At 52.8% G+C, this 40,717-nt stretch carries 33 protein-coding genes and 3 pseudogenes; 8 read left to right on the top strand and 28 right to left on the bottom strand.

What is annotated here, in order from left to right:
- A partial coding sequence (locus B5F25_RS14370) for a transposase (RefSeq protein WP_087250320.1) occupies positions 1-866 on the bottom strand: 866 nt, incomplete at its 3' end.
- Positions 867-1,132: 266 nt separating this feature from the next.
- Here B5F25_RS14370 and B5F25_RS14375 point away from each other — a divergent pair.
- Both B5F25_RS14375 and B5F25_RS14380 read left to right on the top strand, forming a co-directional pair.
- Entirely contained in the window at positions 1,133-1,891 is a 759-nt protein-coding gene (locus tag B5F25_RS14375) for a ParA family protein (RefSeq protein ID WP_087250322.1), read from the top strand.
- A gap of 6 nt (positions 1,892-1,897) precedes the next feature.
- Positions 1,898-2,152, top strand: coding sequence for a hypothetical protein (locus B5F25_RS14380; RefSeq protein WP_087250324.1), 255 nt, complete (start codon positions 1,898-1,900; stop codon positions 2,150-2,152).
- 173 nt (positions 2,153-2,325) lie between these two features.
- Here the strand turns inward: B5F25_RS14380 and B5F25_RS14385 are convergent.
- The 15 genes and pseudogenes from B5F25_RS14385 to B5F25_RS14455 form a co-directional block, all read right to left on the bottom strand.
- Positions 2,326-3,390, bottom strand: a pseudogene (locus B5F25_RS14385) (zincin-like metallopeptidase domain-containing protein); the annotation flags it as partial.
- Between the two features lie 2 nt (positions 3,391-3,392).
- Positions 3,393-4,004, bottom strand: a complete 612-nt coding sequence (locus tag B5F25_RS14390; RefSeq protein ID WP_087250328.1) for a hypothetical protein — start codon at positions 4,002-4,004, stop codon at positions 3,393-3,395.
- 36 nt (positions 4,005-4,040) lie between these two features.
- Complete coding sequence (locus tag B5F25_RS14395) at positions 4,041-5,513, bottom strand: glucosaminidase domain-containing protein (protein ID WP_087250330.1); 1,473 nt, start codon at positions 5,511-5,513, stop codon at positions 4,041-4,043.
- 52 nt (positions 5,514-5,565) lie between these two features.
- A complete protein-coding gene (locus tag B5F25_RS14400) occupies positions 5,566-8,232 on the bottom strand; it encodes an ArdC-like ssDNA-binding domain-containing protein (protein ID WP_087250332.1) in 2,667 nt (888 codons plus the stop codon).
- A 40-nt stretch (positions 8,233-8,272) separates the two neighbouring features.
- Complete coding sequence (locus B5F25_RS14405) at positions 8,273-10,078, bottom strand: hypothetical protein (protein WP_087250333.1); 1,806 nt, start codon at positions 10,076-10,078, stop codon at positions 8,273-8,275.
- A gap of 68 nt (positions 10,079-10,146) precedes the next feature.
- Positions 10,147-10,434: a hypothetical protein gene (locus tag B5F25_RS14410; protein ID WP_087250335.1), complete on the bottom strand. Its 288-nt coding sequence runs from the start codon at positions 10,432-10,434 to the stop codon at positions 10,147-10,149.
- 23 nt (positions 10,435-10,457) lie between these two features.
- Positions 10,458-11,285 carry a M23 family metallopeptidase gene (locus B5F25_RS14415; protein ID WP_087250337.1) on the bottom strand — a complete coding sequence of 276 codons (828 nt, stop codon included), beginning with the start codon at positions 11,283-11,285 and terminating at the stop codon, positions 10,458-10,460.
- Positions 11,286-11,325: 40 nt separating this feature from the next.
- On the bottom strand, positions 11,326-11,961 hold the full coding sequence (locus B5F25_RS14420) for a hypothetical protein (RefSeq protein WP_087250339.1): 636 nt from the start codon (positions 11,959-11,961) through the stop codon (positions 11,326-11,328).
- Positions 11,962-11,997: 36 nt separating this feature from the next.
- A complete protein-coding gene (locus tag B5F25_RS14425) occupies positions 11,998-12,681 on the bottom strand; it encodes a hypothetical protein (RefSeq protein WP_087250341.1) in 684 nt (227 codons plus the stop codon).
- Positions 12,682-12,728: 47 nt separating this feature from the next.
- On the bottom strand, positions 12,729-13,421 hold the full coding sequence (locus B5F25_RS14430) for a hypothetical protein (protein WP_087250343.1): 693 nt from the start codon (positions 13,419-13,421) through the stop codon (positions 12,729-12,731).
- A complete protein-coding gene (locus tag B5F25_RS14435) occupies positions 13,402-13,908 on the bottom strand; it encodes a PH domain-containing protein (protein ID WP_087250345.1) in 507 nt (168 codons plus the stop codon). Before B5F25_RS14435 ends, B5F25_RS14430 begins: the two co-directional genes overlap by 20 nt.
- Positions 13,905-15,155, bottom strand: coding sequence for a toprim domain-containing protein (locus tag B5F25_RS14440; RefSeq protein ID WP_087250347.1), 1,251 nt, complete (start codon positions 15,153-15,155; stop codon positions 13,905-13,907). Before B5F25_RS14440 ends, B5F25_RS14435 begins: the two co-directional genes overlap by 4 nt.
- 46 nt (positions 15,156-15,201) lie before the next feature.
- A complete protein-coding gene (locus B5F25_RS14445; RefSeq protein ID WP_087250379.1) occupies positions 15,202-16,818 on the bottom strand; it encodes a hypothetical protein in 1,617 nt (538 codons plus the stop codon).
- A gap of 31 nt (positions 16,819-16,849) precedes the next feature.
- Positions 16,850-17,074, bottom strand: a complete 225-nt coding sequence (locus B5F25_RS14450) for a hypothetical protein (protein WP_087250349.1) — start codon at positions 17,072-17,074, stop codon at positions 16,850-16,852.
- Between the two features lie 6 nt (positions 17,075-17,080).
- The gene (locus B5F25_RS14455) at positions 17,081-17,845 is read right to left on the bottom strand and encodes a DUF4099 domain-containing protein (protein ID WP_087250351.1); all 765 of its coding nucleotides are present in this window, start codon (positions 17,843-17,845) and stop codon (positions 17,081-17,083) included.
- A gap of 304 nt (positions 17,846-18,149) precedes the next feature.
- Here B5F25_RS14455 and B5F25_RS14460 point away from each other — a divergent pair, with 304 nt between their 5' ends.
- The 6 genes and pseudogenes from B5F25_RS14460 (at position 18,150) to B5F25_RS14485 (ending at position 22,368) form a co-directional block, all read left to right on the top strand.
- Positions 18,150-19,268, top strand: coding sequence for an ImmA/IrrE family metallo-endopeptidase (locus tag B5F25_RS14460; RefSeq protein ID WP_087250353.1), 1,119 nt, complete (start codon positions 18,150-18,152; stop codon positions 19,266-19,268).
- 59 nt (positions 19,269-19,327) lie between these two features.
- Positions 19,328-19,751: pseudogene (locus B5F25_RS14465) on the top strand (DUF4411 family protein).
- 245 nt (positions 19,752-19,996) lie between these two features.
- Positions 19,997-20,659 carry a M23 family metallopeptidase gene (locus B5F25_RS14470; protein WP_087250355.1) on the top strand — a complete coding sequence of 221 codons (663 nt, stop codon included), beginning with the start codon at positions 19,997-19,999 and terminating at the stop codon, positions 20,657-20,659.
- 179 nt (positions 20,660-20,838) lie between these two features.
- Positions 20,839-21,042, top strand: coding sequence for a helix-turn-helix domain-containing protein (locus B5F25_RS14475; RefSeq protein WP_241148419.1), 204 nt, complete (start codon positions 20,839-20,841; stop codon positions 21,040-21,042).
- A gap of 4 nt (positions 21,043-21,046) precedes the next feature.
- Positions 21,047-21,373 (top strand): HipA N-terminal domain-containing protein, encoded by a 327-nt coding sequence (locus B5F25_RS14480; RefSeq protein ID WP_087250359.1) that lies wholly within the window; start codon positions 21,047-21,049, stop codon positions 21,371-21,373.
- Entirely contained in the window at positions 21,370-22,368 is a 999-nt protein-coding gene (locus B5F25_RS14485; protein WP_087250361.1) for a HipA domain-containing protein, read from the top strand. Before B5F25_RS14480 ends, B5F25_RS14485 begins: the two co-directional genes overlap by 4 nt.
- 385 nt (positions 22,369-22,753) lie before the next feature.
- Here the strand turns inward: B5F25_RS14485 and B5F25_RS14490 are convergent, their stop codons facing one another.
- From B5F25_RS14490 to B5F25_RS21865, 12 genes and pseudogenes are all read right to left on the bottom strand, one after another.
- The gene (locus B5F25_RS14490; RefSeq protein WP_087250363.1) at positions 22,754-24,046 is read right to left on the bottom strand and encodes an ATP-binding protein; all 1,293 of its coding nucleotides are present in this window, start codon (positions 24,044-24,046) and stop codon (positions 22,754-22,756) included.
- A gap of 58 nt (positions 24,047-24,104) precedes the next feature.
- Positions 24,105-24,656, bottom strand: a complete 552-nt coding sequence (locus tag B5F25_RS14495; RefSeq protein ID WP_087250365.1) for a DUF4157 domain-containing protein — start codon at positions 24,654-24,656, stop codon at positions 24,105-24,107.
- Positions 24,657-24,691: 35 nt separating this feature from the next.
- Positions 24,692-29,401, bottom strand: a complete 4,710-nt coding sequence (locus B5F25_RS14500; protein WP_087250367.1) for a contractile injection system tape measure protein — start codon at positions 29,399-29,401, stop codon at positions 24,692-24,694.
- Positions 29,388-31,397 carry a hypothetical protein gene (locus tag B5F25_RS14505; protein ID WP_241148420.1) on the bottom strand — a complete coding sequence of 670 codons (2,010 nt, stop codon included), beginning with the start codon at positions 31,395-31,397 and terminating at the stop codon, positions 29,388-29,390. The genes B5F25_RS14500 and B5F25_RS14505 overlap by 14 nt, the downstream gene beginning before the upstream one ends.
- A 452-nt stretch (positions 31,398-31,849) precedes the next feature.
- A complete protein-coding gene (locus B5F25_RS14510; RefSeq protein ID WP_087250371.1) occupies positions 31,850-32,542 on the bottom strand; it encodes a hypothetical protein in 693 nt (230 codons plus the stop codon).
- A gap of 6 nt (positions 32,543-32,548) precedes the next feature.
- Positions 32,549-35,749 carry a baseplate J/gp47 family protein gene (locus B5F25_RS14515; RefSeq protein ID WP_087250372.1) on the bottom strand — a complete coding sequence of 1,067 codons (3,201 nt, stop codon included), beginning with the start codon at positions 35,747-35,749 and terminating at the stop codon, positions 32,549-32,551.
- A gap of 159 nt (positions 35,750-35,908) precedes the next feature.
- Positions 35,909-36,271, bottom strand: a complete 363-nt coding sequence (locus tag B5F25_RS14520; protein ID WP_206423553.1) for a helix-turn-helix transcriptional regulator — start codon at positions 36,269-36,271, stop codon at positions 35,909-35,911.
- Between the two features lie 334 nt (positions 36,272-36,605).
- Positions 36,606-37,724, bottom strand: coding sequence for a PDDEXK nuclease domain-containing protein (locus tag B5F25_RS14525; RefSeq protein ID WP_087250374.1), 1,119 nt, complete (start codon positions 37,722-37,724; stop codon positions 36,606-36,608).
- A gap of 954 nt (positions 37,725-38,678) precedes the next feature.
- The gene (locus B5F25_RS21860; protein ID WP_206423554.1) at positions 38,679-38,834 is read right to left on the bottom strand and encodes a hypothetical protein; all 156 of its coding nucleotides are present in this window, start codon (positions 38,832-38,834) and stop codon (positions 38,679-38,681) included.
- Between the two features lie 167 nt (positions 38,835-39,001).
- Positions 39,002-39,799, bottom strand: coding sequence for a hypothetical protein (locus B5F25_RS14535; protein WP_087250376.1), 798 nt, complete (start codon positions 39,797-39,799; stop codon positions 39,002-39,004).
- Positions 39,800-39,968: 169 nt separating this feature from the next.
- A pseudogene (locus B5F25_RS14540) lies at positions 39,969-40,346 on the bottom strand (HU family DNA-binding protein); the annotation flags it as partial.
- Positions 40,347-40,464: 118 nt separating this feature from the next.
- Positions 40,465-40,614, bottom strand: coding sequence for a hypothetical protein (locus tag B5F25_RS21865; RefSeq protein WP_162614424.1), 150 nt, complete (start codon positions 40,612-40,614; stop codon positions 40,465-40,467).
- Positions 40,615-40,717: the final 103 nt, after the last annotated feature.

Genomic DNA, 40,717 nt, shown 5'->3' on the forward strand with positions numbered 1-40,717 from the left:
GAGAAATAAATTTTATGTCCTCCTGATCCCGGATAATGAACCACGACTTTGATGTTGCGTTTCATTGCCTTTGAATAGGCTTTGACTGAGTAAGCCTTTCCTCCTTCAATGTCGAGAATTTCGCAACGCTGAAGGTCGAGTTTCTCAAAAACAATCTTCTCGCCTTTGATGCGCGGCCGTCCCCGTTTGCCAGTGCGGACACCGTCATGTGCATACCACAAGGCGGCATCGTCACGCAGGCGGCTGATGACATGGAATCCCAGCAGGCAGGCTTCACCCACGAACTTCGCCTTTGAGAACCATGCGTCTGCAACGACATAACGTGTTATGCGAAGCAGCTTGTCCTTGTGTTTGCGGAGCACGTCAAGATACCAGTCCACAAGGTTGTAATCTTCGCCCTGCTTTTCCAGATACGTCTTGTCCGGTGTCTGCTCCGCACGTAGCATCATACAGTCCCGGCAGTCAATGTCAATAATGCCGATACCGAGAATTTCCAATCCCCGTTTCATCGCAGAAGCACATCCCGACCAGAACTTGCCGATATAAGGAGTCTTCTTTCCCGACTTTGAAATATAGCTTGCGTCTATGGCAATGGCTTTCCTGGAACTTTCTCCAAACCGCTGCCGCATAAGGAAGAGATTGAACTGCATCCAGTCAAACTGACGTTCGAACAACTGCCGGAAGCGTTGTTCCGAGCTGTCCGAGTAACGGCCCATTTGGGTGAAATTTATCTTTCTTGGCAGTACCATATACAAAATCATGAGTTGGATGAATGCTGTTTTAAAACTTTTGCGTAACTTTACCGAGCAATTTTTCAAAGCATCGGTTACGATTTCCTCATATTGGTCAAGTGCTGTTTTGTTCATTGCTTTAATGTGTGGTAGGATACCATTAAAGGTAATGAAAATCAGCCACTTGACCTATTTTATTCTGCTAAACTTTATTAATTAACTTGTTTGTTGTCAACGGATTAGATGTTAATTTAACGAAGTATTATTATTAGTGAAGGAGCGATTACTAAAATACGAATAGCCTAAAATACGAATAGTAGTATATTAGTAAAATAGTACCTACTAACTGTAGTATTTACGAAAAATAGTATTAACTTTGTAGTCAGTAAGGACAACTGAATATGACAAGAATCATTGCAATACTCAACCACAAGGGCGGGGTCGGGAAAACAACAACCGCCGTCAATCTGGCGGCAGCCCTGCAACGTATGAAAAAACGGGTACTGGCCATAGATATGGACGGACAGGCCAACCTGACCGAATCATTCGGTCTGTCGATAGAGGAAGAACGCACCGTTTACGGGGCGATGACCGGTGAATACCCTTTGCCATTGGTAAAGACAGAAAGCGGAGTGACAGTCTCGCCATCCTGTCTTGACCTCTCAGCGGCGGAATCCGAGCTTATCAGCGAACCGGGGCGTGAGCTGATATTGAAAGGGCTGATAGCCAAGTTGCCCGACAAGCCGAAATTCGACTATATCATTATAGACTGCCCTCCATCCCTGGGGCTGCTTACGCTGAACGCACTCACCGCCTCTGACTATCTGGTCATTCCGGTGCAGGCGCAATTCCTTGCCATGCGGGGTATGGCCAAGATTATGAGCGTGGTCGGCATCGTGCAGGAGCGTCTGAATCCCGCCCTCCGTGTGGGCGGGATTGTCATCACCCAGTTCAACCGGCGGAAGACCCTGAATAAAAGCGTATCCGAACTTATCAAGGAATCATTCTGCAAACAGGTGTTTGATACTGTTATCCGGGATAATGTCTCATTGGCCGAAGCTCCGATTAAAGGTATGAGTATCTTTGAGTACAGCAATAATTCCAATGGTGCGAAAGACTATATGTCGCTGGCCGGGGAAATAATGAAGAAACTAAAATAAACGGTTATGGGCAAAAGTGATTTATTGAAAGACAGCATGAAAGGCGGACTGGACGGACTGCTTTCCCCGACGACGAAGAGCCGCACGGAAAAACCGGCGGGGGCTGCTCCCGGCAAGAAAGAGCCGGCCGTCCACTGTAATTTTGTAATGGACAAGAGCATCCATACCCGGATGAAATACCTTGCCATTGAAAAGGGCATGTCTCTGAAAGAGATTGTGAACGAAGCCATGCGTGAATATCTGGAAAGGAACGGGAAATGACAAGCCCGCATCGCCGTGCATCCACACCGGACGCACGGCAATGCGGAAAAGCCCTACCGTCCCCTGCGGAACGGCACGTGTTCCTCTGCCGACGCTTCCACCGGCACCCTTTCCTCGTGGGCCACTTCCAGTGTGTTCCCGTCACCGTCAGCATCCATCAGGTCAGGCTTCGCCTCAATGCGCTCCTGTACGGCCTCGATTCGCTGCGAAATCATCGAGGTTGCCCTTTTCACGTCGAACAAGGTCGTCTTCAGGAACTCCGGCGACTCCTGCAAGCTGCCCAGCCACGATTTCAGGTAAGCAGCCGATTCCTCTTTTACGTGCTTGGCCATGCCATAGCGCGAAGCTAACATCGCACTGCCCAATTCTGCCACCAGCTCCTCCCTTGCATACTCATCCGACCCGAACGCGGTGGGTTTCAAACGGTTCAACCGGCTTTCATGCCCCGAACTATGGGTCATTTCATGCAGCATGGTGCCGTAATAGGATTCCCCGTCCACGAACTGCGCCTTTTCAGGAATGACTATCTCGTCCTTGCTGATACTGTAATACGCCCGGTCTTGGTGCATGGGGCGGATGGGGCATACCCACAAGCCTTTGTCAACCATCTCGTCCAGCGGGGCGAACGAGAAAGTCTTACCCTCCAGTTTCCCGGGCGGTTTCAGCTCATTGGCCGAACGTATCTTCTCGTACAGTTCCGGCCTTGCTTCCCGGAGGTTGGTCTGGTCCACATTGAACACGTTATATACGTTCATCTTCGGATAGACATTGTACCGCTGCCTCTCCTCGTCTGACAGCCGTTTGTAATCGTCATACTTTATTTTCTCCTTCGTTTCCTTGTCCACCACGGTAAAGGTGGTGATGAAAACCGGGAAGGCTTTCTCGCCTTTCTGCACGGACACCAAAGGCAGCCTTTCGCCGTTTCCGTCCACCAAAGGCTGCCGCGAGCCGTCCTTCTTCTTGCTGTAATTGAGTGACAATGCAGCATCAAAGGTGCAGAACACAGGGATTTCGTAGCCTTGTTTTTCACATTCCAAAGCCAACATGAGGGCATTCATCCCGTTGTACTCCCTGCCCGAAAGGTTCTTCGGCCATTTCATCATATCCTCGGTGAACCAAGGCTTCGACCAGTCCTTTTGCAGGGTGGATATTTTCTCAATCATCAGTTCGGTAAACCTTTCCAACGCCCGGTCTTCAGCTGACGGGCCGTCCCTGTGGTAATCATTCTTCTTCGCCATTTCTACTCCTGTGTCCGGTTATGGTTCTCCTGTTTTACCCATTCATTTAATTCTTCCACCCTGCAGCCGATATTGATTTTGTCCAGATAGGCCGACAGTTCCAGTTTCCCCTTGGCAATGACACCCGATCTGGGTGCCAGGAACGCCTCCTTTTCGGCCGAGAAGCGGATAAAGCGCACCCATGTGAAAGCGAACGTCTCACCGTCCTTTTCAGTGCTGAATGCTGAAAACACAAGATACTTGCAGCCTTTCTTGTCGGTCTTTTCCTCCACCTGCCTGCCGACGGTTCCCCTGAACTCGATACTGCCCGTGATGGCATCCTTGTCCTGTGAGGTGGAGGTATCCAAGGTATCGGCATGGAAATTTAGGTACATGGCTTCTCCACGTTTGCGGAAGGTGAGCGTGCCTTGCATCCCGATCCTTGCACCGACGGTAATCGGGGCGGTTCCCTGTCCATCCATTGACACAGACACTTCCACTTGTTTGCCGGCACCCGATTTGGCCGGAATGGTTGTCTTGACGGTGAAACAAGTGAATTCACGCCCGTCCGAACTCGTGCGCACGGTCGCCGGACGGCTGACCGTACCGTTGATGGTTACATTGCATTTGATCATGATTTACGTATTTTATAATGATACATCAATTCTCGTTTATCTTATTTGCAGGCTTTCGTCTTGCCGGTTCTTCTGTTCCAGCTCCTGCTCGTAGTTCTGCGACATCTGACCGGAGAGGGCCACGCCGTTCACCAGCGATGCCACCTGCCTGCGTTTTTCTTCTGCTGTCAGATTTTTATCCGCAAGGACAAGTGAAAGCCGGTTCATCTCCGTTGCGGTCAGTTCATGGGTAAAACTTCCGCTTCCGTTGTCGATATGCAGCAAGGGACGGCCTCCGTCCTGTATTTCCAGCTCGCACTCCTTGAGGGAGGGGACAAGCCGTGTCAAGTCTATCCGTCGTTCCAATGCCGCTTCCGTCGCCTGCCGCATCCGTTCTTCCTTGTTGTCAATCTGCAAGGCCAGTGCCATAAGCGAGGTGAACATCGTGACGGCCATTTCCACTACAGGGTCTGTTCCGTAACTCTGACGGACGCCGCTGTCCTCCGAGGAAAGCAGTTTTTTCATCCATTCTTCCGGCGACAGTTCCGTGTTTACGGCCTGTCCGTCAGTATCCTTGTATTTGGCCAGCATGTCCTTACCCTCATGCAGCAGTTGCAGGCTGATGTTTCCTTTTTGCGCAATTTCAGCCAGATAGGCTGCAGGGTCGATACTCCGTTTGGTGCCGTCAGTATGGATTTGCACCACTTCCATACGGAGACTGTCTCCCGAAACACCGACTGCCTGTCCGGCATCGACCGTATCGCCGGCTTTGACCTTGACGGAGGCAAGGTTCTTGTAACAGACCTGGTAAGCCGTCCCGTCATCACGTGCATATTCCACGGCGACGGATTTCCCGTCCGGAGCGACGGACACGACCTTGCCCTTGTTTTCCGTGGCCAGCACGGATTCATGGTCTGCCTGCAGGCCTATATCTTTCTGTGTGCCGAACGGCACCGTTACCATAAGGAATTCCTGCCGTTCCAACGGGAAGGCGTAACCGGATGACTCAAGGGCGGGAAGCTCTTCCCTGTTCTCGCCCGGTACATGCCCTTGCGCCCTCATTTCTTCCATCACCTGGCGGTCGTACCGGTCAAGCCCGTTCCGTTCAATGATTTTTATAAGCGAAGCGGCATAGTTCCCTCCTGTGGCATACCCGGCACGTTCCAGTCCTTTGGCCCATCCTTCATAATCGTCCGCTTCCAGACGGAAGCAGGCCGCATACCGTTTGTTTTCAAAAAGGAACCGTGAATGGTGTTCGTAGGATTCCGCTACGCTGTCATAGCTGCAGAACTTCTCGTCGGGGCGGTCATCGGTGTAGACGCCGTACTTCCCGCCGTCCTCCAGCCATTTCCGCGTGGCCTTGATGCCGAAGTGATTGTTTTCTTCCCGTGCAAGCGTGCTTTCCCCGTTGGAACTTTCCAAAATACCCTGGGCCAATGTCACCGAGGCAGGGATGCCGTAACGGCGCATCTGCTCCATCGCGTAGGACTTATATTCTTCCGCATAAATCTGGTTTTTGTTTTTTGCCATTTTCTTCTTATCTTAAATATAGTCAATACAATTATCAGCTCCGGACATTCTGTCACCTGCCACGGCCGGCACGCACTTCCTCTGTCGTATTTCCCTTTTGCCTGTTCTCCGTCATGTTGACATCCACCTGCTCGCAAATGGCTACCCGCTTCCCCGCCCGTATAAGCTTGGGCAGGTAAACATCCAGGTCAGAGAGTGCGAACGACAGCGTATCCGTTTTCTCGTTTTCCGAAGGGCCGGACACCTGACGGCTTTCAAGTCCTAAGACTTGTGATGCCGCTTCCGCATCCTGTCTGTATGCCACGTAGTTGTCATTTGTCCGGAACAACAGCAAGGCGTCCGGATGCTTCTCTTTCAGGTTCTCAAACTGTTTCAGGTAAACCGCCAAAGCCCCGTCCATCGCATTTTGCCCGGTTTGGTCCTGTTTTTCATGCTCCACAGCCGAAGGCGGTTCCTGCCGGTTTTCCTGCACCTGTTCCTGTTGCAGCACGTCAGCAAACAATCTGGCGGCAAGGCGGGTCTTGTACTCGGCCTTGTCTTCCGCCACCCACATACGTTGCCATTGCTGGGGAGTGACTTCCCGTGGCTGCACCTTCTCGATGCCGTCGATGACCGGCGCACACAGGATGCGTTCATCCCGGGTGCGGAAAATGTTCACCCTTCTGATTTTGGATAAACCGGCGGTCACTTCATCATTTCCGAACAGGTCGACCTTCAGGTGTGGCTGGTTCTTTGCCAGGGCATAATATTTGTTGGCCAGACTTCTGCGCACCTCGCCGGAGGCGGCCTGCTGCCCTTGCTTGATGGTGGAGAAGAAGCGGTTGATGTCCTCCTTGTCCGGATAGACGCTGAAGGATTCTTCCCCGTGGGGCTTGAGGTACAGCGCCCACCGCTTGTCATCGTCGCGCAGCATCTGAATGCTGTCGAACTGTACGGTGGTGGCTTTCTCTACGGCTTCAGTCACATTGACACGGGACAGGTTTTTCAGTTCCTTTCCTTCCAGCCTGGCTGTTGATACGTCCTTTCCTTCAAAGTAGCTGTCGTCAGGACGGTAACCCAACAGTCCTTCCTTGTTGTAAAACCGGACGTAGGTTGCTCCTTCTGCCCGGAGCGCACTCTCAATGCGCTGTTTGGAAAAGCCGGGTATGTTGTTGGTGATCGTCTTTGCCTGCCTTTCCGAGCGTTCTTTGGCATCCATTACCTCGTCAGGCGTCAGCCGGTATGGGCGTTTGTCCCCACCGGGTAATACCACATGGCCGCCCTCCATCGCCCCGCCTGGCAGCACCACGTCCACGATGCCGGACTGCCTGTCGCGCACGAGTACCATCTCCCTGGCGGAACGGTCGGGCAGCTCTTTCAGGCGGTCAGCTATGAAATAGCTTCCTTTGGTATTCCATTCTGAAGGCATGTACTCCCTGCAGGCATCGGCCATCTGCGCCCCGTAGGTCAGGGCTTCCGTATAGGCCAGTTCCACCACCTCCGGGTCGTTGTTCGATGTTCCGGCAAGGGCTTCCTCCACTTTTCTGTCGTAGTATTCCAGGCTGAACTTCTCCATGAAAGCCTGTTTCTCCGCCTGCGAGGGGAAGTTCCGTCCGTCCACGCCCATGCCGCCCTTGCGGATGATGTCGAGCAGAACGGCACTCTCCCGTGAATCGACCTGTGGCTTCTGCTTGTCACGCAGTTCCGTGGTGCGCCTGTGATCCCGTAAGGCGGCGTATTCTATTTTCTCTCCCTGCTCGGCTTTGCGCATCACGTTCACGGCATTGTTTACGTCCGTTTCGATAGCTTCCAGATAAGTGGGATTTTCACGTAGCTCATTCGTCCAGTAATCCACCAGGGGCAGGCTGTCCGGGGAAAGTCTGGCCGGAAGCCCGAAATCCATCATCTTCACGCCCGCAGCCAGTTCCGTCACCAGTCTCTCGAACTTCACGGCATCCTCTGACGGGGCTTTGCCTCCCTGCATCACCATGCCTTCACGTGCCAGCCTTTGCTGATGACCGGTCGCACCGGCCACTTGCCGCACCAGTTCCCGTACATAGTCCTCGTAGGTGGTGAAGTGCTTCCGGTCGGGCATATAGACAGCGTCTTTCTGCGTGTCGTAACGGGGAAATCCGGTGGCGTCCTTGCGAATGGGCACGAGATACTGCCTGACTTGGGCGGCAAACCGGTTGACGGCACTCCTTAGCTGCCTCTCTTCGGCTTTCAGGTTGCCCCTGTCGTTGATGCCGCCGCTGTTCTCCAGCAATGCTTTGTAAACATCCGGAGTGGATGCCGGCAGCGTGGTCTGGTCCACGTTGAAGAGGGTGCGGATCTCCCTTTGACGCACGCCCTTGTATTGGGCACGGTCTTCTTTTGACAGCTTGAGATAGTCTTCCCTCGACTGTATGTCATCAGGGTTATTCCGGTGTACATACTTTTCCCAGTTGTACCAGTGGAACGGTACGCCTTTTTCTCCCTGCAGCACGGATTCCCCGTGTTGCCTGGCCTCGTTGAAAGTCAGGTAACGGGCGGTCTTAAACCCGTTACGGTCAGCGTGCATCCCCAGAATGAGGGCATTGTAAGGGCTGACTTCAGGACCTTTCGGATAGAACCGCGGCGCAGTCTTCCCGGTCGGGTTCAGCCAGTATCCGCCGCTGGAGGCCGCACCGGCCAGTGCTCCTGCCAGCAGCTCTTTCTCGCGTTCAGCGGCGGCTTGTTCTTGCGGGCTTTTATCTTTCATCGTATGGAAATCTTTTAATGGATTAAATGTATGGTGTTCGTTATTTGAGCGTCATGGCTTTTTCCTTGCCGTCTTCCAATGTCCTTTCTGAAATACGGTAGTTTTCCTGTGCCATAAGCCGTGTCTCCTCATGTCTGGCAAGCACGGCATTGGCCAGCGTGTTCAAGGGCAAAGCCCCGTCACGGCAGGCTTCAGCGGCGGCTTCAGGCAGCCGGATGCTGCATGGCACACCGTCCATGTCCATGAGCAGGATGTTTCCTTGCAGCACGGGATTCGCCAGCCGCGGACTCAACGGCTCGTCGGGATATGGCTTGAACAGCCGTTTTGGGGGAGCTTCCCTGTCATCAAGCGCTTCATGTCCCGCCTTGTTCAGCAGATTCAGGCCACCCATGCCGATCAGTGTCAGTTTCAGCAGTGGGTTCTTTACGAACATTCCCAAAAGGATGGAGGCTACAGGAAGCAGGCTGTCCTTTACTCCGAATGACCGGGTATTACCTGTGAACAGTCCTATAAGCACATCGGGAAGCATGGCGATGACATATCCTAAGTTCTTGCCTATGTCTTCCATACCGTCCAGCCCGAAGGAACGCAGCAGGCCGTCCCAGCCGCTTTCGTTGGTGGTTTGCCGGGCTTCTGGTGCGGTCTCCTCCGTTTTTTCCCCCGCTTCCGGCGTTTGCTCCTGTGATTCTTCTTCGGTGCCCGTCCCGTTCTTTTCCTGTGCTTTCTTTTCCTGTGCTTCCACTTCGGCGACCGTCCTGAGGTATTCATCTTCTTGTCCCGGAGCGACAATCATCGGCACGTCCTTGTAGCGTTCATCATCCCTTTCTTCCCCGGTCATGGCGGATTGAAACGGAGAGAATCCGAAACTGCCCGGCTTCCGGCTTTGTTCGGCCATCTCTGCCCAGAACGGCTTTTTGGTGGCGATGCCCATCGGCTTGTTAAGCCGTTCATTGACGGAGAGTATATATTCGTTCTCGTAGGAGACAATACTTTTGCCTTTTTTCCGGAAGTCCGTGAACACGTTCTTTTCCGAACCGAACACGCCCCGGCTGATGCAGTCCTCTACGGTAAGGGCTTTACCGTCGTTTTTTTCCTTGCCTTCAAGGTACCATTCCACGCCGTAAGAGGCAGCTTCAAGTCCAAGATTGCCTGCCAGTCCCGCCCATGAGGCGACTCCGCCCGTTGTCACCGTATCCACGCCGAACGACACGGCTTTTCCCGCAACTTTTTCCGTGGTGGAAGGCCGGTAGGCGGCTTCGCTCCGGGCATTGATTTCCCGTTCCAGCGGGGATTCCTGCAAGGAACCGGCAAAACCGAACAGGCTGCCGTCCATACCCTTGCGCAGCACGTATTCCACGGAAGACTTGGGCATGCGGTCGGCCACCATCCGGTCTATCATCATCTGTTCCACACGATAGTCAACGTAGGCAAACGCCAAATCGCAGCCCAGCTTCTTGGACAGCCCGTCGTAGCGTTCCCTCCCGATTTCGGCCACCACGGCATTGCGCCATTCCCCCGCCAGCAGAGCCAGGTCGGACGCAAGGCCTTTCTCTCTGGTGATACGCTTACGGCACATCGCCACGTAGTCCTCCGCCGTCTTGCTGTTCCATTCACCCGTCAGGCGCAGATACTGCACGGTATCGTCGGGCATCCCCGTGACACCGCCGGTGAAACTCCGCAGCAGTCCGGCAGGGCTTGACGCGAACTCGCCGATTTCTTCCGCCTGTTTTTTCTCAAGTCCGGACTTCACCTCGCGCATGACCGGTGTCATGTACGTGTCAAAATACTTCTGCAGGCAGTATTCCACCTCGGCAAACCTTCCGCTATGTCGTATTTCCTTGCTCATGTAATGTTGAATTTCATTCGTCCTATCTCTCGCCCGGCACAGCTCAAAAGGACTTGAGTCCGAACCCGCTAAACCGAAGCGTTGAGTTGTCTGATCAGTTGTTCCCTTGTCTGTTCAATGGCATTCCGGCAGGCTTCCATCTGCTTGGGATAGTATTTCTCCAGCATCGTCTCCTTGCCGATTTCCTCTTTCAGGAAGCCCACCGCCGTCTGCCGGCTGATTTCCACTGAGGGCTCGCCCTCTTCCTTGTTGTTGAACCAGGCTTTGGTCCACCACCTGACTCCCGCTCTGTCGGGATATACCGTCACCAGCCTCGGGATGTCAAAGCTGCGCACGTCTATCTCCAGCCCTTCCAACGGATCGGTGACACCGCCGGCGGCTATGGCTTCGTCAAGTCTTTTTTTTTACCGCTTTCCCCTGTGGTGGAGAGGAACACCCCGTGACGCAAGGCCAGGTAATTCAGGAAGTCGCCTATCAGCAGGTTCTGTACCTTGGCGGCGATGGGCATGGCACGTGCGCTGATGCCCAGCGGGTTGGCCAGGGACGGGATAGTCTCGTAAAAATAGTTGCGTATGGCCGACAGCGAGAAGATGTTGCGCAGCGATTGGGCGGTACGTTCCGGCACAGGGTACAGCCCGCTTCCGATTTCCGAGAGGTAGTCGGGATAGAACCGCAGCATCAGTTCTCCGATTTCATCCCGGTCGTCGTCATAGTCCGTGGGGATGTCCATTTCAAGTGTCTCGAAGTCGGGCATTCCTGCATGCCCTTGCTGCAGGGTCATCTTCAGGTTGCCGTACAGCATGGCAAGGAAGTCTATGGGATTGATTTCCTCCCCGTCATATTTTACGCCTATATGCAGCAGGCTCCCGCTGATGGCCAGCAGGCTTCCTGCCCTCACTCTGGCCCCGAAGGGTACCATCGCCCTTGCCAGGTGTGCGTAGGTCACTTCATATTTTCCGTAACGGGTCGTCAGGAACAGCCCGTGTACGGGGTTGCTGCCGATGCCGGTCACCACGCCGTCGGCTACGGCCATCAGGAGGTAACGGTTCACGGCGAAATCTGTGCCGTGGTGGAAGAAATTCTCCCCGGTCCGGGGATGCGTCTGTTCCCCATAGCCCAATGTGAGCTTCACGTTCCCGTCCCGTTCTTCGAAAGGCATGCAATAGCCGCTTGCCGAGGCGAGATTCATGTCTTGTGTATAATCCATATAGGTCTTGCGTTCTTAATTCTTTAATTTTTAATTTCTCCTACCTTCTCATTCCGCCTTGCCGGGTCTGTCCTTCATCCGGAGTCTGTCCTGAAGGCTGTGCCCGTTCCACCTTGGAATTATTGCCTATAAGCATCATTCCCATCAGGAGTCCGGCGATTTTGCCGAGCCAGCCGAAACGTCCGAATACCAGCAGGGCGGAAGCCACCAGGCCGAGCATTCCGAGTCCTGACACGTTCCCTTTCCCTAAGTTGGCGAAGAAGTTGCCGAACATGTCCAGTCCGTGCCCGCCGGTCAGGTTGCCAAGGAACGTGCCGATGCCTCCCCATGTCTCGTTGAGGGAGCGGACGCCGTCTTTCACCCCGTCAAGTGATTTCCCGGTCTCTTCAATGGCTTCTTTCACTTCTCCGGCGGCTTGTCCGGCCACTTCCAGCCCCTTGTCCACGGTTTCCTCGCCGACCAGCACGTCAGCCACGCTGCGCACGACCGGCTTGTCGTTCACGATGTTCTCCCAGGCCAGATAGCCCATGCCGCCTCCGACTACCGCAGCCTTGGTGGCATGGCCGAACCCGGCAAGGGTGCGCTGGGGATGCGTTACGGCGCTGCCCAACGAACGGGTGGCGGAATTATTGACCAGCCTCTTCCCGTAACCCAGTATTCTTGTCCATCCTCCCATACCTTATGATTGTTTTATGGATGTTTTTTATATCGTTTATAAATCTCCGTTTCTCTTCCACCTCCGCATGGCGGCACGGGCGATTTCCGCCTTGTCCGCCTTTTGCGGCCTCGTTCCTTCGTCTATGGTTGCCCATACGTCGGCCAGCGAGGTGTATTTCACTGCCAGGGTCAGGTGGCGCAGTTTACGGTTCATCGCCTTCAGTTTCGGGCGGATGCCGAACACCAGTTCTATCCGTTGCTTTTCTGTCATCTTGGTGTCGCTCAGGCATACCTGCCGGATGTCGTTCACGATTTCCACACTGCCCAATATCAGTTCCTGATAGATGCGGTTGCGGTTCGGGGTGAGTGCCACGGCAATGGCGTTCCCTGCATGGTTGCGCAACTGGCGGTTCAGGCTGCCCATGTTTTCGGCCAGTTTGCCGACTTCATGGTAGAAGCCGTATATCTGTGCCGCATAGCTGATGATGTCCCGGAATGAATCCAGGTAATCGTTGAACTGCCGCTGGAGGTTGGTCGTTCCTTCCACCTCCTCGCGTGTCCAGATGTGCCCGGTGGTCTGCATCAGCATCGCCCGTTCCTGGGCCTTCAACTGGTCTTCCGCTTTTTCGGTATAGAGGTACACCATCCCGGCCAAGGTCGGGTCAATTTGCGCCTCTATCTGCAAAGAGCAGACAAGCAGCAAGCCCGTTATCACTAAATGTTTCTTTATCCCTGCCATATTTCATTCATCATTAATTCATTAGCCTAACGCTGAACTTCATTTCTTCATCGGACCGTCTTTGCCGCCCTCCGCCACCGGTCCAAGGCGGCATGGGCCACTTCCCCGTTGCTCCGGTCTATCATACCGGCCGTAACGCTGTTCCACACATCGGCCATCGTGTAATAGCGGATGCTCAGGTAGAGCCGGTGCAGTTTCTTGCTGAAAGCGTCCAGCCTGTCGGACAAAGCCCAGAGGGTCTCGCTCCGTTCCGCACAGGTCAGCATGTTCCGCGCCCCGCCTGTGGCCACGGCGTTCCTCAATAGCGTGTAAACCGAAACCAGTTCGGTGGCGGTCTCGATATAGAGGTTGTTCATGCTCATCGTGGCAAGGATGCCTTGCGGGTTGTCCGCCACGGCTTTCCGCAACTTGCCGAGGGTGATGAAGATGCGCACCCCGTCCTCATACAGGGTGGTGGCCGCTTTCAGCGAGGATGCGTAGCCCTCCACGGTCTGCAGGTAGCCGCTGTATTTCCGTTCCCACTCGTGTATCTTGTTGAACTCGGCGGCGATGGCGTTCTGCAGGGCTGCAGTCTTCGTCTGTCCCTCCACCTGTTCCTCTATCTGCCCGTTGACGGCTTCGTTACCCTCGGCCAGCGCCATCCATTCCAGTGGGTTGGTCTGCACGAATTGCGCTTGTGCCCGGATGCCGGCGCACAAGGCTAATACGAGGGTCAATATCTTAACGGTTCGTGATTTCATAGATTCCCTTTCTTCGTTTGTTCAGTTCCACCCGTCTTCGGATAACCGGCACCAGGTCGTTGCCCATGTCTACGCCGATGATGTCAAGCCGTGGCGTGGTGCGGTCGCCCGAATGGACGCACACTGTTTTCAGCCCGCAAAACTGTTGCAGCAGGTTGCTACGCTCCGCAAAGTCCACCACCCGGTAGAGTTCCACATAATCGCTGCTCCGGGTAATCACCCCATGCTCGTATATCAGTTGTTCGCCCGTGATGCGGTACACCATGCGCTTCAGATAAATAAAGCGGTAAGCCAACACCAACGACATGGTTGCCGACAGCCACAGCAGCAATCCCTTGAACGGTATCCCTTCCATCCCGGCACAGGCGTAACTGCACAGGTCGAGCGTCAACAACGGCAGGTTATCGATGAAGAACTGCACCGTCCGTGGCCGTAGTTGGATGGTGCCCGGAATTGTGTATGGCGGTTGTGTGGTCGTTTGTCTCATCGTCTGAATCGGGTTTGTCGTTCTTCCGTATTTTCTTGTTCCTTGTCCTCATCCATCCGTTTGTCCATAAGTTGGTCGTTCCAGTCCTTGTAGCCCTTGTTTGGAGGTCGGTAGTCAATGCGTCCTTTCTCCAAGTCAAGTTCCTTGCAGACGGCATCAAAGTCAAAGGCGGTGACATCCATCTCATGCCGCCCGTATTTTCCGGTCAGGTCGGTCACGACCAGGGTGTCCTTCTTCGTCGTATGCGAGTTGAACACCCTTCCGTTCATTTGCAAGGCGAAGTTCACGGCATAGAGCTGTCCTGCACGGTCCCGGTCGAAGCAAAGATGATGGTTGGCTTCGGGAGTTTGTTCCAGCATCCCGGCGAACTGCCGGACACTGGGTGTGCCGCCGGTGGAAACAAACACGGCATTGCCCAGGTCGGCGTATGCCACGGTTTCCTTCTTTTCAATCTGGTAGAATGCCATCGCGTCAAAGGCGCTCTCAAACCAGTACACATCCTTTGCCCCGGACAGTGGTGTGGTAAAACCCACATCACTGCGATGGCTATTGAGTCGGCCTATCCACATTCCCTCGGTGGCGTTGCTCCCTGTTGCCATGCCCTTGTAGGCGGTCTTGCCATCCGCGTTAGGGCGGCTGCGTTCTTCCAGGCCGACAATCTGTTTGCCCGGCCACGCGGGCAGCGACATGGGAAAGGTGAGGTTGGTGTACACCTTGCCGTCCGTCCGGTGCTTGGAGGCAAGGAAGAAATGCCCGCAAAAGGCACGTTGGGTATCAAGGGCGATACCCCGGTTCTTGAAATAAGGATAGAACTTCTTCTGGCTCTCCCAATCGTCCATGCGGAAGGCTTGCAGGTCGTATTCACCTATGTCAAACGGTTTGCCCGTCTTGTCCGGATTGTAAATTTTCGTTTCGCGGATTTCCTGTGGTTCATTCAGCAGACGGCGGCATACGAGGTTGACCAATCGGTCGGTGGACATTCCAGGGGTGTATTCGGGAAAAAAGTGGGGATGTTCCTTGATGAAGGAGATGACGTTGTAGTTCTTGCGTTCGGGCGGCTGGAAACAGCAGAAGCCGTTGCCTGTGACGATGAACTTGTCGCCGCGCACCCGCCGCCCGTCGCTGTCAATGCGCACATACGACGGATAGCGCAGGCCGTCACGGCGGTTCAGCCGGTAGCCTGCGTCCACCAGCAACTCCTGTATGCTCAGCCGTCGTTTGTAATCTTCGTAGGTCAGTTCGGACATTGGTAATTCTCAATTCTACACTCTTAACTCTTCATTCTTTACTTGGCTACATTCCGTGTCTCATTTCATGCTGCATCCGTTCCGTGTTCACCGCCGCCTCGAAATTACGGGCGGCCACATCCATCGGAGTGTCCACGCCCGGCTTATAGTAACACCGTGGAGGGGGCGGCGGGCCATGCCTTTCCATGTAGATGGCCGGACGTGGTCCGCGTCCGAGTTCGCCTATAACGGCAACGCCCGCCAACAAAGCCGCTCCGATTTTCGTGCCCAACGGCACGTTGTCCCTCGACTTCATGTCCACTTCCCCGAAAATCTTGGAAAACAGCTTCAAACGGTGGTAGTCATCGATGGCCATGAACTTGTCATATTGCTTCTGGGTGATTTCGTGGCTCACGGTTTCCCCGTCTATGACGGCTGTCATACGGTATTTGCCTTCTGTTTCGGCCTGCTCCACCCGTATCTCGTCCACTGTCACCTCCCGTCCGTGCCGTCCCTCGCGGAACCAGCCCTTGTCAGGATTGATATATGCGAGGTCGTTTCCGTCCATCACCACCGTACCCTTGGGCAGTTCTCTTTCTTCTGGTGCTACGGATAGCCCCTCATTGACATATTGCCCCTGCTGCCCTTGCAACCCTTGCCCGCCATGCTCCAGTTGTTCCGCCTGGGAAAGTTGCCGTTCGAGGTCTTCCTTGACAGTCGGGTGGAGTTCGATGGCTATCACCTTGTCACTGTCCAGCGTATCCATCGTGACGGGAGCCGAAAAGTCATCCTTGATGATGCCGTTGATGGTTTCCAGGCGTTTCTCTACGGGAACTTCCTGTACGGAATTGTTTGTCAGCATGGCCAATTCATCATCGGTCAGGTCGTATTGCATGTCGGCGGGTACGGAAGCGGACTGGACAGTCAGCGTCTTGCGCTCCGCGTCAATCAGGATGCCGTGGCTCGCCAGGCATTCCTGCCACTTTTCGTTGCTGAAATAGACGGGAGACGTGATTAGTGTATGGTACGGCTTGGCGGGTTCTGTCGGTCTTGGCCGTACCTGCAAAGGCGTGATAACCGTTTCAAGGTCCTTCAGCACGTCCTCTCCGGCGACCGTGCCTGTGGAATGCCCCTTATAATAAAAGCCGTAGCCGCCGCTTTGTAACTCTCCTGGTTTCATGCGCCCGTCTGGTCGGTCTGGCACCATCGGTGCGCCGGGATAATAGAGGTTGCCGCCGATGCGCCGCAGGTGGAAGCCGTCCTGATGCCGGGGCGTCCAGCCGAGGAAACAGGCTCCCCATGGGTGGCGCAAGGGGAATGGCCGTCCAAGCCGCCCGTATTCGCCCGCTCCGATGCGGTAGCCGTGCAGCCCCATGGCCACACGCCCGTTGGCGTTCCGCGCGTGTACGAAATCACGGGGAAGGTCGAAGTCCGCAGCCACGATGCTGGCGAAGGTGTTGTAGCACCGGCGGTTGACCGAATTCGTGCCCCAGTCTGTCAGTGCCTGCAGCTGTTTTTCGGTGATGGGATAGGAAAGCAACGGGGAGTCATGCCCCTGCACAATCAGGACAAACCCCTCGCTGCTTCCCGCTATATGCCCTCTCATGCCGTTGCGTGCCAGGATGTCGCGCATCTCCGGTGGCAGTTCGAGGGGGCGCGGATTGGTATTCTTGCGTATGCTCATTTCCTTGCTTGTTTTTGGTGGGTTCGATAATTCAGGCATCGCCGTCAGCCATGGCTTCCTCCATCTCTTCCTGTTTCAGGTCGAGGAAGCGCAAGGCGGTCTCATCATTTATGGGCTGGTCACGCAGCCGGCAATACTTCTCGAACTCCGCACGCCAGTCCTTTGAGTGGTGGCGCACGTAATCCGCCCAGCCGTATTCACCGCTCTGCACTTTCTCCACGAGGGTCTCTTCCGGATAGTATTCTTCCTTTGCCATGGCGGTCTACAGTTTTTGGATGTTGCCGTTCTGCTGTCTCGTCCGGCTGGTTTTCTTCAGCTCGTTCCACATCTCTTCGGGATAGTCCTCTTCATGGATGTAGTTGAGGTTACCCGCTTCATCAGTGGTCCAGCAGCCGAAACAGCCGAAGTTGTACTTCTCCCATTCCTTTTTGGATGCTTTCTTCCATTGCACGCTGTCCCCGGCGCACACGAGCAGGCCGGTCGGCTCGGTCAGGTCGATGCCGATGGTCATCATGTCGTCTCCGTCCGCCACCGTCAGGGGCTCTCCGCCCCGCAGGCAGTTAATCTCGGCGTTGGACAGATGGAACTCGTCGGCCACGATTTGCAGGTTGCGGCCGATGACGGGTGTCGGCACGGAGAGAATCTGCCGGGTGCCGGGGTCTATCTGGTGGAAGGCCTGCACCTGCTTGCCGTCGCCGGTCGTCAGCGTGTCGATGACGGCTTTCCCTTCCGACAGCCGCTGTCTGTTCTCCGCGCTGAAACGTTCCAGGCGGCTTTCCGCCAGTACGGGGAAAAACAGCACGTCGGCTGTCCCGTCCTCGCGTCTGACCAGGGCGAAGCGGGTGCGGCAACGGATGGTGTTACCCTCCGGGTCATCCACTTGTATGGGCAATACGGGCGAACGGCGGCCTGAATGGATGTCCTGCAATACCCTTAAGGGAAGGTCGTCTATCATCTCCCGTGTCAGGCCGAACTCTTCAAGGATGCCGTAAGGCATTTCTTCGTCCGAGAATTTGTATCTGTTCATGTTTGCGTGAATTAAATGGTTACACTTGGGACAAATGTAGGATGCTTGAATGAGGAAAAATCAGCGGAGGAAATAAAAGTGCCGGATTTTGGGGATATTTAGTAAAATCAGGGAAAATCATACTGTCAATCATACTTTTATAGGGGAAGTCATTAAATTTTGGATATGTCAGTAGCAACGGCAGTGGTTAGTGTAGGAGGATATGAAGGTAGTTTAGTTAAACTTAGTCTTAAACAGGACCGGATATAGTAGAACTTCGAATAAAAATCACTATATTTGCAAAGCGAATTACCGGATATGTAAAATGGCAATAACCAGAGTCAATGACATACGGCCTGAAATGCTTAGATGGGCAATTCAAAGAGCCGGGAGCAATGAGGAAAAAGCCGTTAAGGCTGTACCCGCATTGAAAGGCTGGCTGTCTGGGGAAAAGAAGCCTACGGTAATCCAATTGCAGCAGTTTGCCGACAAGTTCCATGTCCCGTTCGGATATCTGTTCTTACGGGAAGTGCCCGAAGAAACCATACCCATCCCTATGTTTAGAGGAGAGGCCGCCCAATCGGAACATTTTGACCTGAATGTCTATGACACGGTGATGGGCGTTCGCCGTCGTCAGGATTGGTTGGAAGAATATCTGGAAGAGAATGGCATAGATACTTGCCGGTTGGTTGAGACGGTAAGTCTGAAAACTCCTGTTGGAGAAACCGTTTCCTTGCTTCGGGAAGCTCTTCGTTTAGAACCAAGATGGGCGTTCAGTCTTGCAAGTGCGGAAGCGGCGGTCAGCATGCTGACCAGGCAAATGGAGTATGAAGGCATTTTTTTGGTCTACAATGGCGTGGTCGGGAACAACACACACCGGCCTCTCAAAGTCAGCGAATGCCGTGGATTTGCGCTGGCAAGCAAAACAGCCCCTTACATCTTTGTGAACAGTGCTGACAGTAAGTCCGCCCAATTATTCACGTTGATTCATGAAGCGGCCCACCTGATGCTGGGAGTCAGCGCCGGACATGCCGGAGAAGAAACGGTAAGCCATGATGTTGTGGAAATGTATTGCGACAAGGTGGCTGCTGAATTTCTTGTTCCTGCCATTGAGTTGCGCAATGTTTGGAACGGAGACATAAGGTATGTTTCCCGCAGGTTTAAGGTTAGCGAAATAGTGGTGGCCCGCCGTGCCCACGATTTAGGCATGCTTCCTGACAGGGACTATCGGGCGTTTTGGCTGGAATACAGGAAACGGCCTGTTGCCAAAAAGGAAGGAAGTGGAGGGGACTTTTATTTGACCAGCGTGAAGCGTGTCGGAAGACTGTTTGCCATCCATGTGCGTAATGCGGTAAACAGCAGGCAGTTAAGTTATACGGAAGCCTATAACTTGACAGGATTGCACGGCAATACGTACCAACACTTTATGACCAATAATATCTGAGGCTTATGGCATACATATTCGATACAAACATATTTATACGTTCCAAGAATGAGATGCCTATGGAAGTGTGGCCTACTTTTTGGAAGAGAATGGCCGAGATGATTAATTCAGGTATATTCAAGCATAGAAGTAAAGACGGAAATAGACAAAGGGAATGACGAGCTGACCACATGGATACACGACAACGCATCGGATTCATTTTATTACACAATAGATGATGAAGTATTGGCAAAATATGCCGATACACAGAATTGGGCACAGTCCAATCCGGTCTTCAGTGAGAACGCACGGCAAGAGTTTGCCACGGTAGCCGATGCTTATCTCGTGGCAACGGCCGCAGCCAAGGGGCTGACATTGGTTACTTACGAAACCTCAGACCCTTATTGTAAAAGACGGGTGAAGATACCTGATGCGTGCAATGCCATCGGTGTCCGGTTCTGCGATCTGAACACCGCCTTGAGAGAAATGGGTATCACGATATAATTCAGCACATTCAGCTGACTGTATTTTCGGTTTTTCTGTTTCAGTGTAAGCGCAAGTGTACTTGAAGGTTACAATCTTCATACTGCACTATATTAAAAAGAACTGATAGAGTTTGTCTATAGGGCAGGCTCTTTTTGCAGTGCTAAATCTGATTGGGCAGTCTGATTCCTTATAAAATCTTATAATATTGCCATTTCCATTGCCTCCATTCCGCTTGTACGCACATTACATATTATTTTTGCGTCATGAAAAAGTCATGGCTGTTGCTCACCCTGTTCTCATGTTTCCTCCCCTTACAAGCGCAGTTCCACACCATCGCTTACGGCAAGCCGCTGTATAAGGTGGAGGAAGACGCCGGACAAATGGAAATAAAAAACCTCCCCGAATCCGGAGAGGCCAATAATCCTGTTTCCCATGCTGAACAGGGAGAGAAACAGGAGGAAGCTGCACGCAACCGCTGGATAGAACGCTATTTGAGCGTGTCTTATCCGTTAAAGCGAATCGAGGTGACATCACATTACGGCCCACGTAGAGACCCGTTCACAGGCAAGAAGAGCCGCCACAAAGGCCTGGACTTGCGGGCAAGGAACGAGGAGGTCTATGCCATGATGCCCGGTGAGGTGGTAAAAGTTTCGTCAGACAGGCGTTCGGGCAATTACGTCGTCCTCCGGCATGGCGGTTATACGGTCAGCTATTGCCACCTGTCCAAGGTCTTGGTGCGGGAAGGCACGAAAGTGAAACCGGGTGAGGCGGTTGCCATCAGTGGCAGGACAGGCAGGGCAACCGGTTTCCACTTACACATTACCGTCCGTAACAGTAAACGGTATGTCAATCCACTTGTTTTGCTGGAGGTAATCAAAGAAATCAAGAACCAAGCGTTAGAAAACTTATGCCTTGTGTATCGGTGACATCCGGATCATCACTATTGGCATACCCATAACCATACCTTAAAATCACAGCACAGAGTGATTTCGACATAAACCAGTAGAATAAGATTCTATTGTATACTTAAAATCACAATTAATTGTGATTTTCCTTGTTAGTTCCGCCTCAAATGTGTATTTTTGTAGAAAAATCACATTACGCTGTGAATACGAAGGAAATAGGGACATATATCAAAGAACGCCGCCAAAGCTTGAATATAAACCAACTGGAACTTTCCGAACTTGCCGGTGTGGGCATAAACACGATTGTGTCAATTGAGCGTGGGCAAGGCAACCCCAAGTTGGAAACATTGCTTACGGTGGCGGATACGCTTGGTCTACAGGTCGAAATAAAGTTGAAAGAATAAACATATGAGAAAGTGTGAAGTTTATCTGCATGGCATCAAGGCCGGGGAACTGACGGAACTTGACAGCAGTCATTATGTCTTTGCATACGACAGGGAATATCTTTTAAACCAGGATAATCCTCCTGTTTGCCTTGTCATGCCGTTAAGGGAAGAGCCTTACCGTTCCAACGTACTTTTCCCTTTTTTCTTTAATATGCTTTCCGAAGGAGAGAACCGTCGGATGCAGGCTCAGTACCTGCATATTTCTCCTGAAGATGATTTTGGCATCCTGCTTGCCACTGCCGGTACGGACACTATCGGAGCGGTGACGGTAAAACCGGTTATGCCATGATACAGCTGCATGTTTGTCCTTCTACGTTGGCAGAAGGCTTCGACACTTATTCTCCGTCTGCCAGAAAAATCCTGTTTGACGGACTGAAAGTCTCGCATTGCCTCAGTTTCCCCAGTCCTGCATCTGATGCCAGGGAAGCAAAAGAGGCGGTGAAAAATGCAGGGCGAATATCATTGTCAGGTGCCCAGCCGAAGTTTTCGATGGTTATCGGGGAGAACTTGTCGTTACGATATACCGTAGAAAGCGAACAAGGTACATATATTTTGAAGCCCCGCCCGAACGGCTATCAGCTTATGAACAAGGAGTATTGTGCCGCCAACGAGCATCTGACCATGCAGATAGCCTCACAGGCTTACAATATTGAAACTGCCGCTAACGGGCTTTGTTTCTTTTTAGATGACGAACCTGCTTATATCACGCGCCGTTTCGATGTATATTCCGGTGGAAAATACCAGCAGGAGGATTTTGCCTCATTGATGGGATATACAAAAGCCAATGGCGGCAGTGACTATAAGTATTGCAACGGCAGTTATGAAGAATGTGCGGAAATCATAGCCAGGTTTGTAAAGGCAAGCCGCATTGACATTCTGCGTTTCTTCAGGCTGGTGTTGTTCAACTTCATTTCCTTGAATGATGACGCTCACTTGAAAAACTTCTCCTTGGTCAACCGTGGAAAAGAATACCGCCTTTCGCCTGCATACGACTTGATTAATACTTCTTTACACTTGTATGAACCGAGGATATTCGCCCTTGACAAGGGACTGTTCAGGGAGGGGATGGTGACTGATGACACACATTCTGTCGGATACAAGGAATTTTTGGAGTTCGGGAAACGTATCGGTATTCCTGAAAATATGGCCAAGCGTGAATTGGAACGTTTTTCGAAAGACAATCCTTTGGTTGATAGTCTGATAGACCGTTCTTTTCTGTCTGCCCCCTTGAAGAAACAATATAGACTGTCGATGAACTATCGACGCAAGATGCTGACTTTTTAAACCCAAATCATTAGACTATGTGCAGATTGTCCGCTTATGTTGTACGGGTTGCTTTTCAGCTTGCCTCGACGTAGCGGGCTACGTCGAGGCAAGACGGAAAGCATGACACCGGCAGAAGAGGACAAGATGTTCAAAGAGCTTTCCTTCATATGAAGAAAAGAACCTTTGAGCGGTCTAATGACCGGTTGGAGTTCAAACTTCATGCATAAGTGGCCGGATAAAGAAAATGCCACTCCTTGTTCCTGATGACAGGAATAGGGAATGACATTACTCGTTTTATATATAAGAATGATTATTTGACTAATTCTTTGAGGTCTCTCTTCAAATTTGCCAATCGGCGTTCAACTTCGGCAGCTCTGTCTGTCATATTGTATCAGTAAAAATTTCACATCTTCGCTTTCTCTTTCCCTAACGCTTCCTTTAACGTTTCCTTGTCCAGCGTCTTCCTGCCGGACATGACGAGCCGCAGGGCGCAGCGGCGCACCACGTTGGTGATGGAGCCTCCGGAGAGTTCCGTTCCGGCGGCGAGGGCGATGAGTTCCTCCGCCTGCCTGCCCAACCATTTCTTGGGCAGCATGTTACGCCACAGCTCGCGGCGCAGCTCCTCGTCAGGCATCGGAAAATACACGACAGACTGGAAGCGGCGGGAGAACGCCTCGTCGATGTTCGAGCGCAGGTTGGTAGCCAGGATGACCGTGCCGGGAAAGTCCTCGATGCGCTGGAGCAGGTAGGCCACCTCCTGGTTGGCGTGGCGGTCGTTGGAGGTGTTCGTGGAGGTGCGCTTGCCGAAGAGCGCGTCCGCCTCGTCGAAGAAGAGTATCCAGTTGCGGTTCTCCGCCATGTCGAACACGCGGGCGAGGTTCTTCTCCGTCTCGCCGATGTACTTTGAGACAATCATGGACAGGTCCACGCGGTACACGTCCATGCCGTTCTTCTTGCCCAGCAGGGTGGCGGCAAGGGTCTTGCCCGTACCGGGAGGCCCGTAGAACAGGGCGCGGTAGCCGGCCTTCAGGTAACGCGACAGCCCCCAGTCCTCCATGACGGTCCTGTGTGAGGAGATCCACGTGTTGATTTCCTCCAGCTCGGCGGCCACCCGGTAGTCCAGCACCAGGTCTTCCCATTCCAGTTCCGTGGTGACGCGCTTGGCGGGGAAGCCCGTGGAGTAGTCGGGTTTGTATTCCTCGCCGAGCAGCACGCGGCTGAGGAAGCCGTCGGACACGCGCAACTGGCCGCTCAGCAGCGGCTCGCCTTCGCCCGCACCTTCCAGCCGGAGGATGTCCTTCCTGTAGAACCAGTGTTCCCGTCCGAACAGGCGCAGCACGTCCCCGCGACGTTCCACGTCATCCCCGGCGAGGATGAACGAGGCGGTCTCGCCCGTGGGCAGGAAGCCGCCGTGCGACAGCCCCTTCCAGCCGCCGAACTCGGTGTACTGCCGGTCGAAGTCCTTGTTCTGCACGAAGAAGATGTCCAGTGCCTGCGGGCAGACATGGGGCATCAGGGCGAGCATCACAACCACCCGTTCATCAAAACGAATGTCCGGTTGCCCCGTCACCTGTTCCATCCAGCCGTCACGGGGCGGCTGCACTTCCTCTATGCCGCCAAATTCGCATCCCTGCCGGAAATAGAGCTGGATGGCCACGGTCAACACCCGGTTGAACCACCCGACATGTTCACGCATATCCTAAATTCCCCATTCTTAACTTAATTCTTAATTCTTCATTTTTAATTCTTCATTCTTACAGGCTGTCCGCTTTCGCACCCATCACGTCCGCCTCATGTTCCAAGTCAGCATTGTCATTTACGGGCATCCCGCCCACCTCGGTGGTCGGCTCCACACGCCCGGCCATCTGTTGCGCCACGTGCCATGCCTCGTGCGGCAAGTGCTGTTCCTGGCCCGGTGCCACGTGGATGTCCGTGCCTTGCGTGTAGGCAAGGGCCTGCACGGTGGCGGGCTTGTCCGAGTTGTAATGCACGCGCACGTCGTCCATCGAGAAACCGGAGAGTTCCTCGATGCCCGCTTTCAGGTGGTCGGGCATCCCCGTCTCATTCTTCGTCATCTGAACAGGTGCCTTGAACTTGCCCTGCAGGGGCTCATCCTCTTCCTCGCTTTCCTCACGTTGCAGGGGCTTTTCAAACTTTCCTTGCAGGGCATCGTCCTCATCGTCTTCTGCCCGTTGGACGGCTTGGTTCATCGGACGGTTGTCCACGAATTGCAGTGTGCCGCCGCCCTCCTTCTTCGCCTGAAGGGTGCGTGCCGTCTTTTCCTGGTATACTTTTTCTGCTTCCATATTACTCTGATTCTTATGTCATTGTACAAATGTAATCAAAATTCTTGTTTCTCGTGCCATCTCACCTGCACGTGTTTCTTCAGCCACGGCAGGCGTATCTGCTTGAATCCCCACGGAACGGTCTCCAACAGGATGTCATACGCCTTTTCCTCCACCGTCAGCAGCCAGCGTTCCTCTTCCTGTTCCAGCGTGCCTTCGCGTAGGAGGAAGCTGCCCCGGAAGCCTTCCACTGACGTGCCGCCCATCTGCGGCCAGTTGGCTTTCACGCCAACCACCATGCTGTCGGCGGTCTGCCGCTCCTCTTCGGTCAGGGGCAGACGCCCCGGTAGGGGCACATTTCCGGGCAGATTCGTGAGCAGGCGGTTGAATGCCAGTTCCCCTTCCCGCCATTCCCTTTCCTCTCCGCAGACGGTGTATTGCAGCAGGAACACCGCGCGTACTTTCGATGCCGTGTTGCGGAACTTCTTCCTTTCCTCGTCCAACCAGCCGAGCATTGCGAACAGGCGGACGAACCACGGGGCGAGCAGGCACAGCCCGGCATTGCCCACTGTCAGGGCTTCGGGCAGCTCTTCCTCTACAGGAGTTTCTGTTTCGGGCAGGGCCAGTTCCGCTTCCACCCGGCGCACGGTTTCTTCTTTCTTTTCGTTGTCCGCTTCCTGTAAGGACGGCAACATCCCGATGAAGTCGTGAACGGTCTCTTGGGGCGTGGCGTAGAGCCATTCCTCCGTGTCACCATATATTATATAGGTGGCCAATGCTTTCTTCCGTTCCTCTTCCGGCAGGGAAAGGCTCTCCGTAATCTGGCGCAGCAATTCCGCTTTGGGCAGGGACAGGCTTGCCGCCAAGTACAGCCAGTCTGCAGTATCCGTCCATTCCAGCCACTTGTCCAAAGGCAAGGTATTCCGCAATACGGATTCACGGATGAATGCCAACAGTTTTTCGGGACGGTAGCGGAGAAGCCTGCGGAACAACCGTTTCCGTGTTTTTTCGGGCAGGCTTCCGTCCGTCAGCGTTTCCATGACAGGCGGCACATCCGTTGAACCGTACAGCCGGGAGAAGAAGTATGCCTCCATCTGTTCCGGCGTGAACGCTTGCCAGTCCGGCTCTCTCACGTAGAGGAACAGGGCGGTTGCCAGTTCTTTGAGCGGTATTCTTTGCAGGAGCCAGCCTGTCAGCCGCAGGAATGCGTCGGGATGGGCGAAGCTGGGTGTCCGTGCCAATTCATCCGCCCAATGGCTTACCTGAATATAATCCGTGGCTTCGGCAATCCGGGCAATGCTGTCATTGCTTGCTTCCTGTTCCAGCCATGTCCGCAACGCTTCAGGATGCCTGTCCATCAGGCGGTCAAGGGTTTGCCGCAGGACGGCATGGGTTGCGGACGGGTCTGCCAAAGATTTCAACAGGTTTTCTTTGGGTTGGCTGTCCGCTTCCGGATTGCCATCGGTTATCGTTCCGGCAAGTTGTAGCCACTCTATATTGTCCGTATCATCCTGTTCTTTTCCGGTGGCCGCCAGCCGCAGGTAACGGAGGAACGTACCGGTAATATCTTTTTCGCCCCATGTCCTGACCCATGTCTCCGGGTCTTGCAGATAAGCAAGCAACGCTTTCCACAGGAGGCTTTTCAACGGGGTATGGCTTCTTGTAGGGAACAATGGCAGCTGGTCTGCCGTATGCCGTAGTTTTTCCATTACTCTTGACAAGACTGTTGCCTGATAAAAGTTCACTTTGGCCACTGCCTGAAGCAGGTCCTGCACGGTCATCAGGGTTTCCAAAGAAGCGGAAGCCCGGCTTTCCAGTGGCAGCGCACGGAGCTGTTGCAGCCATGCCTGTGGCTTTTCCTGCGCCGCTTCCCGCAACTGTTCCCGCTTGGTGGCGATAGGGATTGAGGTGTCATCCAGCCATGTTGCGAAACTTTCTGCCGTGTTCCAACGGTGTTCGAACAGCATTTGAATGGCATTCGAAGCATTCTCCATGCCATGCAGCCATTCTTGGTAAAGGGACGAAAGGTTATTGTATTCCCCGTCAAAAGCAACATCCAACCAGGCAAACGACTGTTCCGCATCAGATACTCCGGCTGTCTCTATTGCCGTAGCTTGTACTAACTGTTTCCGGATAATCGAAAGACTGTCTTCACGGAACAAGGAAACAAGCAGGGAACGTATTGCATCCTGTAAAGGCTTGTTCTGTCCGTCTTGTTCCCAACGGACGATTCCAATCAACAGCCCGGTCCGCAGGCTATGGTCGTTGTCCGTCCGATAAGATGACAGGGAGGTTTCATGCGCTGCCAGACATTGGAACAGCGGCATAAGGTCGGAAACCTTTTCCATGCCGACAACTTGGCGCAACGTCCGGTAAAGGATGGATTCCCATGCGTAATACCCTGTCAGTTCCAATACCTTGTCCAGCATGTCCCGTTTCTGCAACAGGCGCACCGCTTCCATGGGATTTTCCCTATGATTATCCCAATAGGAGGCGACAGTCCTGCGTTTGGCGGCCTCGGACAGGTTCGAGTCGTGCATCATTCGGAGCAGGTCTTGGAGGGTGATACTGTGCTTACCGGTTGATGCGTCCATTTCATGGAAAGCTGTCTGGAATCCTGCCTCTTTCAGTTCACGGGCAATCGTTTCCACGGCAACCTCTTCATTTCTGTCACCGCCGGTTACTTCCAGATAAATGAGGCGTAACACGTCCTTTGTATCGTTTGACTGTCCCGAAGTATCGCTTATCAAGAGGCGCAAGGCGGATTGTCGGAACGTGAAAGCCAGTCGGGTTTCAGGTATTTCTTTCAGCCATACTATGCCTTCCCGGTGCGTTTCCATGTATTCCCGTAGGGCTGTTATCCTATCCAAAGTTGCCAGAGAGTATGCGGCAAACAACCGGTTAATTGTGGCATCGTCAGATAGTTCGGCCAAAAGGGACAATAACGCATTGTCCTTGGGGTAGGCTGATTGAAGCCACTGTATGAGTGCCTCCGGCTGTTCCCTGACCAGCATCGTCCACAACATCCGCTTGTAGGCATCGCTACGTGCCGGGTCTTTCAGGATGCGGGCCAGTTCCTCGATGTCCACATGAACATGAAGAGGCTGACGGCCTTCCGACAGGATGGCGGCGGAGAGCGTTTCCATGTCTTTCTCATGCTCTCTGTCTGTTCTGTTGTCTGCTCTTCCTTTATCAGCTGTTCCGTTCAGTTCATAATAAAAGGCAAGAAGCAGGCGGCGGATGCTTTCTTCTTCGGGGAGGTTGTAATGTTTTTGACTTATCCAGACTAATATTGACTTCCGCAAGGCTGTATGGAAAGTACCGTCGGGCACATCTTTCAACAAGGGAATTTCCGACTTGTATTTCCGGATGTGGCTTTCGGCCTTAGCGACCTGTTCCCAAACGGCAAAGGACAGGGACGCGAGCAGGCGGTCAAGAACGCCCTTGTCCGCCAGCCTTGCAAGGACGGATAACAGTTCAGGGCTTTTTACGCCTTCTGACTGAAGCCATTGGATAAGGGATTCCGGATAGTTTTGGACGAAGGACAATAATAAGTTGTGCTTTTCCCTGTCATCGGTATGCGTGTCCGTCAACAGGACGGTGACGGTTTCCGGCTCTGCCTGCCATTGTGTTTCTTTTGTTCCTTTCTTTTCTTGTTTTTTGTCAGCCGCAAAGCCTTCTTGGGTCGCTTCCGGCAACTTGAGCAACGACAGCCGCAGGAACGTCCGGTACAGTTCGAGGTTGAAGTAACTGTCATACACGGGCGAGCCGTCCGGATTGTGCGGCTGGAGCAGGTAGATGGCGTTCAGCACGTCCCTGTAATAGGCGGGTCCGAACACCTCCAACAGGAAGCTCACGGTCAGTTCCGCCTTGGAGAGGTAGGGTGCGCCGTTCCGCTTGTGAATGAACGTGAGCAGCCGGTGGTGCAAGTGGCGGGTGAACCCCGTCTTGCCGCCGAACATCGCGATGCCGTTGTAGGGGTAATACCGGATGAGCCACTCGTACAGGTAGTGCCAGTAAGGGGGAAGGTCCACCTCGGCGTGTTCCTTTGTCTCGGTACGGATGAGCTGCCGCACGGACAGGGTGTCGAGCAAAACGGACATCTCCCGCAGACGGGCTTCGTCATTGGTCTCATGCACGAAGCGAAGCGGTATGTCGGGATTCACTTCCAGCAGCATGGCAAGCAGGCGGCGTTTCTCCTTGTTCCCTGCAGACGGCTCGGCAAGTGCCAGACTGAAAACCTGAAGAAGGATATGCCCGTCGGTTGCCTGCCACAGGAGGCGGCGCAGGGCGTATTCCCGCTTCAGGCAGAGCAAAGCCAATCGCTTTATAGCAGGACGTAAAACATTGTCCGACTGTTCCGACAGCCATTCCAGTTCGGCTTCCATGCTGAAGTCCGTGTCCGCCCATTCCGCCGGGGGATAACCGTATTCCATGTAATGCAGCAGGTTGTCGGAACGCAGGGACACGTTCTGTACACCCGTCTGTGCCTCAATGTCGTTCCATTGAGGGATGTTTTTCAGCAGCTCCTCCCTCAGCCTTTTGGGGAACTCCCTGTAAAAGTCTTCTTCGGGGATGCCGCCCAGGTCAAGGTCGAGGCGTCCAATCTCACGCAATGTCCTTTCCCTGTCATACGGGGACAGGCATTCGTCCAGCACCCGCTCCACGCAGTCACGGCAGAATGCGTCCCAGCCGGCATACAGCCCTTGCGCGAACTCCTCATCGGGAGCCGTGAGGTCAAATGAAAGATGCTCAATACGTATCATCCAGGTCCTGTTTCTCAACGGCGGTTTCCATCGCTTCGAGCATGGCGTCCAGCAGCAGTTTCCGGTACTCTCCAATCCTTGCGTCTGTCAGGGAGTATATCCACTGCCGGTAACACCTCTCGAACATTCTCATGTCCCGTTCGCCCAGCCAATAGACCGTCCCGCCGATATGTGCGGGCAGGAGCGAGCGGAGCAGCCTGCGGCATTCCTCGCGGAAACGCGGGGAATGGAAACGGGCCGTCCATGCGGGCAGCACGGCGAATACCTGGAACGGGCGGCTTCTGTCCGCCAGCACAGGCTCGACGATATACAAGGTCTCGCACGCGCGGTTCAGCTCCCGCAGGAAGCGGCGGAGGATGTTCGCCAGTATTTTCAGCCGCTCCTTGTCCGCGGAACGTCCTAAGTTGGTCCAGCCCGGATGTTCGCGGTTGTGATAGGCAAGCAGGTATTCCTCCCTGCCGCACCTCACGACACGGTAGTTGTCCAGGTCGGTGCCGCCCCTGAACAGGTCGCCGCTGATGCGGTTCTCGTTCAGCAGGTGCAGCTCGTGCCACATCCGGCCGTATTCCCTCTGCTTTTCCTTTTCGTCCGATGCCAGCTCCATGTAATCCACTTTCTCCACATTGTCCGCCTCCAGCATCCGCTCATGGATGAGCAGGGAGTCGATGTCCCTGAAAGGACGGCCGTCCCTTTTCTCGGTGATGAGCAGGTTATGGGCAGACAGCACGTTGCTCACGGCGCGGCCGTCATCGGGGGTGATGCCCAGCAGCAGGCAGAACCACCGCTTTACCGTGGGCGTATCGTTTCCCGTCAACGAGTCTGTGTCCGTGATGTCCCTTGCCTTGTTCCTGTCCCTCAGGAGGACGGGGACATTGCGCAGGAACCGCATGCGGCGGCGCAGCGTGCCTTCCTCCGTCTCGCCGTAGCGGTTATGCTCTGCCAGCCAGGCGGGATTGCTATCCACTCCGTACAGCCGGTCGAGAAGGTCCAGGTATTGCCTTTTCAGCTCCCTCGTGCGGCGGTCTGACAGGTTTCCGGCATCCTCGTCCGACAGGGACAGGACTTGCGGCAGTTCCTTCAGTTCCCGCAATCCGCCTTCGATGACCCGGTCGTAGAGCTTCAGGTAGGCTTCGAACGGGGTGGCCGCTTTTCCGTCTTTTGACAGGAGGTAGCAGGCGGGGAAGTCGTTGGCTATCGGGTAATGACTGTACACGTCCTGGTAGGTTCCGGCAGGCTGCGTCCAGCCTGCTGCCTTTGCGGAATTATTCACCTTGTGCTCCAGCCGGTGTTCCCGGATGCGGTAAAGGGTTTCCAGCCGGGTGCGGAAGCGGCCTGTGTCAACCTGTACGTTTTGTTTCCCTTGACGGATATGCACTTTGAGCTCTTTGTCTTTCTTCTCCTTGTAGGGGTTATATTCCAAGTCGGGTTCCTCTTCCGGGATGTGCAGCCCGAAGCCCCCGGAAAAGTCGTTCTGCGGTTTCCCGTCCAGCGTCAGGTAGCAGGTCTTGAAGGAGCGTACCCCTTTGACCCGGCATAGCCTTCCGTACAGCTCATGCTCCGTGTCCTGTTGTTCGGGGAATGCCACGCGCACGGTGCCGGTCTGTCCTTCCAGCCATTCCGATGGCGGCGTTTCCTCTCCCTCCTTGTCAGGAGTGGAGAACACGGGGAAGCGGTACAGGTATTCCAGTATCTCCATGTACAGCCTTGCCAGCACGTCATCGGCGTCCTCCCCGGCCTCTATCTCAAGGTCGGCACGGAACTCCAGCTCTTTCAGACTGGCGGTCTCCACCTTTTCAAGGTATTCGCAGAGGTTGCGGTGGCTGTGGAAGACTTTCCGCACCTGCTCCTCCAGCGCTTTCCGTTCTCCCTCTTCTTCAAAGGGTGACGGCAGGATGCGGACGGTATAGCCGCCGGTCTCCCTGTCGGCGGTCACGGTCACACCGGCGAGCCGGGGGATGCTCGCGAGGAACAGCCTGCGGTAGTCCTCCTCCGTCACGGGATGGGTGGTATAGACCTCCTCCGGCGGGAACAGCCCGGAACGGCGCAGGTCAAGTGTTCCGTTTTCCTCCGTCAGGTAGTCCGCCAGGGGGAAGCCGAGCTTGTAGTCCAGTTCCGTCAGGGCGTAGTCGGCGACATCCGCCAGCGTCACGCCGGGGTCGTGGGCGTTGTAGTCCGTCCACACCTTGCCCGACAGCCGCTGTATCTCCTCCCGCGTCTGCCGGTGCAACCTCGTATAGAGGGCGTCCTCCGCCTCATGCTGTTCAATATAGGGTTCTTTCCATTCCTCAGTCATACGTCCTTTTTGTTATATGTCTTGTCCTGTATTGTGAAACGTGCCGTCCGGGCCTTCAAGACGTGCCGTTTCAAAGCGCAAAAAGGCACGTCCCGCAAAGCAAAACGTACCGTCTTCATTCTTAACTTTTAATTTTTAACTTTTAATTCTTGATCCTATCCCTTGAAGGCTTCCTCTATCCGGCAGTGTATCTTTCCCTTTTCCGATGCCCGCCTGCTGCGCACCTGCAGGTGCAGTGCCCTGTCGGAGACCTGCCAGCGTATCTTCACGCCGCCCGACCAGCCCCACCAGTGCTTTTGTGGTGATTTTACCTTGTTCACGGCGAAGTCCTGCCATATTGCAGTGGCGAGGGTCAGCTTGTTCAGTCCCAGGTCAGGATTACGGAAGGCGGCATAGATGTTGAACACCCGGCAGCCGAATCCTTCACGGTTCAGGTCCACGGGCAGGTCATGCCACTGCCTGTCCGCAGGCAGGGTGATATATCCGCCGCCGGAGGGTTCAGGTGCAGGCGAGGGCGTGTCACCTTCCTGTCTGACAGTGCCGTGGAAGGTGACGGTCTTGTCCTGTGCCAGTTCCATGACGGTCTCTCCTTGTTCGTTGGTTATCGTCAAGTTCTTTTCAGAGGTCAGTTCCAGTGTCCATACGGCATTGCTTGTCGGGCTTTCACGCAAGGAAAGCCTGAGTGGCTTGTCCGATGCAGGATAAAACGACCAGCCTCCGTCCTCACGTTTAATCCCATCTTCGGCAAAGTTGGGCACGGAGTCTATCAGGTCGGAGAACTGCTCCTCGGTGGGCACGTCGCCCTTCTCGAAATAGCTTTTCAGTGTCTTTCTGTCTCTTTGGCTCATGGCTTGTCAGTTTATGGTGAAGTTGCCACCGATCTCGGCTTCCTCGATGCCCGACCGGTAGGGCAACAGTCCGATTTCAACCTTGGGCAGCAGGATGCTCCACGGGTAAGTGCCGCGAATCGGTCTTTCTTTGTCCCCGTCCTCGTTTTCGCCATCCTTGTCTTCTTTTGGCAGTATGTCTTTTCCGTTCACGGTCAGCTCCAGCAGTTCTTCCACGTCCTCGTGGTTCACCAGCCGGGAGTGCAATGCAAGGGGTGAGTATGTCTGTCCGGGTTCGGGAATGTCTCCCTTGCGTTTCCAGGGGGCAAGGTAGTTCTGCGCCAGCACGACGAGCTGGCGGATGACCTTGTCCTCGTCGTCCGTGTCCTCGTGCAGCCGTGCCTTGATATGGACAACTGTCTGTTCGTAGACCGGGTTGATGACTTCCACCCGGGCGAACGGTGGGGTGTATTGCCTCAGGGTGCGTTCCATCTCCGCCAGTTTCCATGTGGGAGAAAGGAAATAGGTTCCGTCCTCGGCACGGCTGAACACGGTGATGACGGTTTTCCGTGTGCCGTTCTCCCGCCTGATGTTGAAGCAGCGCACTTTTACCAATTCGGGGAAATGTTCCGTCAGGATGTCCGTGTAGTCCTGCAGGGTGACAGCGCGGTGGCGGTTGTGTATGCGGGCGGTCTGCCGGGAGGCGCACTGCGCTTCGGTTTCGGCCTGTCTGCCTCCGAAACCGGGCAGGGGTTGTATGACGCTTCCGATGCGTGTATCCTCTTCCGCCGTCCCTTGTATCGTTCCGGCGGGAAGCGGTGTGCCGTCTCCGCCGTCGGCGGTTACGCGGATGCAGTTGGTCCATATACCCCGGACGGCAAGGGTGGACGGCTTTTCCTTGACCGGTTTCTCGGGATTGCCGCCCTGCATGAAGGCGGCACGGAGCCACAGCAGCCCGTTCTTGTCCGTCCATTTCTTATCTATTCTTTCTTCCAAGGTGATTTCGATGAAGCCGCTCCGTGTCAGGGCTGCGGTCTCTTCCGCTGTAATGTCCTTTGATGGGATGTCCGTCCATTCCTTACTGTTCCAATAGCTCCATACCAAGACTGCGTTGCTGTCAGAACGGAGACAGCAATAGGGAAGCTCTGGTTTGTCCAAAGCCAGGTCAAGATACATCCGTATCTTCCTTTCCCCTACGGCATCCGCAAAGGCGAAATACAGCGTGTAGGGTGAAGGGGATTGCGGTAAAAGCCTCCCCAACCCCTCCCGTGGAGGGGCTTTGGTCCCCTCTGTCAAGGTAATAGGAGTAATTGAGGGAGACTGAATTGGTACTGTATTTTCCGCTTTGTACGACAGTTCCATGTCCGCCAACAGTGGTATCGGCGGTTCTTGCGGCAACGTCCGCATATCCTTTTCTTTGCAACGACTGTTGTGTACCATCACCTCGGTGAAGAGGTTGCGGTAGGCGGCAGTTCCGAAGCCGATGCTTGGACTGGCCAAGGTGACGCGGAACAGCCTGTCTTTACTGGCAGTGAGATTGTCGCTGTTGTCTTTCGGACGGAATGTAATATTTGCATCCTGCAGCCTGCCTGTATGGTCAAAAGTGAACAGGGGGCTGTCTTCTTCGCAGGATTCCCATTTATCGTTTTTCCGGTAGTCTGTCCTGATGCGGAAGGAGGAGGCGTCCACGCCCGGATAATCCTTATATAGTTGGTCTAAGCCGTTCTTTGTTTCAGGCAGTTTCTGCCATTTGCCTGTAAGCATCAGTTCTTTCAGGGGCTTCATGCCTGCTTCCTCCAAACCAATCCGGAACCATGCGCCGCGTTCCGCCTGTATTCCGAAGGGCGATACGGTCTGGGTTGTATCGGTTTCGCCGAGTTCGTTTATCAATGTGAAACTGCGGATGCCGCTGACGCTGGTTTCTATGCTCACACTTTCAAACTCCAGTCCTTCCGCCCATGTGGGATAGTTTCCTTTGTCAGTCAGGATGCGGAGTGCGGGGTATGCAGTTACTATGCCGTGTGTCTCTTCCGTGCAGGGCGAGGGTGCGATACCGTCTCTTCCTATGGTGAAACCGAAACGTAGCTCATCGGATGTAAGACCGCATTCCGCATGGATGGGCTCCCAGCCGTCTGCCGTGGAGTATTCCAAAACAAAGCCTTGTTTCTTGCCTGTATCAGTCGGTGTATTCCCTCCTTTCAGCCGGAGACTGACGGTTACATCACGCCTGCCTTCCTCCAATATCAGCATGGGCGACTCTATCTGCCAGCCCGTGCGCAACGCCTCGCCGCCTGTGAACAGGGCTTCCGCATTTGAAGCGTCATCGGAATGCAGAGTTTGGATACAAGCCCCTCCACGGGAGGGGTTGGGGAGGCTAATTGCATCCGCCTGTACGCACCGCATCGGACTGATGTATTCATCCTGCGTGGTTTTATAGATCAAATCGTCCCCAGCTGCAAAAGCAGTTTCCTCGGCTAAGGTGAACCCGCCTCTCCCCCTTATGGGGGAGCCGGAGGGGGCCGGAGTTATCACGAGATAAGTATTGTCCGGCACCGCTTCCGCAGGTCTGGCGTGCAAAACTTCCTTGCGGTAAAGTTCCGGCAACGAGGCAAGGCGGCGGTTAAAGACTTCAGCGATGCCCGCGTAGTTTTTCAGGTAGGCGATAAGTAGGGCAAGGGCTGGTTCCGTGTCACCGCCGTCCGCCGCCTGCCGCAAGTAACTGTCGGCATTCTTATGTATGGCGGTCACGGTGTGCAGCATCCGGTAATAACGGTGGTTGTGTTCATCTTCCGTCCGGAGGGTATTGTCCAGTTCCTCATGCAGCTTACTGGCTATTTGCACCGTAGGGCTGTCGGCTCTTCCTTGTACAAAGGCAGCCTGCAGGTAGGCTTCCAGCCGTGCTACCCACCGCTCCACGTCCCGCTCTAATTTGCGGACATAGTATGCCTGCTCTTCCGTGCCTTGCGCCTCGGCGAAGCTGTTGCCGTAACCGGACAGGTTCTTGCGGCGGATGTCAGTAAGCACGGTCAGCACGTGGTTCTCCAAAAGAGATGTAAGCGTACTATCTCTACTGTCAGCGTCACGGTAAGAAATTCCTTTGCTCATCCGTATCAGATGATACAGGAGTTTGTCTGTGTCAGTTGTCAACGGATGGAGGTTATCCGACCTTGCACAGCCGTCCTCATAATCGGTATGGAACACGTTACTACGTATAGTTTCTGTTGCCATATATTTGTCTGTTACTATAATTTATATGCTTTGGCAAGAGTACAGAAACAAATCATTTCCTGAAACACGGTTTCGGCTGTGTTCAGGAAATGAAAGAAAATAAGGTAAAAGTCCTGCCCTGATACGCTGTGCGAAGCAGGAAACGTGGCAGGCTCTGTCTCAGATAAGGTTCACGTCGAGCCTAAGCATGATGCCCAAGGCTGCGGCGATGCGGATGAAGGAGGACAGTTGCAAGTCGGTTTCGCCTTTCTCCAGGCGGCTGATGTAGGAACGGTCGCGCCCCACGCGCTCTGCCAGCTCCTTTTGGGTGATGCCGAGTGCCTTGCGGCGGTCGCGCAGCACTTCGCCATAATACCATGCCAATGCCTTGGCGTTGAACTCGGCGCGTTCCGGACTTCCCGTTTCGCCCACTTCGCGTGCCAGCATGGTTTCTGCCGTCTCAAAGCCGGGCTTCTTGGCGAAGTCCGTCTGACGGAGCTTCTTCACTTCTTCCGCTGTCAGTCTGTTGCTCGTTGTTGTCATAATACACTCCTTAAAATGTTAATCGCCTTTGTTATTTCCTTGTCGTAATCCTTGGTGCTTTTCTTCACAAAGCCGTTCAGCAGGATGACGTTTGTCGCTAAAGTAACTAATTAGTCACATCCAACCAAATCTTTTGCCCACAAATTGCCTGTTTTCTTTCGTTTCTGTCTCAGTCTGTCAAAGAACGCTATATCGTTTCAGGCGGCAGCACGGACTGCTTGTGCCTGTATATTTTTCTATGCGCTGACAGACCGGAAAAAGAAAGCCGCCTGCCTCTTGCGGGTGTTCGTAAAGGGCTGGCGGAATAATGGAATGGCAAAAAACTTATTTCAACTCAATCGTTATCAATGCTGCTTTCTATGTCTTCTATTTGCGGCAGCGATGATGCTACGTCGGCAAAAAGTTTTTCTGTTTCATATTGAGCGATTCCCATCGGTTGGGTGATGCCACGCAGGGCGAATTGCTCTTTTTTGTTGCTTTTCGTGCGGCAAAGCAGAAGCCCTATGGTAGGCTTGTCCTCCGGTGACTTCACATATTCATCTACTGCCGAAATATAGAAATTAAGCTTGCTTACAAATTCGGGGATAAATTCCACAGCTTTCAGTTCCACCACCACGTAACAATGTAGTTTCAGGTGGTACATCAAAATATCAATGTAATAATCATCTCCGTCCACCACTATATGGTACTGTCGCCCGATGAAAGCGAAACCACGTCCCATTTCCAGAAGGAAATCTGTCACCTTCGATGCAAGTGACTTCTCTATGTCCAATTCGTTTTGCAAGGCGACAGTTCCTATGAAGCTGAACTTATAGGGATCCTTGAATGTATATTTCGCCAAATCTGATTCAAGCGGAGGCAACGTCTTATCAAAGTTAGTGACAGCTTTTCCTTTCGCCGCAATGTACTTGTTGGCTATTTGCGCCAGCATCACATCGCGAGACCATCCGTTGGCAACAGTCTCAAGAATGTAGAAAGCTCTTGTTGCTTCGTCCTTTACTTTGGGAAGCAAGGAAATGTGGTGATACCAGGATATTTGGGAGAGGGGAACTTGAACAAATCCGTTAGATGTGGTTTGTAATTGGTCAAGTGCCACTTGACCAATCGGGAGCCTCCTGAAATCGTCCTGCGGAATCTCCAGAAACGGATAGCGTGGATAAGCGGCGGCGAACTGCCTCATCAGTTTGAGGTTCGTAAGCGAGAGACCTCTGTCATCCGGAAATCTTCGGCGCAAATCGTCCGCCAATCGCCTGATGACTTTCGCACCCCAACCTTGCGTGTCCTGTTTCACCATGATGTCATGCCCTATTTTCCAATAGAGTGAGAGCATTTCCGCATTGACGTTTATCACTGCCGTAAGTTTGCTCCGTTCAATAAGCTTCTCCATCTCCTTGCGCCACCCTTCATACCCTTGGGGCATTATGTTGGCTAATTTATCTTTTTCTGAGTTCATTCTTCTTAATTCAACTTTATCATTTGATTTTGATATGATTGTGCGAAGATACTATTTTATTTGGATATCAGCGAAGTCGTTTCATCCCTTTTTGCAAACATGTTTGCAAAATTCAATGGATTTCGCCCTCTTTTTCTTCCCATTATTCACTTTCGTGTATCTTTACTTCGCTCAGCAGAATGTGCTGGGCACCCTCCGCGATCGCTTATCGTAAAGATTCCTTTTTCCAGTCTGTCAAAGAACGCTTAAGCCGGGAGCAACGACAAATCATGCTTGCATGAATTTGCTGATTGCCGAGGCACAGCCATTTTTATCAAAAGAACGCCTGTTGCTTTTTAAGGCTGCAGATTATAAATCCTTATGCTCATTGTCGTAGAATTACAAATCCAATGGAACGAGGGTCACACACAACCTATATAGTGAACGACTTCATTCTGATCATTCGTGCTTACCATTATCCCTTTCCTACCAGTTTCACTACGTACAATATAAGTTGAATTGCCATTTATCCTCGCCGTTATAATATCATACGGAGTGTTTGATGTAAAATAGTCGCCATTACGGCTATAAGTTGAATTTCTTATTGTAGTATTAAAACTGTTATTTCTATCATCTATAATAGTGCTTTTGAATATTCTATTATCGGATGAACGCCTATTTCTTAACTTCTCTTTAGCATCTTCTCTTGTGAAAGTCCTCCTTGCCAAATGGTGCAACGCAAAATAAGTATTTACACCTGTAATTTGCTTTCGAGATATGACATTTCGTCTACCTGTTCTCAACTGTACTCGTTGAACATTTTCAGTGTTAGGTTTCTCTATCCTCCTACTAACCTTCTTCTTATTCTGTCTCGCTTCGTACATAACTCATAATTTTTAAAGATTGCTACTCCATTAAAAACTCTTTGAAAGTTGCAGCCCGGCTTAACCGAAAGAACTTTCATTGCCTGCACCGTTACCGCCGGAGGCGGAATCTTTCAGCCCTTTCGTCTGCTGACAATATACCAACGAATCCAAGATGATATGCTTGTACTTCGGACAGGGAGGAGATATTCACCCTGTCCACCGCCGTGGTAGTGATGAAATAAAGTTCATCCAATATTCTGTTCATTGTGTTCATACTTTAATTCGTTTATTTCTTGCTTAATCCAATCTTTACTTGTTCCGTTCGTTCAATCGGATTTGCAATCCAATTGTATTTGATTATCAGGATTTTATCCAGACATATGAAATCTTTCAACCACTTATGATTACAAATCCGCCGGGACGGGAACAGAATTAAAGTGGTTCCGCCTGAGGTCCTCTATAATTTGTACCTATATAATAATTTACCTGCCATTGGTTATTACCATCACAACACCATGATAGCTTATAAACATCATTTCTATTTCTTTGTGGATGCATTCCTGTTGAGACTAAAATCGGCTGGTCATCTATTACAATCAAAAAAACGGTAAAATTAGTATGATGCGTATCATGATATACATGATAACCTTCATAAGTTGGCAAATTCCCATGAGTATGCCTTAAGGCTTGTGATATAATATGTTGAATGCCATTTGGGAGAGCTATATTAAATTGTTGATTAACACTGTTATTTAAATCGACAAGTATTGCTCCTGGATGATTGGCTATAAACTTATCTGCATTTGTAGTAGTTGCTATCATACCTCTAAATTGCTCAATTTCTACTTTTTCTATTGCTGAGTTAATCCTCAGTATGATATTCTCCATGTCATCATCATTATATGGAGCAATATACTCCCCGCTACACTCTTGATAAATATCTTCTACTTCATTTTTTATATGTGGGTATTCAAAAATTAAGTCATTGATAAGTTTTTGAAAAAAAGGACTATATATATTACTACTCTTAAATTCTGGATTATCCTTAATTTGTGCCCAAACCAAAGGTTGCCTTTGAATTACAGAATTATGTATTAAACCTTGTGCCTGTAGCAGAACAGAATTGTGATCTTTTTCTTTCAATTGCCTTAACATTTGTTTTTTTCGTATTCCACTACCTCCTTCAATCCTCCTATTAACCTTCTCCTTATTCTGTCTCGCTTCGTACATAACTCATAATTTTTAAAGATTATTACTCCATTAAAACCTCTTGAAGCAGTCACCCACGTGGGGCGACTGCCTTGTTCTCATTTTACGCCAGCGGATTCTCCGTTACACCCTCGTCATCGTCATCCTGCGCCGGGTCACTGTCCTTCGTGTCGGGCGATAGCTCGATCTATTCCAGTTGGTCGCTGTCCACGAGGGCGCGGGTGTAGGTACCGTTAGCCAGCTTCGTGCGTTCGGAGATGAACTCCACGCGGACGGCTTTCACCTGCTTCTCGAAGTCGAAGGCTTCGAGGCTGTCCACGCCTACGGTGTCGAGCGTGTAGCGGAAGTAGCCGAGGCCCGTGATGTGGACGCTCTTGCCTTGTGCCATGCGGGTGTGCATCACTCCCGCAATGTCGCCCAAGACGGCTTGGACATCGGAGTTGCTCACTGTGGAAATCTTCGCCAAATCCTTAGCGATGGTTTCCGTTTCTACAGGTTTGCCCTGCACTACGGCACGGGGATAATACACGCCCTGCCGTTTGTTGAACATCTTTTTCCAGAATGGCATAACTGTACGTTTTAATGGTTAATATTTTGTTTCTGACTTCGTTTTCTCTTGTCGCTGACTTGAGGAGGTCGAGTCAGCGACTTGTGCTTGTCTTGTCAGCGACAAGAGAAAAGCGTGTTTATTTGTTCATATCTTCCACTTCTACCAGTTCCAATTCGCATTCAGACGTGCCTACGGAACGAGTGATGGTATTTGTTCCTTTCCTTACTACTTTTAAATTAAAATTGTAAGCATATCCTAATTCCAAGAAACGTAAGCATCCAACCAATATGCACACCCCTTTAGCCCCCTGATTTACAGGGAGCTAAATTCTATCATGAAATAAATTTTAGTCATACTTAACATAAAAGAGCCTCTGTCAGGGCTTCATT

The organism is Bacteroides sp. An19, assembly GCF_002160215.1.
In the GTDB taxonomy this organism is placed as follows: domain Bacteria; phylum Bacteroidota; class Bacteroidia; order Bacteroidales; family Bacteroidaceae; genus Phocaeicola; species Phocaeicola intestinalis.

Coding starts and splice junctions, on each gene's coding strand:
- B5F25_RS14500 (WP_087250367.1), bottom strand. CDS start 29,401: ATGATACGTATTGAGCATCTTTCATTTGACCTCACGGCTCCCGATGAG.
- B5F25_RS14435 (WP_087250345.1), bottom strand. CDS start 13,908: ATGAGACAAACGACCACACAACCGCCATACACAATTCCGGGCACCATC.
- B5F25_RS14525 (WP_087250374.1), bottom strand. CDS start 37,724: ATGAACTCAGAAAAAGATAAATTAGCCAACATAATGCCCCAAGGGTAT.
- B5F25_RS14460 (WP_087250353.1), top strand. CDS start 18,150: ATGGCAATAACCAGAGTCAATGACATACGGCCTGAAATGCTTAGATGG.
- B5F25_RS14470 (WP_087250355.1), top strand. CDS start 19,997: ATGAAAAAGTCATGGCTGTTGCTCACCCTGTTCTCATGTTTCCTCCCC.
- B5F25_RS14440 (WP_087250347.1), bottom strand. CDS start 15,155: ATGTCCGAACTGACCTACGAAGATTACAAACGACGGCTGAGCATACAG.
- B5F25_RS14445 (WP_087250379.1), bottom strand. CDS start 16,818: ATGAGCATACGCAAGAATACCAATCCGCGCCCCCTCGAACTGCCACCG.
- B5F25_RS14485 (WP_087250361.1), top strand. CDS start 21,370: ATGATACAGCTGCATGTTTGTCCTTCTACGTTGGCAGAAGGCTTCGAC.
- B5F25_RS14395 (WP_087250330.1), bottom strand. CDS start 5,513: ATGGCAAAAAACAAAAACCAGATTTATGCGGAAGAATATAAGTCCTAC.
- B5F25_RS14480 (WP_087250359.1), top strand. CDS start 21,047: ATGAGAAAGTGTGAAGTTTATCTGCATGGCATCAAGGCCGGGGAACTG.
- B5F25_RS14490 (WP_087250363.1), bottom strand. CDS start 24,046: ATGCGTGAACATGTCGGGTGGTTCAACCGGGTGTTGACCGTGGCCATC.
- B5F25_RS14405 (WP_087250333.1), bottom strand. CDS start 10,078: ATGAGCAAGGAAATACGACATAGCGGAAGGTTTGCCGAGGTGGAATAC.
- B5F25_RS14455 (WP_087250351.1), bottom strand. CDS start 17,845: ATGAACAGATACAAATTCTCGGACGAAGAAATGCCTTACGGCATCCTT.
- B5F25_RS14495 (WP_087250365.1), bottom strand. CDS start 24,656: ATGGAAGCAGAAAAAGTATACCAGGAAAAGACGGCACGCACCCTTCAG.
- B5F25_RS14375 (WP_087250322.1), top strand. CDS start 1,133: ATGACAAGAATCATTGCAATACTCAACCACAAGGGCGGGGTCGGGAAA.
- B5F25_RS14380 (WP_087250324.1), top strand. CDS start 1,898: ATGGGCAAAAGTGATTTATTGAAAGACAGCATGAAAGGCGGACTGGAC.
- B5F25_RS14425 (WP_087250341.1), bottom strand. CDS start 12,681: ATGGCAGGGATAAAGAAACATTTAGTGATAACGGGCTTGCTGCTTGTC.
- B5F25_RS14520 (WP_206423553.1), bottom strand. CDS start 36,271: ATGACAACAACGAGCAACAGACTGACAGCGGAAGAAGTGAAGAAGCTC.
- B5F25_RS14535 (WP_087250376.1), bottom strand. CDS start 39,799: ATGTACGAAGCGAGACAGAATAAGGAGAAGGTTAATAGGAGGATTGAA.
- B5F25_RS14515 (WP_087250372.1), bottom strand. CDS start 35,749: ATGGCAACAGAAACTATACGTAGTAACGTGTTCCATACCGATTATGAG.
- B5F25_RS14390 (WP_087250328.1), bottom strand. CDS start 4,004: ATGATCAAATGCAATGTAACCATCAACGGTACGGTCAGCCGTCCGGCG.
- B5F25_RS14420 (WP_087250339.1), bottom strand. CDS start 11,961: ATGGGAGGATGGACAAGAATACTGGGTTACGGGAAGAGGCTGGTCAAT.
- B5F25_RS21860 (WP_206423554.1), bottom strand. CDS start 38,834: ATGAACAGAATATTGGATGAACTTTATTTCATCACTACCACGGCGGTG.
- B5F25_RS14400 (WP_087250332.1), bottom strand. CDS start 8,232: ATGAAAGATAAAAGCCCGCAAGAACAAGCCGCCGCTGAACGCGAGAAA.
- B5F25_RS14510 (WP_087250371.1), bottom strand. CDS start 32,542: ATGAGCCAAAGAGACAGAAAGACACTGAAAAGCTATTTCGAGAAGGGC.
- B5F25_RS14430 (WP_087250343.1), bottom strand. CDS start 13,421: ATGAAATCACGAACCGTTAAGATATTGACCCTCGTATTAGCCTTGTGC.
- B5F25_RS14415 (WP_087250337.1), bottom strand. CDS start 11,285: ATGGATTATACACAAGACATGAATCTCGCCTCGGCAAGCGGCTATTGC.
- B5F25_RS14450 (WP_087250349.1), bottom strand. CDS start 17,074: ATGGCAAAGGAAGAATACTATCCGGAAGAGACCCTCGTGGAGAAAGTG.